Annotated in this window: 48 protein-coding genes, 1 other RNA gene, 1 pseudogene and 1 riboswitch (1 of these 51 only partly in view); of the genes and pseudogenes, 7 read left to right on the plus strand and 43 right to left on the minus strand. The window is 73.0% G+C overall.

What is annotated here, in order from left to right; genetic code table 11:
* Positions 1 to 542 precede the first annotated feature (542 nt).
* The 16 genes and pseudogenes from ftsZ to rsmI form a co-directional block, all read right to left on the minus strand.
* Entirely contained in the window at positions 543 to 1,790 is a 1,248-nt protein-coding gene (ftsZ, locus tag D0Y53_RS07215; RefSeq protein WP_117202554.1) for a cell division protein FtsZ, read from the minus strand.
* A 125-nt stretch (positions 1,791 to 1,915) separates the two neighbouring features.
* Positions 1,916 to 3,151 (minus strand): cell division protein FtsA, encoded by a 1,236-nt coding sequence (ftsA, locus tag D0Y53_RS07220; RefSeq protein ID WP_117202555.1) that lies wholly within the window; start codon positions 3,149 to 3,151, stop codon positions 1,916 to 1,918.
* A complete protein-coding gene (locus D0Y53_RS07225; RefSeq protein ID WP_117202556.1) occupies positions 3,148 to 3,918 on the minus strand; it encodes a cell division protein FtsQ/DivIB in 771 nt (256 codons plus the stop codon). The genes ftsA and D0Y53_RS07225 overlap by 4 nt, the downstream gene beginning before the upstream one ends.
* A complete protein-coding gene (locus D0Y53_RS07230; RefSeq protein ID WP_325048066.1) occupies positions 3,915 to 4,877 on the minus strand; it encodes a D-alanine--D-alanine ligase in 963 nt (320 codons plus the stop codon). Before D0Y53_RS07230 ends, D0Y53_RS07225 begins: the two co-directional genes overlap by 4 nt.
* A complete protein-coding gene (murC, locus tag D0Y53_RS07235) occupies positions 4,874 to 6,343 on the minus strand; it encodes a UDP-N-acetylmuramate--L-alanine ligase (RefSeq protein ID WP_386725074.1) in 1,470 nt (489 codons plus the stop codon). Before murC ends, D0Y53_RS07230 begins: the two co-directional genes overlap by 4 nt.
* Before the next feature lie 2 nt (positions 6,344 to 6,345).
* A pseudogene (gene murG, locus D0Y53_RS07240) lies at positions 6,346 to 7,443 on the minus strand (undecaprenyldiphospho-muramoylpentapeptide beta-N-acetylglucosaminyltransferase); the annotation flags it as partial.
* Entirely contained in the window at positions 7,440 to 8,783 is a 1,344-nt protein-coding gene (ftsW, locus tag D0Y53_RS07245; RefSeq protein WP_117202557.1) for a putative lipid II flippase FtsW, read from the minus strand. The pseudogene murG and the gene ftsW, both read right to left, overlap by 4 nt.
* Positions 8,783 to 9,865 (minus strand): phospho-N-acetylmuramoyl-pentapeptide-transferase, encoded by a 1,083-nt coding sequence (gene mraY, locus D0Y53_RS07250; protein WP_117202558.1) that lies wholly within the window; start codon positions 9,863 to 9,865, stop codon positions 8,783 to 8,785. The genes ftsW and mraY overlap by 1 nt, the downstream gene beginning before the upstream one ends.
* Positions 9,855 to 11,270 carry a UDP-N-acetylmuramoyl-tripeptide--D-alanyl-D-alanine ligase gene (locus D0Y53_RS07255; RefSeq protein WP_117202559.1) on the minus strand — a complete coding sequence of 472 codons (1,416 nt, stop codon included), beginning with the start codon at positions 11,268 to 11,270 and terminating at the stop codon, positions 9,855 to 9,857. The genes mraY and D0Y53_RS07255 overlap by 11 nt, the downstream gene beginning before the upstream one ends.
* Positions 11,267 to 12,778: a UDP-N-acetylmuramoyl-L-alanyl-D-glutamate--2,6-diaminopimelate ligase gene (locus tag D0Y53_RS07260; RefSeq protein ID WP_199492024.1), complete on the minus strand. Its 1,512-nt coding sequence runs from the start codon at positions 12,776 to 12,778 to the stop codon at positions 11,267 to 11,269. Before D0Y53_RS07260 ends, D0Y53_RS07255 begins: the two co-directional genes overlap by 4 nt.
* A complete protein-coding gene (locus D0Y53_RS07265) occupies positions 12,775 to 14,637 on the minus strand; it encodes a peptidoglycan D,D-transpeptidase FtsI family protein (RefSeq protein WP_117202560.1) in 1,863 nt (620 codons plus the stop codon). The genes D0Y53_RS07260 and D0Y53_RS07265 overlap by 4 nt, the downstream gene beginning before the upstream one ends.
* Positions 14,634 to 14,900 carry a cell division protein FtsL gene (gene ftsL, locus D0Y53_RS07270; RefSeq protein WP_117202561.1) on the minus strand — a complete coding sequence of 89 codons (267 nt, stop codon included), beginning with the start codon at positions 14,898 to 14,900 and terminating at the stop codon, positions 14,634 to 14,636. The genes D0Y53_RS07265 and ftsL overlap by 4 nt, the downstream gene beginning before the upstream one ends.
* Positions 14,897 to 15,865, minus strand: a complete 969-nt coding sequence (gene rsmH, locus D0Y53_RS07275) for a 16S rRNA (cytosine(1402)-N(4))-methyltransferase RsmH (protein WP_117202562.1) — start codon at positions 15,863 to 15,865, stop codon at positions 14,897 to 14,899. Before rsmH ends, ftsL begins: the two co-directional genes overlap by 4 nt.
* Positions 15,862 to 16,308 carry a division/cell wall cluster transcriptional repressor MraZ gene (gene mraZ / locus D0Y53_RS07280; protein WP_117202563.1) on the minus strand — a complete coding sequence of 149 codons (447 nt, stop codon included), beginning with the start codon at positions 16,306 to 16,308 and terminating at the stop codon, positions 15,862 to 15,864. Before mraZ ends, rsmH begins: the two co-directional genes overlap by 4 nt.
* Before the next feature lie 763 nt (positions 16,309 to 17,071).
* Positions 17,072 to 17,445: RNase P RNA component class A (rnpB, locus tag D0Y53_RS07285), an RNA gene on the minus strand.
* A 127-nt stretch (positions 17,446 to 17,572) separates the two neighbouring features.
* Positions 17,573 to 18,409, minus strand: coding sequence for a 16S rRNA (cytidine(1402)-2'-O)-methyltransferase (gene rsmI / locus D0Y53_RS12670; protein WP_147319035.1), 837 nt, complete (start codon positions 18,407 to 18,409; stop codon positions 17,573 to 17,575).
* Between the two features lie 84 nt (positions 18,410 to 18,493).
* On the opposite strand from rsmI, the gene D0Y53_RS07290 reads away from it, so the two are divergent.
* The 4 genes from D0Y53_RS07290 (at position 18,494) to D0Y53_RS07305 (ending at position 22,557) form a co-directional block, all read left to right on the plus strand.
* Positions 18,494 to 19,864 (plus strand): penicillin-binding protein activator, encoded by a 1,371-nt coding sequence (locus tag D0Y53_RS07290; RefSeq protein WP_158550605.1) that lies wholly within the window; start codon positions 18,494 to 18,496, stop codon positions 19,862 to 19,864.
* Positions 19,851 to 20,246, plus strand: a complete 396-nt coding sequence (locus tag D0Y53_RS07295; RefSeq protein WP_117202668.1) for a YraN family protein — start codon at positions 19,851 to 19,853, stop codon at positions 20,244 to 20,246. Before D0Y53_RS07290 ends, D0Y53_RS07295 begins: the two co-directional genes overlap by 14 nt.
* Before the next feature lie 314 nt (positions 20,247 to 20,560).
* Complete coding sequence (locus D0Y53_RS07300) at positions 20,561 to 21,958, plus strand: FAD-binding oxidoreductase (protein ID WP_117202669.1); 1,398 nt, start codon at positions 20,561 to 20,563, stop codon at positions 21,956 to 21,958.
* The gene (locus D0Y53_RS07305) at positions 21,955 to 22,557 is read left to right on the plus strand and encodes a uracil-DNA glycosylase family protein (protein WP_117202565.1); all 603 of its coding nucleotides are present in this window, start codon (positions 21,955 to 21,957) and stop codon (positions 22,555 to 22,557) included. Before D0Y53_RS07300 ends, D0Y53_RS07305 begins: the two co-directional genes overlap by 4 nt.
* A gap of 3 nt (positions 22,558 to 22,560) precedes the next feature.
* Here D0Y53_RS07305 and thiL read toward each other — a convergent pair whose 3' ends face one another.
* The 9 genes from thiL to glyA form a co-directional block, all read right to left on the minus strand.
* A complete protein-coding gene (gene thiL / locus D0Y53_RS07310; protein ID WP_117202566.1) occupies positions 22,561 to 23,532 on the minus strand; it encodes a thiamine-phosphate kinase in 972 nt (323 codons plus the stop codon).
* Between the two features lie 115 nt (positions 23,533 to 23,647).
* Positions 23,648 to 24,127, minus strand: coding sequence for a transcription antitermination factor NusB (nusB, locus tag D0Y53_RS07315; protein WP_117202567.1), 480 nt, complete (start codon positions 24,125 to 24,127; stop codon positions 23,648 to 23,650).
* A complete protein-coding gene (ribH, locus tag D0Y53_RS07320; protein WP_117202568.1) occupies positions 24,124 to 24,591 on the minus strand; it encodes a 6,7-dimethyl-8-ribityllumazine synthase in 468 nt (155 codons plus the stop codon). The genes nusB and ribH overlap by 4 nt, the downstream gene beginning before the upstream one ends.
* An 894-nt stretch (positions 24,592 to 25,485) precedes the next feature.
* A complete protein-coding gene (ribB, locus tag D0Y53_RS07325) occupies positions 25,486 to 26,607 on the minus strand; it encodes a 3,4-dihydroxy-2-butanone-4-phosphate synthase (protein WP_117202569.1) in 1,122 nt (373 codons plus the stop codon).
* Positions 26,604 to 27,206, minus strand: a complete 603-nt coding sequence (locus D0Y53_RS07330; RefSeq protein ID WP_117202570.1) for a riboflavin synthase — start codon at positions 27,204 to 27,206, stop codon at positions 26,604 to 26,606. Before D0Y53_RS07330 ends, ribB begins: the two co-directional genes overlap by 4 nt.
* A gap of 85 nt (positions 27,207 to 27,291) precedes the next feature.
* Positions 27,292 to 27,452, minus strand: a riboswitch (FMN riboswitch).
* Positions 27,453 to 27,490: 38 nt separating this feature from the next.
* Positions 27,491 to 28,252, minus strand: coding sequence for a class I SAM-dependent methyltransferase (locus D0Y53_RS07335; protein WP_117202571.1), 762 nt, complete (start codon positions 28,250 to 28,252; stop codon positions 27,491 to 27,493).
* Positions 28,245 to 29,372, minus strand: a complete 1,128-nt coding sequence (gene ribD / locus D0Y53_RS07340) for a bifunctional diaminohydroxyphosphoribosylaminopyrimidine deaminase/5-amino-6-(5-phosphoribosylamino)uracil reductase RibD (protein WP_117202572.1) — start codon at positions 29,370 to 29,372, stop codon at positions 28,245 to 28,247. Before ribD ends, D0Y53_RS07335 begins: the two co-directional genes overlap by 8 nt.
* A gap of 60 nt (positions 29,373 to 29,432) precedes the next feature.
* The gene (gene nrdR, locus D0Y53_RS07345; protein WP_117202573.1) at positions 29,433 to 29,963 is read right to left on the minus strand and encodes a transcriptional regulator NrdR; all 531 of its coding nucleotides are present in this window, start codon (positions 29,961 to 29,963) and stop codon (positions 29,433 to 29,435) included.
* Positions 29,964 to 29,978: 15 nt separating this feature from the next.
* Positions 29,979 to 31,247 carry a serine hydroxymethyltransferase gene (glyA, locus tag D0Y53_RS07350; protein ID WP_117202574.1) on the minus strand — a complete coding sequence of 423 codons (1,269 nt, stop codon included), beginning with the start codon at positions 31,245 to 31,247 and terminating at the stop codon, positions 29,979 to 29,981.
* Between the two features lie 184 nt (positions 31,248 to 31,431).
* Between glyA and ettA the strand changes: the two genes are divergently transcribed.
* On the plus strand, positions 31,432 to 33,093 hold the full coding sequence (gene ettA, locus D0Y53_RS07355; protein ID WP_117202575.1) for an energy-dependent translational throttle protein EttA: 1,662 nt from the start codon (positions 31,432 to 31,434) through the stop codon (positions 33,091 to 33,093).
* A 56-nt stretch (positions 33,094 to 33,149) separates the two neighbouring features.
* On the plus strand, positions 33,150 to 33,980 hold the full coding sequence (gene pyrF / locus D0Y53_RS07360; protein ID WP_117202670.1) for an orotidine-5'-phosphate decarboxylase: 831 nt from the start codon (positions 33,150 to 33,152) through the stop codon (positions 33,978 to 33,980).
* 270 nt (positions 33,981 to 34,250) lie between these two features.
* Here the strand turns inward: pyrF and D0Y53_RS07365 are convergent, their stop codons facing one another.
* The 16 genes from D0Y53_RS07365 to xerD all read right to left on the minus strand — a co-directional run bounded on the left by D0Y53_RS07365 (position 34,251) and on the right by xerD (position 54,406).
* Complete coding sequence (locus D0Y53_RS07365) at positions 34,251 to 35,159, minus strand: glycosyltransferase (protein WP_233511701.1); 909 nt, start codon at positions 35,157 to 35,159, stop codon at positions 34,251 to 34,253.
* The gene (locus D0Y53_RS07370) at positions 35,156 to 36,040 is read right to left on the minus strand and encodes a glycosyltransferase family 2 protein (RefSeq protein WP_233511702.1); all 885 of its coding nucleotides are present in this window, start codon (positions 36,038 to 36,040) and stop codon (positions 35,156 to 35,158) included. The genes D0Y53_RS07365 and D0Y53_RS07370 overlap by 4 nt, the downstream gene beginning before the upstream one ends.
* Positions 36,037 to 38,259 (minus strand): type II secretion system secretin GspD, encoded by a 2,223-nt coding sequence (gene gspD / locus D0Y53_RS07375; protein ID WP_117202576.1) that lies wholly within the window; start codon positions 38,257 to 38,259, stop codon positions 36,037 to 36,039. Before gspD ends, D0Y53_RS07370 begins: the two co-directional genes overlap by 4 nt.
* A gap of 12 nt (positions 38,260 to 38,271) precedes the next feature.
* The gene (locus D0Y53_RS07380; RefSeq protein ID WP_117202577.1) at positions 38,272 to 39,090 is read right to left on the minus strand and encodes a general secretion pathway protein GspN; all 819 of its coding nucleotides are present in this window, start codon (positions 39,088 to 39,090) and stop codon (positions 38,272 to 38,274) included.
* Entirely contained in the window at positions 39,080 to 39,709 is a 630-nt protein-coding gene (gene gspM, locus D0Y53_RS07385; RefSeq protein WP_117202578.1) for a type II secretion system protein GspM, read from the minus strand. Before gspM ends, D0Y53_RS07380 begins: the two co-directional genes overlap by 11 nt.
* Entirely contained in the window at positions 39,693 to 40,832 is a 1,140-nt protein-coding gene (locus tag D0Y53_RS07390) for a PilN domain-containing protein (RefSeq protein WP_233511709.1), read from the minus strand. The genes gspM and D0Y53_RS07390 overlap by 17 nt, the downstream gene beginning before the upstream one ends.
* 17 nt (positions 40,833 to 40,849) lie before the next feature.
* Positions 40,850 to 41,761, minus strand: coding sequence for a type II secretion system minor pseudopilin (locus D0Y53_RS07395; RefSeq protein ID WP_117202580.1), 912 nt, complete (start codon positions 41,759 to 41,761; stop codon positions 40,850 to 40,852).
* Complete coding sequence (locus D0Y53_RS07400; RefSeq protein WP_233511703.1) at positions 41,758 to 42,390, minus strand: prepilin-type N-terminal cleavage/methylation domain-containing protein; 633 nt, start codon at positions 42,388 to 42,390, stop codon at positions 41,758 to 41,760. Before D0Y53_RS07400 ends, D0Y53_RS07395 begins: the two co-directional genes overlap by 4 nt.
* 332 nt (positions 42,391 to 42,722) lie before the next feature.
* Entirely contained in the window at positions 42,723 to 43,166 is a 444-nt protein-coding gene (gene xpsI, locus D0Y53_RS07405) for a type II secretion system protein XpsI (RefSeq protein WP_233511704.1), read from the minus strand.
* Positions 43,167 to 43,363: 197 nt separating this feature from the next.
* Positions 43,364 to 43,837: a type II secretion system protein XpsH gene (xpsH, locus tag D0Y53_RS07410; RefSeq protein ID WP_233511705.1), complete on the minus strand. Its 474-nt coding sequence runs from the start codon at positions 43,835 to 43,837 to the stop codon at positions 43,364 to 43,366.
* 269 nt (positions 43,838 to 44,106) lie between these two features.
* Positions 44,107 to 44,496, minus strand: a complete 390-nt coding sequence (gene gspG, locus D0Y53_RS07415) for a type II secretion system major pseudopilin GspG (RefSeq protein ID WP_117202583.1) — start codon at positions 44,494 to 44,496, stop codon at positions 44,107 to 44,109.
* A 217-nt stretch (positions 44,497 to 44,713) separates the two neighbouring features.
* Positions 44,714 to 45,928, minus strand: a complete 1,215-nt coding sequence (gene xpsF, locus D0Y53_RS07420) for a type II secretion system protein XpsF (RefSeq protein WP_117202584.1) — start codon at positions 45,926 to 45,928, stop codon at positions 44,714 to 44,716.
* Between the two features lie 5 nt (positions 45,929 to 45,933).
* A complete protein-coding gene (gene gspE / locus D0Y53_RS07425) occupies positions 45,934 to 47,622 on the minus strand; it encodes a type II secretion system ATPase GspE (protein WP_117202673.1) in 1,689 nt (562 codons plus the stop codon).
* 118 nt (positions 47,623 to 47,740) lie between these two features.
* Positions 47,741 to 51,841 (minus strand): phosphoribosylformylglycinamidine synthase, encoded by a 4,101-nt coding sequence (purL, locus tag D0Y53_RS07430; protein WP_117202585.1) that lies wholly within the window; start codon positions 51,839 to 51,841, stop codon positions 47,741 to 47,743.
* A gap of 66 nt (positions 51,842 to 51,907) precedes the next feature.
* Complete coding sequence (locus D0Y53_RS07435; RefSeq protein WP_117202586.1) at positions 51,908 to 52,750, minus strand: thioredoxin fold domain-containing protein; 843 nt, start codon at positions 52,748 to 52,750, stop codon at positions 51,908 to 51,910.
* A gap of 702 nt (positions 52,751 to 53,452) precedes the next feature.
* A complete protein-coding gene (xerD, locus tag D0Y53_RS07440) occupies positions 53,453 to 54,406 on the minus strand; it encodes a site-specific tyrosine recombinase XerD (RefSeq protein ID WP_117202587.1) in 954 nt (317 codons plus the stop codon).
* Between the two features lie 74 nt (positions 54,407 to 54,480).
* On the opposite strand from xerD, the gene D0Y53_RS07445 reads away from it, so the two are divergent.
* Positions 54,481 to 54,948 carry an RDD family protein gene (locus D0Y53_RS07445; protein WP_117202588.1) on the plus strand — a complete coding sequence of 156 codons (468 nt, stop codon included), beginning with the start codon at positions 54,481 to 54,483 and terminating at the stop codon, positions 54,946 to 54,948.
* A gap of 82 nt (positions 54,949 to 55,030) precedes the next feature.
* Here the strand turns inward: D0Y53_RS07445 and lptG are convergent, their stop codons facing one another.
* Positions 55,031 to 56,134, minus strand: coding sequence for an LPS export ABC transporter permease LptG (gene lptG / locus D0Y53_RS07450; protein WP_117202674.1), 1,104 nt, complete (start codon positions 56,132 to 56,134; stop codon positions 55,031 to 55,033).
* Positions 56,131 to 56,661, minus strand: the 3' portion of a protein-coding gene (lptF, locus tag D0Y53_RS07455) for an LPS export ABC transporter permease LptF (protein ID WP_117202589.1). It continues 564 nt past the right edge of the window; only the last 531 of its 1,095 coding nucleotides appear in the window; its start codon lies off the right edge, out of view; its stop codon occupies positions 56,131 to 56,133. Before lptF ends, lptG begins: the two co-directional genes overlap by 4 nt.

Here is a 56,661-nt window from a genome sequence, read left to right on the forward strand (position 1 = left end):
GGCCTGTGCGGGACCGTCGGCGGCATGGATGCCGCCGAGGAGCCTACAGGGACGTATTCACGGCGTGTCCCGCACAGGCCGGGCCACCGGCTTCCTCCATGGAGGCTTCCGCACCTGAAGCATGAGTTCACCACATGTCTCACACAGGCCGGATCGCCGGCTTCCCTCGCGGGGACTCCCCGCATTCTGGAAGAGAGTCAATTAAGAATTCCGCGCGCGGCAGTGGAGAGACACTTGATTGCCTCCGCCCCCTTTCGTTTGAGGGCGGGAAACGGGCCGGTCGACCCCGGGTCGACCGGCCAAGACATCCTGCGGGCTGGCGCGCCCGAATCCGGTCCCGCGTCAGTCGGCCTGGCGGCGCAGGGTGAGACGGCGCGCTTGCGAGGCATCGCCTCGCGCGCCGTCGAACGCCCGGCCACGGGTGAGCACGAGGCGTCCCACGCGGCACTGCCGCGTGCCTCGGGCGAACGCCCCGCGCGCTGCGCGGGGCCGGCAAGCCGGGCAGGGCCAGCCGAAGCCGCATTGCAGCGCCATGGACGGCATCAGTCGGCCTGGCGGCGCAGGAACGCCGGGATGTCCAGGTAGCTGCTGTCGCCGCCGAAGTCAGCCGCCGCCGGGGTGGCGGCCCCTTGTTCGCCGCTGCTGCGGCCGCGCAGGTGCGCCGCGATGCCCTGACCGGGCCGGAACGGGTCGGCGACCTCGTCGATCAGCATGCCGGTGGTGCCGTCGCGCTTGCCCGCCTGGGTGTTGATCAGCTGCACGTGCGGCTTGCGCGCCGGCTCGGCGCCGAAGTCCGCGCGCTCGCCGCGCAGCGGCTGCCGCGAGACCGCGCGGTTGAGGCCGGTGGCGACCACGGTGACGCGGACGTCGTCCTGCATGTCCGGGTCGAGCACGGTGCCGATGACCACGGTCGCGTCCTCGCTGGCGAAGCCCTCGACGGTGCGGCCGACCTCGTCGAACTCGGCCATGGTGAAGTCCGGGCCGGCGGTGATGTTGACCAGGATGCCGTTGGCGCCGGACAGGTTGACGTCGTCGAGCAGCGGGTTCTGGATCGCCGCCTCGGCCGCCGCCTGGGCGCGGTCGTCGCCGCGAGCGTGGCCGGTGCCCATCATCGCCAGGCCCATCTCGCTCATCACCGTGCGCACGTCGGCGAAGTCGACGTTGATCAGGCCCGGGCGCACGATCAGGTCGGCAATGCCTTGCACCGCGCCCAGCAGCACGTCGTTGGCGGCGCGGAACGCCTGGATCATCGTCGCGTTGCGACCGAGCACGGTGATCAGCTTCTCGTTGGGGATGGTGATCAGCGAGTCGCAATGCTGGCTCAGCTCGTCGATGCCCTTGAGCGCGACCTGCATGCGGCGGCGGCCCTCGAACGGGAACGGCTTGGTGACCACGGCCACGGTCAGGATGCCCATCTCCTTGGCCAGCTGCGCCACCACCGGCGCGGCGCCGGTGCCGGTGCCGCCGCCCATGCCGGCGGTGATGAACACCATGTCGGCGCCCTGCAGCGCGTCCATGATCCGCTCGCGGTCCTCGAGCGCGGCCTGGCGGCCGACCTCGGGGTTCGCGCCCGCGCCCAGGCCCTTGGTGACGTTGCTGCCGAGCTGCAGCTGCAGCTTGGCGCCGCAGTTCTTGATCGCCTGCGCGTCGGTGTTGGCGGTGATGAATTCCACCCCGTCGACGCTGCTGCTGACCATGTGCGCCACGGCGTTGCCGCCGCCGCCGCCCACGCCGACCACCTTGATGACCGCGTTCGGGGCCATCTTCTCCACCAGTTCGAAATGCGCCATGTCCGTGTCCTCTGTTCTGTGCCGCTAGTTGTTGTGGAATCGGGTTGTGTTGCCAAGTACCGCAATCGCCCTGCCTGCCCTGCCGCCGGCGCGCCGTCGCGCCGGTGCTCGTTCGCGCCGCGGCGTCAGAACTCGCCGCGGTACCAGTTCTTCAGCTTGTTGAAGAAGCTGCCGGCGCGTCCGGTCGGGATCACCGGCCGCCGCGGGTGCTCGATCTGGCTGCCCATCAGCAGCAGGCCGACGCCGGTGGCGTGCACCGGGTTGCCGACCACCTCGCCCAGGCCGGTGACGTGCTGCGGGATGCCCACGCGCACCGGCATCTGCAGCATCTCCTCGGCCAGCTCGACCACGCCTTCCATCTTCGAGGCACCGCCGGTGAGCACCATGCCGGCGCGCACCAGCTCCTCGAAGCCGCTGCGGCGCAGCTCGGCCTGCACCATCTCGAAGATCTCCTCGTAGCGGCCCTGCACAGCCTGCGCCAGCGAATGCCGCGGCAGCCGCCGCGGCGGCCGCTCGCCGACGCTGGGCACCTGGATGCTTTCCTCGGCGGTGGCCAGCTGCGCCAGCGCGCAGGCGTAGCGGACCTTGATCTGCTCGGCTTCCGGCGTCGGCGTGCGCAGCATGTGCGCGATGTCGTTGGTGACGTGGTCGCCGGCGATCGGCAGCGAGGCGGTGTGGCTGATCGCGCCCTGCACGAACACCGCCAGGTCGGTGGTGCCGGCGCCGATGTCCACCAGCGCCACGCCGAGCTCGCGCTCGTCGGCGGTCAGCACCGCGGTCGCGGAAGCCAGCGGCGACAGGATCAGGTCGTCGACCTGCAGGCCGCAGCGCTGCACGCATTTGCTGATGTTGGCGGCGGCCGAGTTCGCGCACACCACCAGGTGCGCATGCACCTCCAGGCGCACGCCGGTCATGCCGACCGGGTTGCGGATGCCTTCCTGCGAGTCGTCGAGCACGTATTCGCGCGGGATCGCGTGCAGGATCTTCTGGTCGGCCGGGATCGCCACCGCCTTGGCCGCCTCGAGCACGCGGTCCAGGTCGCCCCAGGTCACCTCGCCGTCGCGGATCGGCACGATCCCGGGCGAGTTGCGGCACTGCACGTGGTTGCCGGAGATCGACGCGTACACCGAGCGGATCTCGCAGCCGGCCATCAGCTCGGCCTCCTCCACCGCGCGCTGGATCGACTGCACCGTGGATTCGATGTCGACCACCACCCCGCGGCGCAGGCCGCGCGATTCGTGCGAGCCGATGCCGATCACTTCGATCGGGTTGCCCGGCGAATATTCACCCACCAGCGCCACCACCTTGGAGGTGCCGATGTCCAGGCCGACGATCAGAGCCTTGTCACCCTTGCGATTCATGTCCGTCCTTCCGTACTGCGCCGGTCCGCGCCTGCGCGGGGCCGGGGCGGGGTTGCGGTTTGCGGCGGTTGTGCCGGCGCCCAGCTCAGGGCGAAGCCGTTGGTGTAGCGCAGGTCCGCGCGCGCCAGCGGCCGCTGCTGCTGCGACAGCAGCTGCGGCAGCAGCCGCGCGAAACGCGCCAGCCGCAGCCGCGCCTCGCTGCTGCCGACCACCACGTCGGTGCCGTCGGACAGCCGCAGCGACCAGCTGCCGCGCCGGTCCAGGGTCAGCGCGCGCACGTCGATGCCGCTGGGCGCGAACAGCACCCGCGCCTCGTTGTAGAGCGCGACCACCGCGGCGACGCGCGCGTCGGGGCCGTCCAGGCGCGGCAGGCCCCTGGGCACCGCGATCCCGGCCGCCGGAAACAGCCGGCCCTGCTCCGACAGCAGCCGGTCCGCGCCCCACTGCGCGAACGGCCGGTGCTCGACGATCCGCACCTCCAGCACGTCCGGCCAGCGCTTGCGCACCTCGGCGTGCTCGACCCACGGCAACGCCGCCACCGCGGCCCGGGCGTCGCCCAGACGCACCGCGAAGAACCCGCGCTGCGCGTACGGCAGCAGCGTCTGCTGCAGGCGCGCCGCGTCCACCCGCTGCAGCGCGCCCTGCACCCGCAGCGTGCGCAGCGGCCAGCGCTCGGCGCCGATCCAGCCATTGACCACGGCCACCACCGGCAGCGCCACCAGCAGCACGGCCAGAGTCCAGGCGAGCAGGCGCAGGATCGCGTTCATGGCCCCGCTCCCTGGGCCACGGTCATCTCCAGGATCCGCCAGCACAGCTCCTCGAACGACACCCCGAAGGCGGCGGCGGACTTGGGCATCAGCGAATGGCTGGTCATGCCCGGCGCGGTGTTGGCCTCCAGCAGCCAGTTGCGGCCGTCGCGGTCGCGCATGAAGTCGATCCGCGCCCAGCCGCGCAGGTCGAGCGCGGCGAACGCGCGCTCGGCCTGCTCGCGCGCCTGCGCCTCGCCGGCCTCGTCGAGACCGGGGCAGATGTACTGGGTGTCCTCGGCGACGTACTTGGCGTTGTAGTCGTACCAGGCGCCCTTGGGCACGATGTGGATGCTGGCCAGCGCCTGGCCGCCGAGCACGCCGATGGTGTATTCGCCGCCCTCGATCAGCTGCTCCATCAGCAGCTCGCCCGGGTATTGCGCGGCCAGCGCGATCGCGGCGTCCAGGTCGGCCTCGCCGTAGACGCGGCTGACGCCGACGCTGGAGCCCTCGCAGGCCGGCTTGACGATCACCGGCAGGCCGAGTTCGCGCGCCGCCGCGTGCACGTCGGCGCCGCGCGACAGGCGCACGTAGCGCGGCGTCGGCAGGCCCAGCGCCAGCCACACCTGCTTGCTGCGGATCTTGTCCATCGACAGCGCGCTGCCGAGCACGCCCGAGCCGGTGTAGGGCACGCCCAGCGCCTCCAGCAGGCCCTGCAGCACGCCGTCCTCGCCACCGCCCTTGTTACCGTGGAGGACGTGGAACACGCGGTCGAAGTGCCCGTCCTGCAGCTCGCGCAGCAGGTTGGGGATGCCGTCGACCGCGTCGGCGCGCACGCCGCGCGCGCGCAGCGCGGCCAGCACGTTGCGGCCGGAGTCCAGCGACACCTCGCGCTCGGCGCTGGTGCCGCCCATCAGCACCGCGACGTGGCCGAACACGGCCGGGTCCTGGACGCGCAGCGGCGGCAGCCGCACGCTCACGGCGCCGCTCCTTCGGCCGTGGCCGCGGCGAAACCGGCCGCCGCCAGCTGCTGCGCGGCCTGGCCGATGTCGCCGGCGCCCATCAGCAGCAGCAGGTCGCCGTCGCGCAGGATGTCGGGCAGCACCGTGGCCAGGTCGCCGACGCTGTCCACCACCACCGGGTCGATGCGGCCGCGGGCGCGGATCGCCCGCGCCAGCGCGCGCGCGTCGGCACCGGCGATCGGCGCCTCGCCGGCCGGGTAGACCTCGCTCAGCACCAGCGCATCGACCGACGACAGCACCCCGGCGAAATCGTCCAGCAGGTCGCGGGTGCGGGTGTAGCGATGCGGCTGGAACGCGACCACCAGGCGCTTGTCCGGCCAGCCGCCGCGCGCGGCGGCGAACACCGCTTCCAGCTCCTTGGGATGGTGGCCGTAGTCGTCCACCAACTGCACCCGCGCCCCCTTGGCGGTGGTCAGCTGCGCCAGCAGGTTGAAGCGGCGGCCGATGCCCTGGAACTTCTGCAGCGCGCGCGCGATCGCGTCGGGGCCGATCCCGAGTTGCCAGCCGACCGCGGCCGCGGCCAGCGAGTTGAGCACGTTGTGACGGCCCGGCAGCGCCAGTTCGATCTCGGTGCGGCTGGCGTCGGGCAGGCACAGGGTGTAGCGCATGCGGGCGCCGTCCTGGCGCACGTCCTGCGCACGCACGTCGGCGGCGTCGCTGAAGCCGTAGGTCATCACGTGGCGCGAGGTGGTGCCGGCGAGCGCGGCGACTTCCGGGTCGTCGATGCACAGCACCGCCAGGCCGTAGAACGGCAGCCGGTGCAGGAATTCGGCGAACGCCGCCTGCACCCGGGCGAAATCGCCGCCGTAGTTCTCCAGGTGGTCGGCGTCGATGTTGGTGACGATGGCAACCAGCGGATTCAGGCGCAGGAAGCTGCCGTCGCTCTCGTCGGCCTCGGCCACCAGCCACTGGCCACCGCCCAGGCGCGCGTTGGCGCCGGCGGCCAGCAGCTTGCCGCCGATGACGAAGGTCGGGTCCAGCCCGCCCTCGCCGAGCACGCTGGCCAGCAGCGAGGTGGTGGTGGTCTTGCCGTGGGTGCCGGCGACCGCGATGCCGCGACGAAAGCGCATCAGCTCGGCCAGCATTTCCGCGCGCGGCACCACCGGGATGCGGCGCGCACGCGCTTCGACCAGCTCCGGGTTGTCGCGCTTGATCGCGCTGGAAGCGACCACGCAATCGGCGCCGTGCACGTGCTCGGCGGCGTGGCCGCGGTGGATGCTGGCGCCCAGCGAGGCCAGGCGCCGGGTCACCGCATTGTCGGCGTTGTCGGAGCCGGACACGGTGTAGCCCAGGGTGCACAGCACCTCGGCGATGCCGCTCATGCCGACCCCGCCGATGCCGACGAAGTGCACGCGGTTGGCGGCCCCGTCCAGACGGGTGCGGGCCAGGTCGCGGCTGGCGAGCATGCGACGGACGGCGCTCATGCGGTCTCCTTGGGGGTGGCGAGGGCGAGCACGGCATCGGCGACGCGTTCGGCGGCGTCGGGCCGGGCCAGCGCGCGCGCGGCTTCGGCCATCGCCAGCCGGCGCTGCGGATTGGCGGCGAGCACGCTCAAGGTGGCGCGCAGTTCCTCGACCAGGGCCGCGCCCTGCGGCAGCAGCACGGCGGCGCCGCGCTCGACCAGGTATTCGGCGTTGCGGGTCTGGTGGTCGTCGACCGCCTGCGGGAACGGCACCAGCACGCTGCCGATGCCGGCGGCGCACAGTTCGGCCAGGGTCAGCGCGCCGGCGCGACAGACCACCAGGTCGGCGCCGGCGTAGGCCGCGGCCATGTCGGCGATGAACGGCTCCACGGTGGCGGCCACCCCGGCCCGGGCGTAGGCGCGCTCGGCGTCCTCGCGCAGCTTCTCGCCGCACTGGTGGCGGACCACGATCTTGCCGGTGAGGGTGGCCAGCGCGCGCGGCAACGCGTCGTTGAGCGCGCGCGCGCCCTGGCTGCCGCCCAGCACCAGCAGCCGCAACGCCCCGCTGCGGGTGGCGAAGCGCTGCGCCGGCGGCGGCAACGCCGCGATCTCGCCGCGCACCGGATTGCCGACCACGTCTTCGGCGACGCCCCTGAAGGTCTGCGGGAACCCGGTCAGCACCCGCCGCGCGAACCGCGCCAGCACGCGGTTGGTCAGGCCCGGGGCGCGGTTCTGCTCGTGCACCAGCAGCGGCACCCCGCGCAGCCGCGCGGCAATGCCGCCGGGGCCGGCGGCGTAACCGCCGAAGCTGATCACCGCCGACGGCTGCCGCGCGCGCATCACCCGCGAGGCGGCGCGGATCGCGCGGAACACGCGCCAGGGCGCGCCGAGCAGGGCGAGCACGCCCTTGCCGCGCAGGCCCTTGACCGCGATCGTGTCGATGGCGATGCCGTGCTGCGGCACCAGCCGCGTCTCCATGCCGGCGTCGGCACCCAGCCATGCCACCGGCACTCCGCGCGCGCGCAGCGCCGCGGCCACCGCCAGGCCCGGGAAGATGTGCCCGCCGGTGCCGCCGGCGAGGATCAGCACCGGCCCGTCGCGACGCGTGCGGGCGGCGCTCACGGGCGCTTCCTCAGGCCGAGCGCGGCCGGCGCGCGGGCGTGCGTCGGGCCGGCCACGGGCTCGACCCGCTGCCGCAGGCGCGCGCTGCCGCGCGCGAGCTTGCCGGCGGCCGGCAGCGGCGGCTGCGCGGTCGGCGGCGGCGGCGTGCGCACCACCTCCGCCAGCGGCGCCGCCTCGCCGCGCCGCAGCGCGACCTGGCGCTGCGCGCGCTCGAGCTCGTAGCTCACCCGCAACAGCAGCCCCAGCGCGGCGCAGGTCATCAGCACGCTGGAGCCGCCGGAGGACACCAGCGGCAGGGTCAGGCCCTTGGTCGGCAGCAACCCGAGGTTGACGCCGATCGAAACGAAACTCTGCAGGCTCACCAGCAAGGCGATGCCGAACGCGCAATAGCCGGCGAAATGCCGGCGCATCTCCACGCACTTGAGCCCGATCCAGAAACCGCGCCCAGCCAGCAGCGCGTAGGCGCCGATCACCGCGCATACGCCGACGAAACCCAGCTCCTCGGCGATCACCGCCAGGATGAAGTCGGTGTGCGCCTCCGGCAGGTAGGCGAGCTTCTGCACCGAGGCGCCGAGGCCGACCCCGAACCACTCCCCGCGCCCGACCGCCATCAGCGCGTTGGTCAGCTGGTAGCCGCTGTTGAACGGGTCCGCCCACGGATCCAGGAACGAGGTGAAACGACGCACGCGGTAAGGTTCGGCGATCGCGACCATCGCCAGCAGCGGCAGCCCGACCAGCACCGGCCCGAACATCCGCGGCATGTTGACCCCGCCCAGCACCAGCATCCCCGCGGTCACCGCCAGGATCAGCGACAGCGAGCCGAAGTCCGGCTGCGCGATCAGCAGCGCCACCAGCAGCACCGCCACCCCCAGCGGCTTGAGCATCGCCGACCAGGTCGCGGTCACGTCCTCGCTGTAGCGCTTGAGGTAGGAGGCGAGCCAGACGATGTACAGCAGCTTCACCGCCTCCACCGCCTGGAAGTTGGCGATGCCCAGGTTGAGCCAGCGGCGCGCGCCGTTGACGCTGACGCCGATGCCCGGCACGAACACCAGCAGCAGCAGCACGAAACAGGCCAGCAGCAGCCACTGCCCCTGCTGCTCCACCGCCTTGAGCTCGGTGCGCATCAGCCACAGCGCCAGCGCGCAGCCCACCGCCAGGAACACCACGTGGCGGCCGAGGAAATAGAACGGGCCCACGCCCAGGCCTTCGCCGATCGCGATCGAGCTGGAAGCGACCATCACCACGCCGAAGCAGGCCAGCGCGATCGACACCCCGAGCAGCCACGGGTCGTGGCGGCCGCCGATGGCGTCGAGTCGGGTCGCCTGGTGCAGGTCGGTCATCAGCGCACCTTCAACGTCGCCAGCCCGATCAGCACCAGCACCACCGAGATGATCCAGAAGCGCACGATCACGCGCGGCTCGGGCCAGCCCTTGAGCTCGAAGTGGTGGTGGATCGGCGCCATCCGGAACACGCGCTTGCCGGTGAGCTTGAACGAGGCCACCTGGATCATCACCGACAGCGTCTCGACCACGAACACGCCGCCCATGATCACCAGTACCAGTTCCTGGCGCACGATCACCGCGATGGTGCCCAGCACCGCGCCCAGCGCCAGCGCGCCGATGTCGCCCATGAACACCATCGCCGGATAGGTGTTGAACCACAGAAAGCCCAGCCCGGCGCCGGCGATCGCGGCGCAGATGATCACCAGCTCGCCGGCATTGGGGATGCGCGGGATCTGCAGGTAGCTGGCGAACTGGGCGTGGCCGGAGGCGTAGGCGAACACGCCCAGCGCGCAGGCCACCAGCACCGTGGGCATGATCGCCAGGCCGTCGAGGCCGTCGGTGAGGTTGACCGCATTGGAAAAGCCGACGATCCAGAAGTAGGCGATGAACACGAAGCTCACGCTCACCAGCGGCAGCGCCACCGACTTGAACATCGGGATGTAGAAGGTGGTCGCCGCCGGCACGTCGGCGCTGTAGTACAGGTACAGGCCGACCGCGAGGCCGAGGACCGATTGCAGCAGGTACTTCCAGCGCGACTTCAGGCCGTTGGGGTCGCGCTTGACGATCTTGATCCAGTCGTCGTACCAGCCAATCGCGCCATAGGCGACCATCACCAGCAGCACCAGCCACACGTACTTGTTGCGCAGGTCGCCCCACAGCAGCACCGAGGCGAGCACGGTGGACAGGATCAGCGCCCCGCCCATGGTCGGGGTACCGGCCTTGGAGAAGTGGCTCTTGGGCCCCTCCTGGCGGATCGGCTGGCCCTTGAATTCGGCCAGCTTGCGGATCATCGCCGGGCCCCACCACAACGCCAGCGCCAGCGCGGTCAGCGCGCTGAGGATGCCACGGAAGGTGAGGTAGCCGAACAGCCCGAACAGGCTCTGCAGCTGCTCCAGCCAGCGGGTGAGCTCAAGCAGCATTGCCGGTCCCCTCGTCGAGTAATGCGCGCGCGATCCGGTCCATGGCGCTGCCGCGCGAGCCTTTGACCAGCACAGCCGGCGCGGCCGCGGGCGCGGCGGCCGCCAGGTCCGCGCGCAGGGCCTGCGCCAGCGCCGCGTGCGTTTCGAAGTGGCGCGCGCCGGGGCCGAACGCCGCGGCCGCGGCCGCGCTCAGCGGCCCCAGCGCGTACAGCCGCGCCAGCCCGGCGGCCCGGGCGCGGCGCCCGGCTTCGGCGTGCAGCGCGTGCGCGTCGGCGCCGAGCTCGCGCATGTCGCCGAGCACCAGCCAGGCTTCGCCGCCGGACGACGCGGTGTCCGCGGCCAGCAGGTCGATCGCGGCGTTGAGCGAGCCGGGATTGGCGTTGTAGCTGTCGTCGATCAGCTCCGCGCCGCCGGCCAGGCGATGGCGCACCAGGCGCCCGGCGACCGGGCGCGCGGCGGCCAGGCCCTCGGCGATCGCCTGCAGCGAGGCGCCCAGGCCCAGCGCCAGCGACGCGGCGGCCAGCGCGTTGCGCACGTTGTGCCGGCCGCTCAGCGCCAGCACGACGTCGACCTCGCCCTGCGGCGTGCACAGCACGAAACGCGCGCCGGCGGCGTCGAGCGTCACCTCGCGCGCGGTCACGTCGGCGCTGGCGTCCAGGCCGAAGCGGATCAGCCGGCGGCCGTGCGCGCGCTCGGCGAAATACGGCGCGAAGGCGTCGTCGGCGTTGATCACCGCAACCCCGTCCGGCGGCAGCGCGTCGTAGATCGCGGCCTTGGTGTCGGCCACGCCGAGCAGGCTGCCCATCCGCTCCAGGTGCGCGGGCGCGATGTTGTTGACCAGGGCGGCGTCCGGGCGCGCGATCGCGGTCAGATAGGCGATGTCGCCGGGCTTGCCGGCGCCCATCTCGTAGATCGCGAACTGCGCCTGCTCCGGGGCGTCGAGCACCGCCAGCGGCAGGCCGATCTCGTTGTTGCGGTTGCCGGGGTTGGCGTAGGCGCCCTGCTCGCCGAGCAGCGTCGCCCGCTGCAGGATCGGCAGCAGCAGGGTCTTGACGCTGGTCTTGCCGTTGCTGCCGGTGATCGCCGCCACCTTGGTGCTACGGGTGCGCTGCAGCGCGGCGGCGAACGCGCCCAGCGCGCGCTGGGTGTCGGCGACCACCACCTGCGGCAGCGCCGCCTCCACCGCGTGCGTCACCAGCGCCGCGCGCGCACCGGCCTGCTGCGCCGCGGCGACGTGGTCGTGGCCATCGAAGTGTTCGCCCTGCAGCGCCACGAACAGCGCCGCGCGGCCGTCGCTGGCGTCCAGCGTGCGCGAATCGCTGGCGACCGCGTCGATCAGCACGTCGGCACCGTGCAGGCGGCCGCCGGTCCATTGCGCGATGCGCGAGAGCGGCAGCGGCGTCATGCCCGATTCTCCGTGCGGGCCGCGGCCGCGCGCCGCGCCAGCGCCCGGCGCGCGACGTCGCTGTCGTCGAAGGGATGGCGGACGCCGGCCACCTCCTGGTAGGTCTCGTGGCCCTTGCCGGCGACCAGCACGATGTCGTCCGCGCCGGCGGCGGCGATCGCATGCGCGATCGCCCGGCCGCGGTCGCGCTCCACCCGCACCTGCGCCGGTGCGGCGAAGCCGGCCAGGATGTCGGCGACGATGGCGTCGCCGTCCTCGCCGCGCGGGTTGTCGTCGGTGACGATCACCACCTCGGCCCCGGCCTCGGCGATCGCCGCCATCTGCGGGCGCTTGCCGCGGTCGCGCTCGCCGCCGCAGCCGAACACGCAGGTCAGGCGCCCGTGCAGATGCTCGCGCAGCGAGGCCAGCGCCTGCTGCAGCGCGTCGGGCTTGTGCGAGTAGTCGATCACCACCAGCGGCAGCCGGCTGCCGTCGGCCAGGCGCTCGCCGCCGAGCCGGTTCATGCGCCCGGGGATCGGCTGCAGCCGCGCCAGCACGCCGGCGATGGCGTCCGGCGCGTGGTCCAGCGCGTGCAGCACCGCCGCCACCGCGACCAGGTTGTCGATGTTGAAGCGCCCCAGCAGCGGCGAGCGCACGCGGTGCCGCGCCGCGCCGATCACCAGGTCGAACGCCAGGCCGTCGGCACCGAGCGCCGCGTGCTCGGCGCGGACCTCGGCCGGCGCCCCGCGCGAGCTGGTGCCGATGCCGCGGACCCCGGCCGGCAATGCGGCCAGCAGTTCGCGGCCGAAGGCGTCGTCGCGGTTGATCGCCGCCGCGCGCAGCCCCGGCCAGGCGAACAGCCTGGCCTTGGCGGCGCCGTAGCGCGCCATGTCGCCGTGGTAATCGAGGTGGTCGCGGGTGAGGTTGGTGAACACCGCGACGTCGTAGTGCACCGCGTCCACGCGGCCCTGGTCGAGCGCGTGCGAGCTGACCTCCATCGCCACGGCCTGGGCGCCGGCGTCGCGCAGCTGCGCCAGCAGCGCGTGCATCTGCAGCACCAGCGGAGTGGTGAAGCCGGTCGCGATCGCCGCGCCGTAGAGCCCGGCGCCGAGCGTGCCGATGGTGCCGCTGCGGATGCCCAGCAGGCTCCAGGCCTGCGCCAGCAACTGCACGGTCGAGGTCTTGCCGCTGGTGCCGGTGACACCGACCATCGTCAGCGCCCGCGACGGGTGGCCGTGGAAGCGGTCGGCCAGCGCGCCCATGCGCGCGCGCAGGCCCGGCACCGCGATCGCGTCGGCCGGCGCCGGAAGGTCGTCGGGCGCCGGCGGCTCGAACAGGATCGCGCTGGCGCCGGCCGCGCGCGCCTGCGCGGCGAACTGCAGGCCGTGCGCGCCGAAGCCGGCGATGGCGACGAACGCATCGCCCGGGCGCAGCGCGCGGCTGTCCTGCACCAGACCGGTGACCGCGAGCTGCGGCGGCACCGCGGGCACGTCCGGCAGCAATTCGGCCAGGCGCATGGCGCGGGTCATGGCCGGACTCCGGTCGCGGCCGGGACCCGCTGCGCGGGCTCGTGCACGGCGCCCGCAGCGGCGCCGGTCGCCGCCGGCGCCCCGGCCGCGGCGATGCCCGCGCCCGCGCTGCCGACGCCCTGCGCCCGGGCCTGCGCCGCGAGCCAGGTCTCGATGTCGTCCGGCGGCACGTCCATCAGCCGCAGCGCGCCCTGCATCACGTTGTGGAACACCGGGCCGGAGACCGACCCGCCGTAGTAGCCGCGGCGGCCGGGATCGGGATCGCTGACCACCACCGCCATCGAGAAGCGCGGATGCTCCACCGGCACCACGCCGGCGAACAGCGACACGTAGCGGCGCGCATAGCCGCCGCCGCTGGCCATGCGCGCGGTGCCGGTCTTGCCGGCGACGTGGTAACCCAGGATCGCGGCCTGGGTCGCGGTCCCGCCGGGTTCGGTCACCGTCTGCATCATCCTCATCACTTCATGCGCGATCCGCGGATCGAGCACCTGCGTGGGCGGGTTGGGTTGGCCCTTGACGAAGGTCGGCGCGATCATGCGCCCGTCGTTGGCGAAGGCGGCGTAGACCTGCGCGATCTGCAGCGGCGTCGCCGACAGGCCGTAGCCGTAGGCCATGGTCTGCTTGCTGGTGCCGCTCCAGCGCGAAGGCGGCGGCAGCACGCCGGAGGACTCGCCGGGAAAGCCGCTGTGCGGCGCGCGGCCGTAACCGAAGCGCCGGACGAAGTCGTAGAACTGGCGGTCGGACAGCCGGTGGGCGACCTTGGCCGCGCCGACGTTGGAGCTCTTGGTGATCACGCCGGTGACGGTGAGCACGCCGTAGTTGTGGGTGTCGGTGGTGCGGTAGCGGCCGTTGGGCATCCAGCCGGGGCGGGTGTCGATCAGGGTGTCGGGGGTGACCACGCCCGCGGCGAGGCCGGCGGCGATGGTGACCGGCTTCATGGTCGAGCCGGGCTCGACCACGTCGGTGACGGCGCGGTTGCGGTGCGCGTCGCGGCGGCTGCCATCGACCGCGTTGGGGTTGTAGGAGGGCAGGTTGGCCATCGCCAGCACCTCGCCGGTGGCGATGTCCAGCACCACCGCCGAGGCGCTGCTGGCGCCGGTCTCCAGCAGCGCGCGCTTGAGCTCGCGGTAGGTCAGGTACTGGATGCGGCGGTCGATCGACAGGGTCAGGTCGCGGCCGGGCTGCGCGGCGCGCACCAGGTCGACGTTCTCGACGATGCGGCCGCGGCGGTCGCGGATCACCTTCTTGGCGCCGGGGGTGCCGCGCAGCCAGTCGTCGAACGCCAGCTCCACGCCTTCCTGGCCGCGGTCGTCGATGTTGGTGAAGCCGAGCACGTGCGCCAGCGCCTCGCCCTGCGGGTAGAAGCGGCGGAACTCGCGCTGCGAGGCGACCCCGGGGATGTCGTGGGCGAGGATCGCCCGCGCCTCGTCCGGATTGATGCGGCGCTTGAGGTAGACGAACTCCTTGTCGCTGCGCTGGCCGAGCTTGCGCGTGAGCTGCTCGGTCGGCACCCCCAGCGCCCGCGCCAGTTCCGGCAGGCGGTCGGGGGCTTTCAGCAGCTCCTGCGGATTGCCCCAGATCGACTCCACCGGCGAGGACACCGCCAGCGGCTCGCCATTGCGGTCGGTGATCATGCCGCGCGAGGTCGGGATCGGGATCTCGCGCAGGAAGCGCGCGTCGCCCTGCTGGCGGTAGAAGTCGTTGTCGATGATCTGCAGGTCGACCGCGCGCCCGACCAGCGCCAGCGAGCACAGCCCGAGCGCCCCGGCGACCAGCCCCAGCCGTCCGCGCAGGTTGAACTGCGTGCGGCCGCGCGGCCTGGCCGCCTTGCCCGGCTTGCCGACGCCGCGGACGTTCATGGCCGCACCACCACGATTTCGCCGGCCTCGGGAAACTTCATCCCCAGCCGGGTGCGCGCCACCTGGTCGATGCGGTTGCTCTCGGCCCAGGTCGCCTGCTCCAGCTGCAGCCGGCCGAATTCGATGTTGAGCTCGTCGCGCGCGCGCTCCAGCTTGGTCAGGGCGATGAACGACTGCCGGTGCTGGTGGCGCGCGAACACCACGCCGATCGCCGACAGCACGTCGGCGAGGATCAGCAGCGCCAGCAGCACGCGCACGCTCATGCCGCGGCCTCCCGGCGCGGGGCCGGCAAGCGTTCGGCCACGCGCAGCACCGCGCTGCGCGCGCGCGGGTTGGCGGCGACTTCGGCCGCCGCGGCCTTGCGCGCCCCGCCCAGCGCGCGCAGCGCCGGCGCGAACGCCGGCGCCGCCGGCAGCCGCCGGTTGGCCGGCGGCGCCTTGGCGTGGGCGGCGATGAAGCGCTTGACGATGCGATCTTCCAGCGAGTGGAAGCTGATCACCGCCAGCCGTCCGCCGACGTTCAGGCGCGCCAGCGCGGCGTCGAGCCCGGCCTCCAGGTCGACCAGTTCGCGGTTGATGAAGATCCGCAGCGCCTGGAAGCTGCGGGTCGCCGGGTGGATTTTCCCGGCGCCGCGCGGCACCACCGCGGCGATCAGCTCGGCCAGCTGCGCGGTGCGCGCGATCGGCTGCTGCGCGCGCGCGGCCACGATCGCGCGCGCGATCCGCCGCGACATCCGCTCCTCGCCGTAGGTCCACAGCACGTCGGCGATCGCCGCCTCGTCGGCATGCGCCAGCCACTGCGCGACGCTTTCGCCGCTGTCCGGGTCCATGCGCATGTCCAGCGGACCGTCCTTGCCGAAACTGAAGCCGCGCTGCGCCACGTCCAGTTGCGGCGAGGACACGCCCAGGTCCAGCAGCACCCCGTCCAGGCCGGCGGCGGTCGCGTCCCAGCGCGCCAGCTCGGCGAAGCTGCCGCGGTGGATGGCGACGCGCGGATCGCCGCCGAACTCGCGTTCGGCGCAGGCGATCGCCTCGGGATCCTTGTCCATCAGCAGCAGCCGCCCCCTCGGGCCCAGCTTGCCCAGCACGCCGCGCGCATGGCCGCCGCGCCCGAACGTGCCATCCAGGTACGTTCCATCCGTCTTCACGGCAAGGCCGTCCATGACCTCGTCGTAGAGCACCGGAAGGTGGCCTGGGCGGGGACCTGCCCCGGGGCCACCTGCCGTCATAGCTGCAACTCGAGCAGTCCGTCGCCCAGGTCGGCATCGCTGAGCGTCTGCCGGATCTGCGCCAGGTGCGCCTGCTCGCTCCAGAGTTCGAATTTTTCGCCCATGCCCAGCAGCACGGCCTTCTTTTCCAGGCCGCAGCTGCTGCGTTGCGTCGCCGGGATCGAGATGCGGCCGCTGTTGTCGGGCTCGACGAAGGCCGCGGCACCGACCAGCTTGAGTTGCAGCAACCGGCTGCGGCTGAGCGTGCGCGGCAACGCGTTGACCTGGTCGCGGACCTTTTCCCAGGCGGCCAGCGGGTACAGGTACAGGCAGCCGGCCTCGAACGGGTTGTAGGTGAACACCAGGCGGTTGCCGGCCTCGCGCGCGACCAGGTCCCGGTAACTGGTGGGAATCGCCAGCCGGCCCTTGTCGTCGATGGTGATGGCGGTCTCGCCCTGGAACATGCTGCCCGGTGCCCCCGTCTGAGGCGGGTTGACGACCCAAGGAAAACCACAAAATTCCCGGTTTCCCCACGAGCTGCCACCTTAGGAGCGACCCGGAGGGTTGTCAACAACTTTGCGGGGCAATTTTCGCTAGGCAGGTCAATGACTTGCGCAACACTTGAGAGACTTGTTCAAGCTTTATCCACAAGCTGCTGTTTCGTCTCAAATTTTGAGAATCCACTATTTCGGAGGCCCACCCAGGTTCCAGCGATGGACATCGATGCGGTGCTATTGCACTGCAGCAATGGACAGTCCTCCACTATGGCCTGCTCAATAGCAGAATCGGCTTCGGACACAGTCGCCGCCCGGCGGGCTGGGGGTGCTGCGCCCTCCTGACGACCTCCTGTCTTTAAGTCGGGTCGTGGGCCATCCATGGCCCACTCTCCGCACCCCCAGCCCGCCGGGCGGCGACTTGGCGAGATTGAAGATCGTCGCTTCGGCGGCTCTTTTTACAGGCGCCGACTCACTTGCCCAGAAGCGGTGGCCCGGCCTGTGCGGGACCGTCGGCGGCATGGGTCCGGCGCACTGCGCCGGACGGGTGGGCCAGGGATGGCCCACCCCGGTCTTGCCGCCTGCGCAGGAGAGCGCAGGCGAGCAAGCCGCCGAGGAGCCTACAGGGACGTATTCACGGCGTGTCCCGCACAGGCCGGGTCACCGGCTTCCCGGAGATCCCACAAAAGCGGGTACGACAGGTCTTCTTAAAGTGCGCAGCACTTTGAAGAAGCGGCGGAGCCGGCCGATAAGCCGGGTTCTGTCGTGGACAGTCATTCCTCTGGGCGCAGCGTCACCGCTACGCTCGAGCAGCCTACCCGGACCCGACGCGGGCCACGTCATGGGGTCCCTATTTGGCCTTGCTCCCGGTGGGGTTTGCCGTGCCGGTCGGTTACCCGACTCGCGGTGCGCTCTTACCGCACCATTTCACCCTTGCCTGATCCGGACCGCCCCGAAGGGACGCCCGGCCATCGGCGGTATCTTTCTGTTGCACTTTCCGTCGGCTCGCGCCGCCCAGGCGTTACCTGGCACCGTGCCCTGTGGAGCCCGGACTTTCCTCGGCACCGCCCATTGCTGGGACGATGACGCGACTGTCTGGCCGACTCCGCCGCCGCGATTGTCGCATGCCCCGGCGATGCCGCCGCCCATGCTGCGGACCTGCGCTTCAGGTTCGCCGACCGGTCGGGCCGCGCCCCGCGACCCACGGTCCAGGACCACGTTCCCGGCGCCGGCCCTACGAACCGTACAGCGCCTTGCGCGGAGCGCCGCTGAGTTCGGCCGCCAGCTTCGCGGCGGTGGACGGCGGCAGGTGCTCGCCCAGCTTCGCGTACAGGCGCCGGCCTTCGGCCACGCGCGCGTCGGCTTCCTCGCCGACGCCGTGCACCAGCAGCACGAATTCGCCGCGGCGCTGGTCCGGGTCCGCGGCCACGCGCTGCTGCAGCGTGCCCAGCGGGCCGTCGAGCACGGTTTCGAACAGCTTGGTCAGCTCCCGCGCCAGCACCGCCGGCCGCTCGGCGCCGAACGCCGCCACCAGGTCCGCAAGGGTGTCCTGGATCCGGTGCGCGGACTCGTAGAACGCCAGCGTGCGCGGTTCGGACGCCAGCTGCAGCAGGCGCTCGCGCCGGGCCGCGGCGCGCGCCGGCAGGAAGCCCTCGAACACGAAGCGGTCGCTGGGCAGGCCGGCCACGCTCAGCGCGGCGATGAAGGCGCACGGCCCCGGCAGCGGACTGACGCGGACCCCGGCCGCACGCGCCGCGCGCACCAGCCGAAAGCCGGGATCGCTGACCAGCGGCGTGCCCGCGTCGGATACCAGCGCCAGCGATTCGCCGGCCTGCAACCGCGCCACCAGCCGGTCGGCGACCTCGCCCTCGTTGTGCTCGTGCAGGGCCAGCAACGGCGTCTGGATGCCGTAATGCGCCAGCAGCTGGCGGGTGTGCCGGGTGTCTTCGGCGCAGATCGCCGCGACCGTGCGCAAGGTCTGCTGCGCGCGCGGCGACAGGTCGTCGAGATTGCCGATCGGGGTGGCGACGACATGCAGCGTGCCACCGGGAAGATTGCTGGCCGCTGCCATCGCTGCTCCATCCGCCGCGCCGGAGAACGCGCGCGGGTAGAATCCTACCCGGTTCCCACGGAGCGCCTTGTGCGGCGGATGCAGATGAGCCGGAAACGACCGGGCGCCCACGCCGCCAGAGTGCTGCTGCCGCTGCTGCTGGCGCTGCTCGCCGGCGGTTGCGCGGTGTCGGAGGTCACGCGCGCACCGGCCCCGACGCGACAGGTGGCGCCGGCCTTCGCCGAGGCTGCGGCGCTGGCCGCCCCCCACGCCGGCCTCGACAGCCAGGCCCGGCAGGCCAATGCCGAACGCATCGACCGCCTGCTCGCCGGACTCGACGACACGGTGCTGGCGCGCGAGGCCGCCGCGCTGCCGGCCGGCGATCCGCTGTACGCGTTCGCCGGCCGCGCGCTGCTGGACCGCGGCCTGCCGCTGCCGCGGGCGTTCGATCGCGGTGGCGCCTGGTCGTCCGCCACCGGCGCGCGGCCGCCCGCGGACCCCGACGGGTATCGCCCGCCGCTGCGGCTGGGCGTGCTGCTGCCGCTGTCGGGCAGTCTCTCGGCCGCGGCCGCGCCGGTACGCGACGGCCTGCTCGCCGGCTATTACGGCGAGCGCCGCCGGCGCCCGCAGATCACCTTCCACGACACTGCCGCCGGCGGGGCGATCGCCGCCTACGACCAGGCGCTCGCCGCCGGCGCCGACTACGTGCTCGGCCCGCTCGGCCGCGACCAGGTCGACGCCCTGTTCCGCAGTGGCCGGCTCAGCGTGCCGGTGCTGGCGCTCAACGCCGGCAGCGTGCCGCCGCCGCCGGGCAGCGCCAGCTTCGCGCTGGCGCCGGAGGACGACGGCATCGCCGCGGCCGAATACCTGCTCGCGCGCCACGCCTCGCGCGCGCTGGTGCTGGCCGACGCCGACGACGGCCTGCGCCGCGCGGCCGCCGCATTCCGCGCGCACTGGTCGGCGCGCGGCGGCCGCATCGTCGCCGAACTCGGCGTCGGCACCGAACCGGGCGACCTGTCCGCGGCGCTGGCCACCGCGGCGCAATCCGGCGGCGGCATCGACGCCGTGTTCCTGGCGCTGAAGCCGGCGCACGCGCACGCGCTGGCGCCGCAGCTCGCGCGCGCCGGCCTCGGCGGCACGCTGCGGGTGGCCACTTCGCAGCTGGCCGCGGCCCATGCCGACCTCACCCGCGAGCATGCGCTCGACGGCATCGCCTTTCCCGGCGAAACCGGCGGCGTGCATGCGGCGGCCGGCCTGCCGAGCGCACGCGGCGGGGCGGCCAGGCTGTTCGCGTTCGGCCACGACGCCTGGTTGCTGACCGCCTACCTGGAACACCTGGCCACGGCCGCCGACGGCAAGGTCGCCGGCGCCACCGGCAGCTTGCGCCTGGACGGCTTCGGCAACGTCGTGCGCACGCCGACATGGTCCACCTTCCGCGGCGCGACCGTGGTGCCGCTGGGTGGTGCCGGCAACTGAAGCCGGGGCGCTCGACCGGCGCGCCCGCGGCGCACAGGTCGAGGCCGCCGCACGCCGCCACCTGCTGGCGGCCGGGCTGCGCGAACTGGCCGCCAACGCGCGCTATCGCGGCGGCGAACTCGACCTGGTGATGCGCGAGGCCGACGGCACCGTGGTGTTCGTCGAGGTGCGCTACCGCAGCCACGCCGGCTTCGGCGGCGGCGCGATGTCGGTCGACGCACGCAAGCGCCGCAAGCTGGTACATGCCGCGCAACGTTTCCTCGCCGCGCACCGCGAACTGGCGCGCGCCGCGTGCCGCTTCGACGTGATCGAGGCCGACGGCGATCCCGCCGCGCCGCGGCTGACCTGGCTGCGCGATGCCTTCCGCGCCGACGACGTCTAGGACGGGCACGGACGGGGGTCGCCATCTGCAAACGTCGGCACCGACGCCCCGCGGGTCCAATCGCTGGTGCCGCCTCGCGTTCCCGCGGGTGAAGCGGGCGGCAGGGTCGGGGTTTCGTTCCGCTGTCGCCGCGCTCGATGGCTCTTGAACTCGCCGGCCCCCACCACCGCGAGGACATCGTCCAGGCGTCGCTTTCCCGGCCCGGGCCCGGCCGGCGCCCGGGCCGGATGCTGCGCCGGCGGACCGCAACGCGCCCGCCGGCCCGCCGCGACGCGCGCGCCGTGGCAGCGCCGGACCCGCCCTACAATGTGCGCATGGCCGATCTTCCGCAGGCGCTGGACCGCGAACTCGCCGCCCTGCTGGGCCCGGCGTGGCTGCGCGACGAGAGCGAGCGCCTGACCTACGCCTACGACAATTCGCGCCAGCTCGCGGTGCCCGACGCGGTCGCGCTGCCGGCCACGCGCGAGCAGGTCCTCGCGCTGGTGCGCGCCTGCCGCGCGCAGCGGGTGCCGATCGTCGCCCGCGGGCGCGGCACCAACACCACCGGCGCCACGGTGCCGGTCGCCGGCGGTGTGGTGGTGTCGTTCGAGCGCATGGACGCGATCCTCGCGATCCGCCCCGACGACCGCTGCGCCGTGGTCGAGCCGGGCGTGCTCAACGGCGACCTGCAGCGCGCGCTGCAGCCGCACGGCCTGTTCTGGCCGCCGGACCCGTCCAGCGCGGAGTTCTGCACCGTTGGCGGCAACCTCGCCTGCAACGCCGGCGGCCCGCACGCGGTCAAGTACGGTGCCAGCCGCGACAACATCCTCGCCCTGACCGCGGTCACCGGCGCTGGCGCGCTGATCCACTGCGGCAGCGCCACCACCAAGGGCGCGACCGGGTACGACCTGCAACGCCTGCTGGTCGGCAGCGAGGGCACGCTGGCGCTGATCGTGGAGGCGACGCTCAAGCTGACGCCGTTGCCGCCCGAGCGCCGCGCCCTGCGCGCGCTGTATCGCGACGTCGCCGCCGCGGCCGCCGCGGTGGCGCGGCTGATGGCGCAGCCGGTGACGCCGGCGGCGCTGGAGTTCATGGATGGCGAGTGCGTGCGGCTGGCGCGCGAGCACATGCTGGCCAACGGCGGCGGCGCCGACCTGCCCGCTGCCGCCGGCGCGCTGCTGATGATCGAGGCCGACGGCGACGCCGAGACCCTGCCGCACGCGGTCGAGGCGCTGGCGTGCGCGGCCGAGGGCGAGGGCCTGCTGGCGCTCGACGATGCCGCCGACGCGGCCGCGAGTGCCCGGCTGTGGGCCGCGCGCAAGGCGCTGTCGCCGGCGCTGCGCACCATCGCCGAGGGCAAGATCAACGAGGACGTGGTGGTGCCGGTGTCGCGGATCCCGGAGCTGGTCGCCGGGGTGCAGGCGCTGGCGCGCGCGTCCGCGCTGCCGATCGTGAGCTTCGGCCACGCCGGCAACGGCAACCTGCACGTCAACATCCTGTACGACCCGGCCGACGCGGCGCAGACGCAACGCGCGCAGGCGGCGCTGCCGCAGTTGTTCGCACTGACGCTGGCGCTGGGCGGCACGCTCTCGGGCGAGCACGGCATCGGCCTGGCCAAGCGCGACTACATGCCGCAGGCGGTCACGCCGCCGACCCTGGCGCTGATGCGGCAGCTGAAGACGGCGTTCGACCCCGACGGCATCCTCAATCCGGGCAAGCTGCTGCCGCCGTGAGCGGCGCGCTCGACACCCTGCTGCGGCAGATCCGCGCCTGCCGCCTGTGCGCCGCACAGTTGCCGCTCGGCCCGCGGCCGGTGCTGCGCGCCAGCGCCGGCGCACGGCTGCTGATCGTCAGCCAGGCTCCGGGCGCGCGCGTGCACGCCTCCGGCATCCCGTGGGACGACGCCAGCGGCCGCCGCCTGCGCGAGTGGCTGCAGCTGGACGCCGCCACGTTCTACGACGAGCGCCGGGTGGCGATCGTGCCGATGGGGTTCTGCTATCCGGGCCGGGCCGGTTCCGGCGACGCCCCGCCGCGCCCGGAATGCCGCGCCACCTGGCATCCGCGGTTGCTGCCCATGCTGCGCAACGTCGAACTCACGCTGTCGATCGGCCAGTACGCGCAGGCGTACTGCCTCGGCGCGCGGCGCAAGGCCAGCCTCGGCGACACCGTGCGCGCCTGGCGCGACTACCTGCCCACGCAACTGCCGCTGCCACACCCGAGCCCGCGCAACGTCGGCTGGTTCAAGGCCAACCCGTGGTTCGACGCCGAGGTGCTGCCGGCGCTGCGCGCGCGGGTGCACGCCGTGCTCGCGCGGCCGCCGGACACCGACTGAGCCTCAGCCGGCGAAGTGGACATAGCCGGCAGCGGCCGGCCGCCAGGCCTCGCCGGCGGCGTCCAGCGCGCGCACGCCGGGGTCCGCGTCGATGCGGCCGATCCGGGTCATCGCAATGCCGGTCTGCCGCGCCAGCCGCGCGATCGCCTCGCGGTGCGCGGGCGCGGCGGTGAAGCACAGCTCGTAATCGTCGCCGCCGCTGGCCTGCAGCGCCGCGCGTGCCGGCGCGGCGAATGCCGCCTGCAGCGCCGGCGAGGCGGGCAGCGCGGCAAGCGCGATCTGTGCGCCGACGCCACTGGCAGCGCAGACGTGGCCGAGGTCGGCGAGCAGCCCGTCGGACAGGTCGATGGCGGCATGGGCCAGGCCGGCCAGCGCCAGGCCGGCGGCGACCCGCGGCTGCGGCCGGTCCAGGCGCGCGCGCAGCGCCGGGTCGCACGCGCCGCCGGCGCGCCATTGCGCCAGCGCGGCGGCGGCATCGCCCAGCGTGCCGGTGACCCAGACATCGTCGCCGACGCGGGCGGCGTCGCGGCGCAGGGCGGCCGCCGGCGTGACCCAGCCGTGCGCGGTCACGCACACCGACAGCGGTCCGCGGGTGGTGTCGCCGCCGACCAGGGCGACGCGATGCTGCGCGGCCAGCGCCAGGAACCCGTCGAGGAAACCGTCCAGCCAGGCCGCATCCGCCTGCGGCAACGACAGCGACAAGGTGCACCACGCCGGCTGCGCGCCCATCGCCGCCAGGTCCGACAGGTTCACCGCCAGCGCCTTCCAGCCGATGTCGGCGGGCCGGGTGTCGGCGGGGAAATGCACGCCGGCGTTGAGCGTGTCGGTGGCCACCGCGAGCAGCTTGGCCGGCGGCGGCCGCAGCAAGGCGGCGTCGTCGCCGATGCCCAGCAGCACATCGTCGCGCAACGGCGCACGCGCGCGGATGCGCGCGATCAGGTCGAATTCGCCGGCGGCGCCGTGGGCCGCGTTCATGCCGCCCTCCGTCGCGCCGCCGTGCGCGGGCAGCGGCCGGCGGCGCGCGCCTTGCGCAGGCCGCCGGGCGTGGTGGTCGGGGATCGCGGCGGCGTGCGCATGACCGGCGCGCTGGTCAGCGCCGCTGCGCCGCTTGCACTTCCGGCGCGCGCCAAGCCGCGGCGGCGTGGTCGAGCACGCCGTTGACGTAGGTGTGGCCGTGCTCGGAGCCGAACCGCTTGGCGGTGTCGATCGCCTCGTTGATCACCACCCGGTAGGGTACGTCGGGCCGGTGCAGCAACTCGTAGGCGCCGATCCGCAGCGCGGCGCGCTCGATCTGGTCGATCTGCCCGACTTCGCGGTCGACGAACTCGCGCAGTGCGGCGTCCAGGGCGCCGACGTGCTTGATGACGCCGCGCACCAGATCCTCGAAATACGCCAGGTCGGCGGCTTCGTGCGCCTGCTCGTGGGCGAACTGGGCGATGACGTGCGGCGCGCTGCCGCCGGACATCTGCCAGGCGTAGACCGCCTGCAGCGCGCGCCGACGCGCGCGCGAGCGCGCCACTGGGTCGACGCCGTCGCGGCGCGGGCCGCGGGCCGGAGTCCGGCCGCTCACGGCAACCGCTCCAGCAGTTGCGCCATCTCGATCGCCACCAGCGCCGCCTCCTCGCCCTTGTTGCCGTGGCTGCCGCCGGCGCGCTTCTGCGCATCGGCGTGGTCCTCGACCGCGAGCACGCCGTTGCAGACCGGCAACCGGAACTCCAGCGCCACCCGCATCAGCCCCTGCGCGCAGCCGTCGGCGACCTGTTCGTAGTGGCGGGTGTCGCCGCGTACCACGCAGCCCAGCGCGACCAGCGCGACGTGGTTGCCGGCGGCGGCGATGCGCGCGGCGGCCAGCGGCAGCTCCCAGGCGCCGGGCACGCGGATCACGTCGAGCGCGTCGGCGGCCACGCCGTGGTCGGCGAACGCCTTGCGCGCGCCGGCCACCAGCGCGTCGGTGATGCGCGGGTTCCAGCGGCTGGCGAGGATGGCGAAGCGCGCGCCGGTTGCGGCGTGCATGTCGCCTTCGTAGTGGGCCATGGAAACGGATGCCTGTCGGGGGGCGCAGTTTACCGTGTCCCAAGGGCCGGGCCTGGAGCCGAACCGTCGTCGGGCCATGGCTTTCGGGCACGGCCCCGTGAGATTGCGGCTTTCGGCGCCGGTATGAGGTCGTGAGCTACGGCCCTTGTGCCGGCAACTCCGCAGCATCTCCAGTTTGCATTTGGCTCTCCCCCTGGCCTCGGGAGATCGGCTTCGGACGGAGTCGCGGCCCGGCGGGCTGGGGGTGCTGCACCTTCCTGACGACGCCCTGTCATTGAAGTTGGGCGCAGCTCATCTTTGGCCTGGTCTCGAGTCATGGCCGGGCCTCGGAAGGAGTCGCCGCCCGGCGGGCTGGGGGGTGCTGCGCCCTCCTGACGACCTCCTGTCTTTAAGGTCGGGGCGTTGGCTGTGCCTGGCCATGACGTCGAGTCATGGTCCGCGCTCGAGAGATCGGCTTCGGCAGGAGTCGCCGCCCGGCGGGCTGGGGGTGCTGCGCCCTCCTGACGACCTCCTGTCTTTAAGTCGGGTCGTGGACCATCCCTGGTCCACTCTCCGCACCCCCAGCCCGCCGGGCGGCGACTAGCGAGCTTGCAGTCCGTCGCTTCGGGGTTTTTTTACAAGCGCCGGCTCACTTGCCCGGAAGCCGGTGGCCCGGCCTGTGCGGGACCGTCGGCGGCACGGATGCCGCCGAGGAGCCTACAGGGGCGAAGCGGTGCGTTTGCGAAGCACTGCTTCGCGCACCGCTGAGCGCCCGAAGGCTATGCCGCAGGGCCGGACCCGCGTAGCGGGGATTCACGGCGTGTCCCGCACAGGCCGGGCCACCGGCTTCCCCCGCAAAACTTCCGCGGCTCGGAGATGGATTCGCGCGGGCTGGCGCGGGGCGCTGCGATCCGGTTACGGGGCTAGGTACTCGACCACTTCCAGGCCGTAGCCGCCGAGGCCGATCTGACGCCGCGGCGTGCCCAGCACGCGCAGCTTGCCCAGGCCGAGGTCGGCCAGGATCTGGCTGCCGGCGCCGTTGCGACGCCATTCGACCAGCGCCCCGCCGCGCGGGGGCGCGGACTCCGGCTCCTCCTGCGGCGCGCGGATCCGCGCCAGCAGCAGTTCCGCCTGCTGCTCGGCGCTGCGCGCGGGTTCGCCCAGCAACACCAGCGCGCCGCGACCCTCGCGCGCGATCGCGGCCAGCACGTCGCCGATCGCCGGGCCGAAATCGGCACGCCGCCAGTGCAGCGCGTCCGACAGCGGGTTGAGCGGGTGCACCCGCGCCAGGGTCGGCACCGCGGCGTCGATCTCGCCGCGCAGCAGCGCGAAGTGCAGCGCGCGGCTGAGGCGGTCGCGGTAGGTGTGCAGGCGGAACGGACCGTGGTCGGTGTCGATCTCGCGCACGTCCACGCGCTCGACAGTGTGCTCGGTGGCCAGGCGGTAGCGGATCAGGTCCTCGATCGAGCCGATCTTCAGGCCGTGCTCGCGCGCGAACGTCTCCAGTTGCGGGCGCCGCGCCATCGAGCCGTCGGGGTTGAGGATTTCCACCAGCACGCCCGCCGGCTCCAGCCCGGCGAGCAGCGCCAGGTCGCTGGCCGCCTCGGTGTGCCCGGCTCGGCTGAGCACGCCGCCCGGCTGCGCCTGCAGCGGGAAAATGTGCCCGGGTTGCGACAGGTCGGCGCCGCTGGCGTCCGGCCGCACCGCGGTCCGCACGGTGTGGGCGCGGTCGTAAGCGCTGATGCCGGTGGTGACGCCCTCGGCGGCCTCGATCGACACGGTAAAGTTGGTGCCGTGCGGCGAGGTGTTGTCGCGCACCATCGGCGGCAGCCCGAGCTGGCGGCAGCGCTCGCGCGTCAGCGACAGGCACACCAGGCCGCGCGCGTGGGTGACCATGAAGTTGATGTCCTGCGGCCGCACCAGTTCGGCGGCCATGATCAGGTCGCCCTCGTTCTCGCGGTCCTCGTCGTCGACCACCACGACCATGCGGCCGGCGCGGATTTCCTCCAGCAGTTCGGGGATGGGGGCGAAACTCATGGGGTCTCCGGGGTCGTCAGCAGTCGCTCGACGTAGCGCGCGACCAGGTCCACTTCCAGGTTCACCGCCGCACCGACGGCGGTATCGGCGAAGGCGGTATGCGCCAGCGTGTGCGGCACCAGCGCGATCTCGAAGGCGTCGGCATCCACGGCGTTGACGGTCAGGCTGACGCCGTCGACGCAGATCGAGCCTTTTTTCGCGATGTAGCGCCGCAGCGGCGCCGGCGCGGCGATGCGCCAGCGTTGCGCGCGTGCGTCCGCGGCGATGGCCAGCACCGTGCCGACGCCATCAACGTGGCCGCTGACCAGGTGCCCGCCGAGGCGGGCGTCGGCGCGCAGCGCGCGCTCCAGGTTGAGCGCGGTACCCGGCGGCAGCGCGCCGAGCGTGGTCAGCGCCAGGGTTTCGGTGGAGACGTCGGCCTGGAAACCGGCGGCGTCGAAGGCGACCACGGTCAGGCACACGCCGTTGACCGCGATGCTGTCGCCCGGTTGCACGTCGGTCAGCGCCAGACTGCCGGCGTCGATCCGCAGCCGCGCATCGCCGCCGCGCGGCTCGCGCGCGGCCAGGTGGCCGATTCCTTCGATGAGTCCGGTGAACATGGAGCGTTTCCCGCGGTGGCTGGCGAAAAAACGTCTCCCGGGCGATGCGGTGCCAAGGCTGCGGGGAGTCCCCCGGCCTGCGCGCCGCCGTCTTCTTTCATCCGGACTGTCACCGTCGGCTCCGGCTTCGCACCGGATCTGCTGACCCCGCGGCGGCAGGGCCGGCGCGGGCGCTCGCGGGCTCGCGCGGGCCGCTGGCCCGCACCTACCGCCGGTGGGGAATCGCACCCCGCCCTGAAGACGGCGGCAGTGTAGCACCGCGGGCGCGAGCGCCCGGCGCGGACTCAGGACGCTGCTTTCCGCCGCGCATGCACGAACAACGGCCAGCGCACCTCGCGCGCCTGTTCCGGATCGCCCCAGGCCGCGGTCAGCGCCGGCGCCTGCGCCGCGACCGGGTCCTGCCCGGTCGCGTCGCGACAGCGCCGGCTGGCCGAATAGCTGGCGAAATAACCGAGCAGACGCGGCAGCGTCCACTGCGCGCGCAGTTCGAACGCCGGCACCGTCAGCGCCGGAAACGGCCAGTCGAAGCCGGCGTAGGCGGCGTCGACCAGCGCGCGTTCGGCCGGCCAGTACGGCCGGATCGCGGCCTGCAGCGCGGCGTTGGCCGCCGCCAGCGGCGCCGGCACCACGATGTCCTGGTAGCCCCAGGCGACCAGCACGCCGCCGGGCCGCAGCACCCGTGCGCACTGCGCGAAGAACGCCTCGCGCTCGAACCAGTGCAGCGCCTGTGCCACGCACACCGCATCCACGCTGGCGGTGTCGAGGCTGCAGCGCTCGCCGCGCTCGACCGCGAAGGCGACGTTGCCCGGGCCGCACGCCTGCGCGATCTGCGCCGCGCTGGGATCGCTGGCATGGACCCGGCGGAAATGACGCGCCAGCCCGCGGCTGGCCTGGCCGCTGCCGCAGCCGGGTTCCCACGCCAGCGCCGTGGCCGGGGCGGCCGCGGCGATCCAGGCGAACAGCGCATCCGGGTACTCCGGGCGCGCGCCGGCGTAATCGGCGGCGACCGCGGAAAAATGGTCGGCGAAGCCGCCGGGGTCAGCCATGGGCCACCGGGGATGCGGCGGGCCGCGGCGCGCCGGCGTCGGCCACCACCGGCAACGATGCGTGGCGCGGTTGCAGCAGCACCCGCAGGTCCTCGCCGATGCGCCGGGTCTCGACGATATGCAGGTCCAGGCGCTGCGTCATCGCGTCGATGTGCAGGCCTTCGAACAGCGGCCGCGCACGCCCGCCCAGGAGCACCGGCGCAACGTACAGCAGCAGCTCGTCGACCAGGCCGGCGCGGAGGAAGGCGCCGGCGAGGGTGGCGCCGGTCTCGACCTGGACCTCGTTGATCGAGCGCTCGGCCAGCAGCCTGAGCACCGCGTCGAGGTCGAACAACCCGGCATGGACCGCAACGTGCGCGTGCTGGGCCTCGAATCCGCGCGGCACGCGCGCGTCGGGCGCGTGCAGGTACAGGGTCGGCGCGTCGCCCTCGCGGATGTGGCCGCGCGCGATCGTGGCCAGCCCCGGGTCCAGCACCACCCGCAGCGGCGGCACGAACGGGGTGTCGTCGCCGAGCCGCACGGTGAGGTGCGGGTCGTCCATCATCACCGTGCCGGCGCCGGTGAGCAGCGCCCCGGCGCGGGCGCGCCAGCGCTGCACGTCCTGGCGCGCGGGCACCCCGCTGATCCACTTCGAATCGCCCGACGCCAGCGCGCTGCGGCCGTCCAGGCTGGTCGCCAGCTTGACCCGCAGCCACGGCCGGCCGCGCTCGATCCGCGACAGGAAGCCGCGGTTGAGCGCGCGCGCGGCAGCCTCCATCAGCCCGTCCTCGACCCGCACGCCGGCCGCCCGCAGGATCGCGTAGCCGTTGCCGTCGACCTTGGGGTTGGGGTCGCGCATGGCGCCGACCACGCGCGCGACGCCGGCCGCGGCCAGCGCCTGCGCGCACGGCCCGGTCTTGCCGGTGTGCGCGCAGGGTTCCAGGGTGACGTAGGCGGTGGCGCCGCGGGCGCGCTCGCCGGCAGCCTGCAGCGCGATCGTCTCGGCGTGCGGGCCGCCGGCACGCTGGTGCCAGCCTTCGCCGACCACCTCGCCGTCGCGGACCAGCACGCAGCCGACCATCGGGTTGGGTTTGGTAGTGTAGGCGCCGCGCTCGGCCAGGCGCAGGGCGCGCGCCATCATCGCGTGGTCGAGGGCGGAGAAGCCGGAAGCGGGGATCGGGGGCGGGGAATCGGACACGGCTCAGCGCTTCTTCTTGTCGGCATGGCGGTCGATGGGCACCACCTCGGCGCCCAGCAGCGGCAGCTGGCCCTCGCCGGGCAGGTCGCGCTCGAGCCGGTCGAGTTCCTCGCGGAAGTCGGCCACGTCCTCGAACGAGCGGTACACCGAAGCGAAGCGCACGTAGCCGACGTGGTCGAGCTTGCGCAGCTCCGCCATCACGAACTCGCCGACCCGGCGCGAGGCGATCTCGCGCTCGGTGGTCATGCGCAGCTGGTGCACCACCGCGCGCACCGCGGCCTCGATCTGCTCCTCGGCGACCGGGCGCTTCTGCAGCGCGCGGTCGAAGCCCACGCGCAGCTTGCGCGCGTCGAAGTTCTCGCGGCGGCCGTCGGACTTGATGATCAGCGGCAGCTTCAGCTCCACCGTCTCCAGCGTCGAAAAGCGCTCGCCGCAGGCCTCGCACTCGCGCCGGCGGCGGATCGTGGCGCCGTCGTCGGACACGCGCGAGTCGATCACCCGGGTGTCGGCGTGCTGGCAGAAGGGGCAGTGCATCAGGCGCGGAGTTTCTCAGCCATACACCGGGAACTGCGCGCACTGCTTCGTGACGTTGTCGCGCACGCCGGCGATGACGTTGTCGTCGTTCGGGTGGTCGAGCACGTCGCAGATCCAGTTGGCCAGCGCCACGCAATCCGGCTCCTTGTAGCCGCGGGTGGTGACGGCGGGCGTGCCGATGCGCAGGCCCGAGGTGACGAAGGGTTTCTGCGGGTCGTTCGGCACCGCATTCTTGTTGACGGTGATGTGGGCGCGGCCGAGCGCGGCTTCGGCGTCCTTGCCGGTGAGCGGCTTGCCGATCAGATCGACCAGCATCAGGTGATTTTGCGTGCCGCCGGAGACGACCTTGTAGCCGCGCGCGATCATCGTCTCGGCCATCGCCTGCGCGTTCTTCACCACCTGCTGCTGGTAGGCGGTGAATTCGGGCTCCAAGGCTTCCTTGAACGCCACCGCCTTGGCCGCGATCACGTGCATCAGCGGGCCGCCCTGGATGCCCGGGAACACGATCGACTGCAGCTTCTTCTCGATCTCCTCGGCCGCCGCGCCCATGGCCGCGCGGCTGGCGACGATCAGGCCGCCGCGCGGGCCGCGCAGGGTCTTGTGCGTGGTCGAGGTGACCACGTGCGCGTGCGGCAGCGGACTCGGGTAGGCGCCGGCGGCGACCAGCCCGGCGACGTGCGCCATGTCCACGAACAGGTACGCGCCGATCTTGTCGGCGATGGCGCGAAAGCGCGCCCAGTCGATCACCTGCGAATAGGCGGAAAAGCCGGCCACGACCATCTTCGGCTTGTGTTCCAGCGCCAGGCGCTCGACCTCGTCGTAGTCGATCAGGCCCTGGTCGTTCACCCCGTACTGCACGGCGTGGAACAGCTTGCCGCTGATGTTGACCTTGGCGCCATGGGTGAGGTGGCCGCCGTGCGCCAGCGACATGCCGAGGATGGTGTCGCCGGGCTGCAGCAGCGCCAGGTACACCGCCTGGTTGGCCTGGCTGCCGGAATGCGGCTGCACGTTGGCGTAGTCGGCGCCGAACAGTCGTTTCACCCGCTCCAGGGCCAGGCGCTCGGCGACGTCGACGTATTCGCAGCCGCCGTAGTAGCGCTTGCCCGGGTAGCCTTCGGCGTACTTGTTGGTCAGCACGCTGCCTTGCGCCTCCAGCACCCGCGGGCTGGCGTAGTTCTCGCTGGCGATCAGTTCGACGTGGTCTTCCTGGCGCCGGCGCTCGTCGGCGATGGCCTGGGCGAGTTCGGGATCAAAGCCTTCGATACGGGCATCGCGGGGGTACATCGGGGAGCTCCGGGCGGGCGGTGGGGAAGACGCCAAAGTGTAGCCGCAGCGCAGGTTTACGGCCATTCCGGCGGCCGTTCAACTGGCGTGCGGAGGCCGCTTCCGGGATAATCGCGGCCATCCCGACCCCCCTTTCGTGGCGCTGCCCCGGTGCAGCCGCCACGGCCCGCCTGCGGAGCCAGCAATGTCGCAATACATCTACACCATGAACGGCGTGTCCAAGACGGTGCCGCCCAAGCGCCAGATCATCAAGGACATCTCGCTGTCGTTCTTCCCCGGCGCCAAGATCGGCCTGCTGGGCCTGAACGGCGCCGGCAAGTCCACGGTGCTGAAGATCATGGCCGGGGTGGACACCGACTTCGTCGGCGAGGCGCGGCCGCAACCGGGGATCAAGGTCGGCTACCTGGCGCAGGAACCGCAGCTGGACCCGGAGAAGACCGTACGCGAGGCGGTCGAGGAAGGCGTGGGCGAGATCCTGCAGGCGCAGGCCGCGCTGGACAAGGTCTACGCCGCCTACGCCGAGGAAGGCGCCGACTTCGACAAGCTCGCCGCCGAGCAGCAGCGGCTGGAGGCGATCCTGGCCGCGGGCGACGCCCACACCCTGGAAAACCAGCTGGAAGTGGCCGCCGACGCGCTGCGGCTGCCGCCGTGGGACGCGAAGATCGGCCATCTGTCCGGCGGCGAGAAGCGCCGCGTGGCGCTGTGCCGGCTGCTGCTGCAAAAGCCCGACATGCTGCTGCTGGACGAGCCCACCAACCACCTGGACGCCGAGTCGGTGGAATGGCTGGAGCAGTTCCTGCACCGCTATCCGGGCACCGTGGTCGCCGTCACCCACGACCGCTACTTCCTCGACAACGCCGCCGAGTGGATCCTGGAGCTCGACCGCGGCCGCGGCATCCCGTGGAAGGGCAACTACACCGAGTGGCTGGTGCAGAAGGAAGACCGGCTCAAGCGCGAGGAATCGCAGGAAAAGGCGCGGCAGAAGGCGATCGCCAAGGAGCTGGAGTGGGCGCGGCAGAACGCCAAGGGCGGCCGCTCCAAGGGCAAGGCGCGCCTGGCCCGGATCGAGGAGCTGCAGTCGGTCGATTACCAGAAGCGCAACGAGACCAACGAGATCTTCATCCCGCCGGGCGAGCGCCTGGGGCAGAAGGTGATCGAGTTCAAGCACGTCTCCAAGCGCTTCGGCGACCGCCTGCTGATCGACGACCTGTCGTTCTCCGTGCCGCCGGGCGCGATCGTCGGCATCATCGGCCCCAACGGCGCCGGCAAGTCGACCCTGTTCAAGATGATCACCGGCCAGGAAAAGCCCGACAGCGGCGAGATCGAGATCGGCCCGACCGTGAAGCTGGCCTACGTCGACCAGAGCCGCGACAAGCTGGAAGGCAACCACAACGTGTTCCAGGAAGTCTCCGGCGGCCTGGACATCCTCAACATCAACGGCGTGGAGATCCAGTCGCGCGCCTACCTCGGCCGCTTCAACTTCAAGGGCCAGGACCAGCAGAAGCTGGTGGGCACGCTCTCGGGCGGCGAGCGCGGCCGCCTGCACATGGCCAAGACGCTGCTGCAGGGCGGCAACGTGCTGCTGCTCGACGAGCCGTCCAACGACCTCGACATCGAGACCCTGCGCGCACTGGAAGACGCGCTGCTGGAATTCCCCGGCAACGCCTTCGTGATCAGCCACGACCGCTGGTTCCTGGACCGCATCGCCACCCACATCCTGGCGTTCGAGGGCAACTCGCACGTGGAGTTCTTCCAGGGCAACTACCGCGAGTACGAGGCCGACAAGAAGCGTCGCCTCGGCGACGACGCCGGCCCGCACCGGCTGCGGTTCAAGGCACTGAAGTGACGACGGGACGCCCACGGCAACGTGGGCGTCCTTGCATGCAGGCGGAGGACACCACCATGGACTTCATCGACAAACTGCGCGCCCGCTGGCGCGACGCCGACACCCTGCTCTGCGTCGGCCTGGATCCAGATCCGGCGAAGTTCCCGGACCGCTTCGCGAACGATGCGGACGCGCTGTTCGCCTTCTGCCGCGACATCGCCGACGCCACCGCGCAGTTCGCCTGCGCGTTCAAGCCGCAGATCGCCTATTTCGCCGCGCACAACGACGGCGAGGCGGCGCTGCAACGGCTGATCGCGCACCTCAACGCCGCGCATCCCGAGGTGCCGGTGATCCTGGACGCCAAGCGCGGCGACATCGGCAGCACCGCCGAGCAGTACGCGGCGGAAGCCTTCGATCGCTTCGCCGCCGATGCGGTGACGCTGAACCCGTACATGGGCCGCGATTCCGCCGCGCCCTTCCTTGCCCGCAGCGATCGCGGCTGCGTGTTTCTCTGCCATACCTCCAACCCCGGCGCACGCGACTTCCAGGAGCTGGTCGTGTCCGGCGGGAGCGGCGGCGGCGAGCCGCTGTACCAGCGCATCGCCCGCACCATCGCCGACGACTGGAACGGCGGCGGCAACTGCGCGCTGGTGGTCGGCGCGACCTTCCCGGAGGAGCTGAAGGCGATCCGCGCCATCGTCGGCGGGATGCCGCTGCTGATTCCCGGCGTGGGCGCGCAGGGCGGCGATGTCGAGGCGGTGGTGCGCAACGGCAGGACCCCCGACGGTACCGGGCTGATGATCAACTCTTCGCGCGGGATCCTGTACGCCTCGCGCGGCGAAGACTATGCCGAGGCGGCGGCGGATGCGGCGCGCGGGCTGCGCGACGCGATCAACCGCCACCGCTAGGGCGACAGCGCCGCGAGGGCGGCGCCTGCCACGAACAGCGGCACCCCTCACCCGCCCTGCGGGCACCCTCTCCCCCGCAAGCGGGGAGAGGGACAACTGAAGCACTCCTCACCCGCCGCCCTGTGGGCACCCATCTCCCCGCTGCGGGGAGAGGGACAATTGAAGCACTCCTCACCCGCCGCCCTGCGGGCACCCTCTCCCCGCTTGCGGGGAGAGGGACAGCCGAGCGCAGCGAGACAGGGGGAGGGGTGCCGCAGTACGCGACGAAGGTCAGCCCCGGCGCAGTACCGCCCGCAGCGCCGCAAACGGAAACCGTCCCCAGATCATCGCGAACACCACGCCGCGGGTGAACGCGTCGCGCCGCGGCGCCTCGAACTTGCGGAAGTAGCGCCACAGCCCGCGGTGCTTGTGCCACTCCACGAACCACGGCCGTGCACGCGAGGACACGCCGCGCACATGCACCACGCGCACGTCGTTGGCGACGGCGACCGCGGCCCCGGCGGCGCGCACGCGACGGCACAGGTCCAGGTCCTCGGCATGCAGCCGGTAGCCGGGGTCGAAGCCGCCCACGCGCGCGAACAGGATCCGCGGCAGCAGCAGCAGCGCGCCGGAGACGGCCTCGACCTGCTGCAGCGAGCGCCCGGGATCGGCCGCGACCCCGAGCCGCGTCGCCGCCGGCGCGCGCGGCAGCGCGGCGAGCATCCGCGCAAAATCGGGATCGCGGCGGCGCGCAGCCGGGTCGCGCACGCCGTCCACGCCGACCAGGTCGGCGCCGAGCAGGGCGTTGCCGTCGAGCTGGCGCGCATGCGCGCGCAGCCGTGCCAGGGTGTCGACCTCCAGCAGCAGGTCGGGATTGACGAACGCCAGCCAGGTGACGGCGGCGGTATCGAGCGCGTCCGCGCCCTGGTTGCAGGCGACCGCAAAGCCCGGGTTGTCGGGATTGGCGATGAAGCGCAGGCGTGGATCGGCGGCGGCGTGGCGCTGCACGATCGCCACGGTGTCGTCGTCGGAGCCGTTGTCGACGATGCGGATCGCGGCCACGCCGCGGGCCGCGCGCAGCCGCGTCAGGCAATCGTCGATGGTGGCGGCGCTGTGGTGGGTGACCACGATCGCGGCGATGTCGGAGCGGTCCGCGTCCGCGCCGTCGGCATTCCGCGGGGGCAGGCCGGGGGTGTTCACGGCGCGGTGTCCGCATCCGTCGCCGCCACGGGGAACAGCTCGGCTTGCGGGTGCACGGCCGCCATCGCGGCGTGGCTGCGCGCCAACTGCAGGCGGGTGGCCTGCAGCGGATCGTCCATCAGGAAGTTCGCCAGCCGCGCGTGCCAGCCGGGCCAGCGCGCGGCCAGTGCGTCGAGGTCGCCGTCGCCGGGGACGCCCTCGCCGCCGCGGGCGACGAACGCGGTCTCGCACAAGACGTTGCGCCAGCCCAATCCGGACAGGCGCAACGACAGGTCCACCAGCGCCGCGTACCAGGAACCGTAGCTGGCCGCATCCAGGCCGCCGGCGCGGCGGCGCGCGCTGCCGCGCAGGGCGACCGCGTGCGCGACCGCGGCCGGCAGTTCCGGGTGCCGCGGCGGCATCGCCGCGCAGGCCTGCGCCAGACGCGGCAGGTCGTCGGGGACCGGCGCGACCTCGCCGCAGCGCGGCCAGGCCGCAGCCTCGCCGGCGTTGCACCAGGGCGTGGCGGTGGCGATCGCGGCATCGCGCGCGAAGCACGCCGCCAGTTGCGTCAGCCAGCCGGGCGCGGGGATCGCGTCGGTCGCCAGCACCACCACGTCGGCCTCGCCGCAGGCGGCAAGGACCTCGTCCAGGTGCGCGACCTCGCCGATGCCGCGCTGGCGGCGGCTGTAGTCGGCGGCCAGCGGCGTGGCCCGCAGCCAGCGCTCGATGATCGCCAGCCCGCGCGGCCCGGCCTGGGCGTCGTCGGCCAGCCAGACGCGGGTGCCGGCGGGGGTGCCGGCGTCGAGCGCGGCCAGGCAGGCGTCGAGGGCGTCGTCGTCGCTGCCCGGCGACAGCAGGACGATCGGCAGCGCGTCGCCGGCCGCGGAGGCTGCGGTCACTGCGACTTCGGCGTCCTGTACAAGGGCTCCAGTGCGCGGAAGCGGCGGCCGTATTCGTCGGTCAGCTCGCGCGCTTCCAGCGGGTTGCGCAGCACCGAGGCGGTCAGCAGCACGATCACCTCCTCGCGGCTGGTGCCCGAGCGCTGGGTGCCGAACAACCCGCCGATCACCGGCAGCCGGCTCAGCCCCGGCACCCCGGAGGAGCCGCGGTCGACGCCATCGCTGATCAGGCCGGCGAGCATGATCGTGTCGCCGCTCTGGATCGCGGCCTCGGTCTTCAGCCGGCGGGTGTCGATGCGCACGTTGCCGTTGGGGTCGGCGCTGGACAGCGAACCGGGCGTGCTGATCTCCTGGACGATGTCCAGGAACACGGTGCCGTCCTTGGTGATCCGCGGGCGCACCTTGAGGATGGTGCCGGTGTCCAGGTACTGCACCTGGCTGAAGGTGTTGCCGTCGCCGCCGCTGTTGGGGTTGAAGGTGACCGAGGCGATCGGGATACGGCTGCCGACGTTGAAGATCGCCTCGGCGTTGTTGCGCACCACCACCGACGGGGTCTGCAGCAGACGCACGTCGGTGACCTCGTCGAGGGCGTTGATCACCGCGGCGGCGTTGCGGCCGAGGAAGGTCCAGGCCAGGCCCGGGTTGACCCCGCCGGCCGGGCGGATGCTGCCGGCCAGGTCGCCCCAGAAGTCGCGCCCGAGCGCGCTCGGCAGGCCGGCGCCGCCGTCGGCCGGGGCCGCGTTGACCGCCTGCTCGAAATACCAGTTGACCCCGTACTGCAGCGCGCCGCTGAGTTTGACCTCCGCCACCTGCGCTTCGATGTGCACCTGCAGCGGCATCACGTCCAGGCGCTCGATCACGTCGCGGATCGAGCGCCACGCCTGGCCGGTGGTGCGCACCAGCAGGGTGTTGGTCTCGTCCACCGCGGACACGCCGACCTTGTCGCCGTCGACCTCCAGCGTCACCGCGCCGTTGCCGGCCGCGCGCGGCTCCAGCGACAGCGACCCTTCGCCGAGCGCGCCGCCGCTGCCGCCCTCGCCGCCGATCATGGCGCTGCTGGTGGCGCCGGCGTCGACGCCGGCGTCCTTGATCTCGGTGGACTGCAGCCCCGGCATCAGGCCGACCGCGCCGCCCTCGCCGGCGCGGCTGCTGCCGCCGCCGAAGACCTCGGCCAGGCGCTCGGCCAGGTCCTTGGCCTTGATGTACCTGAGCTCGTAGGAGAACAGCTGCACCCCGGCGCCGGCGCTGTCGATGCGCTGCAGCCATTGCTGGATGTCGTCGAGGTAGTCGGCCTGCGGGGTGATCACCAGCACCGCGTTGGCGCCTTCCAGCGGCAGGAAGCGGAACATCCCGGCGACCGGCGACTTGCTCTGCTCGCCGAACACCTTCTCCAGGTCGGCGACCACCTTGGTCGCCTTGCCCGACTGCAGCGGGAACACGCCCACCGACATCGACGCCATCCAGTCGACGTCGAAGATCTCGATCGTGCGCAGGTAGTTCTCCAGCTCCGCGCGGGTGCCGGCCAGGGCGATCAGGTTGCGGCCGGAATCGACGTTGACGATGGCGTTGGGGCGCGCGTAGGGCTTGAGCACCTTTTCCATTTCCGCGGCGGAGATGTAGCGCAGCGGCACCACCCGCGATTCGAAGCCGCGCGCGGTCGCCGCCGAACCGGTGCGCGGGGCGACGGTGCCGGCCAGCGCCTGGTCGGACGGCACGATGTTGTAGCGGCCGTCGCTGTAGACCATGCGCGCGTTGTTCCAGCCCAGCACCATTTCCAGCAGGCTGCGGGCCTCGGCCGGACTCACCGGCTTGGGCGTGGCCAGGGTCACGGTGCCCTGCACCCCGGGCGCGATCACGTAGTTCTGCCCGAGCATGTCGCCCAGGATCGCCTTGACCACCGCCTGCAGCGACTCGCCCTCGAAGTTGAAGGTGGCCGCGCCGGTGGTGCCGACCAGGTTGGGCAGCGGCGCGGCCGCGGCACTGCGGTCGATCACCTGGCCGGTGCCGCGGCGGATGACCGGCTGCGGGCCGGCCACTTCGGCGGCCAGCGGCTGGCTGCGGACGCCGTCGACGGGGGTGGCGGGCTCCGCGGCGGCCGGGGCGACGACCGCCGGCTGCGCGCTGCGCTGCAGCGAGGGCGTGGGCATGCTGGCGCACGCGGCCAGCAGACTGGCGAGCAGCGCGGCGAATGCGGCGGGGAGCTGGGGACGAAGGGTCATGGGCGGGGCACTCTACGGTTTCCTGGCGGGCGTTGCCGATTGCAGCGCCTCCTGCCGCATCTGCGCGCGGCGCGCCTGGATGCGCTCGCGGATCGCATCCATCTGCTGCTGGGTGTCGGTGGGCGGCGGGGCGGCCGCCGGTTCCGGTGTGGAAGTCGCTGGCGCCGGCGGCGCAGGGGCCGCCGGCGCCGCGGCCGGTTCCTCCGCTTCGGGGGCCGGCACCGCGTCCGCGTCGGCGACTGCATCCGCCGACGTCGCCCGTGCGCCGGCCTGGTCGCGGCCGTTGGCCGCGGCCGGCGCGCGCAGCGCAGTCGGCGGCTGCCCGCCGCTGCCGTCGAACACCCGCAACTCCAGCGACTTGCGGCCCGACGGGCCCTCGAACACCGCGCTGCGCGGTTGCAGCTCCACCAGGCGCCAGGCCGGCAGGGCTTCGGCGGCTTCGCCCAGTTTGATCCGCACCGAGTCGCCGCCCTGGCTGGGCTGCACGATCGCCATGTGCAGTTGCGGCGCGATCAGCACACTGGTGAGGACGTAGTCGAAGGCGGTGCTTTCGGTGCCTTCGCCGCCGCCGGCCTGCAGCGCGAACGGATGCGGGCGACGGTCCTCGGCGAACAGCGGCCGCGCGCCGATCTCGGCGTACTGCGCCAGCGGCCCGAGCCGCTGAGGCGCCGCCGGCCGCGGCTGCGGCAGTGGCGGCAGCAAGCCGGGATCGGCCGCCAGCAGCGCCACCCGCCCGCCCATGCCGGCCAGCGCCAGCAGCCAGCCCAGCAGTGCCCAGGCGGCCACGGCCGCCAGCAGCCAGGTGCGCGGACTAGGGCTGTCAACGCGCACGCGGCGCCTCCGTCGGCTCGCGCTCCGGCGCCGGACGCAGGTAGCCGTACAGATCGAAACCGACGTCCAGCCCGGCGCCCTGGTTGCCGTCCTGCCCGGGCAGGTAGAAGTAGCGCTGCCCCAGCACGCTGAGGTTGTCGACGAACACCCGCGGCGTACCGCTCTCCAGCGCATGCAGCACCGCGGCCAGCTCGGCGTTGCCGCAACGCAGCCGCACCTGCACGGTGACGCGGGCGAAACGCTCGCCCTGCGCCGGCGCCTCCAGCGGCGAGCGGTTGCTGATGGCGCAGCCGCGATTGCCGGGGCTGGCCTGCGCGACCACCGCTTCCAGCCGCTGCACCAGCCCGGCGGTCGCCAGCTCGGTGGTCGGTTCGGCCAGGAACGCCGGCGCGGCGGCGTCGCGCTGCTGCGCCGCGGCCAGCAGCCGCGCCACCTCCGGGGCCTGCTGCAATTGCATGCGCGCGCGCAGTTCGCGCTGCTGCAGCGCCTCGATGCGGGCGCCGGCCGCACGCATCGGCCGCGTCCACCACGGGTGCACGAACACCAGGTAGGCCAGCGCCAGCGCGCCCAGCAGCAGGCCCAGCGCCAGCCAGCGGTCGCGGTCAGCGGCGGCCGGCATCGGCGCTCTCCGGGGCGACGGCCGCGGCGGCCGCGGGCGCGACCGCGAGTTCGGCGGTCAGGGTGAAGCGGTCGCGGCCGCTGCGCGGGTCCGGCTGCAGCGCGCCGGTGAGCGCCGGCGAACGCCACGGCGCGGCGCCTTGCAGGCGTCCGACCAGCGCCGAGGCCTCGCCGCTCAGGCCGATCAGCAGCAGGCGGTCGTTCTCGATCGCCAGCTTCTCCAGGTACGTGTTGTCGGGCAGCCGCCGCGCCAGCTCGTCGAGCACCTCGACCGCGGTCGGGCGGCTGCTGCGCTGGCGCTCGAGGAACGCCCGGCCCTCGATCAGATCGGTCAGCTGCTGCCGCTGCAGCGCCACCGCGCGCGCCGCCACCGCCTCGCGCTCGACCCGCGCCTGCAGCGTCTGCACGGCGCGCTCGCGGTTGTCCAGCAGCTGCGCCAGCAGCGCCACGAAGGCGAAGACGGCCACCGCCGCCAGCACCCGGTTCCAGCCGCGCCAGGGATCGCGTTGCTGGCGCCGCTGCGCCGGCGGCAGCAGGTTGACGCCCAGCGGCACGCCGTCGTCGCCGGCGATATCGACGCCGGCCAGGCTCTCGGCCAGGGCGCCGAGCGCGGTGCTTTGCGCCGCCAGCGTGGCACGTGGCACCACCACCAGCTCGGCATCGAGCTGGCCGTCGCCGTCGCGGCGCCCGAGCAGGCGTGCGTCGAAGGCGACCGCTTCGGCGGCGAACGGCGTCTGCCGGTCGATCTCGAAACCGACCACGTCGCGCAGGCGCTCGGCCGCAGCCGCCGGCAGCGACAGGCGCCGGCGCAGTCCGCTGGCGGCCGGCAGCAGCAGCCAGCGCGGCAACTCGGCCAGTTCCGGCGACAACAGCGCGGCCAGCGCATCGGCGCTGGCCGCGGCCAGCTCGGGCACGCGGGCGAGGTCGCGCACGCCGTCGCCGTCGTGCAGCCGCAACTGCACGGCATCGTCAGCGGGTTGCAGCAGCAGCCGGCCGCGCTCCAGCCCCAGTGCGCGACGCCAGCGGCGCGGCAGCCACGCCGCCAGCGCCCGGCCCCACCACGCGAAAAAGCCGCCCACGCCGGCCCAGCGGGCGGCATGGCGGCCGAGGCGGTCGCGCAGCAGGCTGCCGACGGGCGCGCTCAACGTGGCGATGCTCCTTCCTCCCAGCGCAGCGGGGTCCAGGCCGATCCCGGCAACCCGGTCCCGCCGTTGCGCACGACCACGCGCAGCACGGCGGTGCGGCCGCCGAGTCGCGCCCGGCTCTCGATACTATACGTGCCGCTGTTGTCGCCCACGAGCGCCTGCCCGCCCGGCAAGGGCGGCGGCGGCAACCCGCTGGCGGGCGTCCAGCCCTGCCGCTGCGCCAGTACCTGCGCCGCCTCGAAGCCCGTCGCGGCCAACACCGGTGCCGAAGCGAACGCCGGATCCGGGCGCTCGCGGCCGCTGTACACGGTGACGTGCGGCGCCAGCCGCGCATACAGCGCCGGCGTCATCCCCAACACCTGCTCGACTTCCGCGACGCTCTCCAGCGGGGCGTCGGCAGCCCCGTAGGCGCGCCCGGCGGCAGCGTAGTCGGGATCCTCGGCGCCGCCGGCCGGCTGGGTCAGCGCGTCGGCGTCGCGCCAGTCCAGGATCGCCGCGGCCACCCGCGCGGCCTCGCGCGGGTCGCTGCCCAGTACCCGCAGCAGCGCCGCCAGCAGGTCGGCGTCGGCCATGTTGAGGTCGACCTTGCCCTGCTCGTCGACGATCCGGATCGCGACCTGCGCGCCGGCATAGTCCCAGCGGTATTCGCGGCCATCGGCGAGCCAGCGCCAGCGCGGTTCGCTGGCGGTGACGCGGGTGATCGCGTATTCGACTCCGGCGCGCGCGGCCTGCTGCGCGACCAGGCCGCGACTGAGGACCTGGCCCTGCAGGTGCTCGGTGCGCGCCGCCAGCGCGAAGCTGCCGACCAGCGCGGTCAGCAACGCCACCAGCCACAGCACCAGCAGCAAGGCGACGCCGCGCGCCGGCCGCGCGGCGCAGCGCCGGCGCCGTGGCGCGCCGGGCCTCACTGCAGCGCTCCCGGCGCGGCGCCGTAGCTGCCGGCCAGCGGCAAGGCCACCACCAGCGGCGGCCAGGCGCGGCCGTCGACATCGCGCAACGTGATCTCCACCTGCAGCGGCAGCGCCTCGGGCGCGCGCCACTGCGGCTGCCACGGACCCGGACGGCTGTCGGCGTCCAGCGCGCGATAGCGGAAGCGCACCGCGCCCAGGCCGTCGGCGAGCAGTTCCGGCGGCCGCGCCTGCGGATCCTCGATCACCGCCCCGCCCTGCACCACCGCCAGCGCCACGGTCAGGCGCAGCGCGTCGCCGTCGCGCACCACCGCCAGCTCGTGCAGGTAGGGGCCGCCGCGGCCGAGGTAATCGGGCAGGTCGGCGACGAAGCGCATGCGTTCTTCTTCCCCGACAAAGCGCTGCGCCAGGCCGCTGTCGGCTTCCAGACCGAAGGCGACCGGCCGGGTCGCGGCCAGCCGCGCGCGCAGGAATCCCTCGACCGCGCGCATGCGCTCGTTGCGCGCGGCCATGGCCTCGCCACGGCTGGCGGTCGCGGTCGCCGCGCGCAGGGTGGCGAAGGCCAGCGCCAGCCCGGCGGCGAGCAGCGCGGTCGCCAGCAGCACTTCGATCAGGGTGAAGCCGCGCACGACCGATGGCCCCGCGACCGCGTTGCACAAGCCGTCGCCACGGTCTGCGCTACACGCTCGCCCGCGGCTCTTCCCTGTGTACCCCAAGCAGTTGCCGGGGCCAGCGTCACGCAAACGCCCGTGCACGAACATTTCCACTGCGCCGACGACTGCTTGCGCGTCGTGGCATGCGCCATCCAAGCGCCTGCGCACGGCCACCACCGACGCAGCGGCGACTGCCTGCGCGTCCTGGCATGAACGCCCGCGCACACTCCCTTTTGCATCACCGACCACGAGCCGCCCGCCCGCCCCCGGAACCGCGCCCTCGACCACCCCGCAGCGCCGCGCCCCGATCACGGCGGCACCGCGTCGGTCGGCGCCGGCGTCACCAGCCGTAGCGACTGCAGCTGCAGACGCCGTTGCGCGGCGTCGCCAGCGTTGCCGGAATCGCCCCACTGCACCGTCAGCGTCAGCTGCAGCAGCCGCGGCGCGGCCGGGTCGAACAGCGCCGGCGGCGGCCGCAGGGGATCCTGGTACGGCGCCACCTCCAGCGCCCAGCGGTAGCGCCCGTCCTCGAAGCTGCCGTCGCGGTGGCCGGGCTGCAGCGCCTCGCCGACGCCGACCTGGTCGAGCAGCGATTGCGCATGCAGCGCCGCGCGCCCGGCCTCGTCGGCCCAGCGCACCTGCCGCGCGGCACCCGACAGCGTACCCAGCAGCAGGCTCAGCGCCAGCGCCAGCAGGGCGAAGGCTACGATCACCTCGATCAGGGTGTAGCCGCGCGCGGCCGAGGGCCCCACTCTCGCGATCCCCAGGCTGCTGCCGCGACTTGCGCACCGCCAGCGCGGCGCCGGAACTTGCTCTGCATCCTCCGGCGGAGCCTGGTCGCCGCGGCCGCGCCAGGTGCCCGTATCCACCGCCGCTGTCCAGCCGCCACGGCACGCGCAACCCGGCAGCCACGGCAGTGCTGTCGGCCGCATCCGGCCGCCGGCGCCGCTCATGGCGCCGCCTCCACCCGCGTCACCCGCACCTGGCCGGTGAGCCAGGCGACATCGACGTTCCAGGCCGTCTGCCGCGCCCGCAGCTGCACCCGGCCGCCGCTGGCAGCGCCATCGGCGAAGAACACGATCGCACCTTCGCCACGGCTGGGCTGCAGTTCGCGCGCACCGGTGAAGACGATGCCGAGCTGCCGGGGCAGCGTGCCGTGGCGGCCCTTGGGCGCGGTCCAGGCGTGCGCCCGCGGGTCGATCGTGAAGCGTTGCGGCTCGCCCGTCGCCAGCGCCTGTGCGCGGGTGTAGCGCAGCTGCGCGGCGACCTCCTGGGCGGCCGCACGCAGGCGCAGGCCGTCGCCGCCGCCGCTCAGCGCCGCCGCCGCGAGCAGGCTGGCGAGCGCGATCAGCGCGATCACCAGCACCACCTCCAGCAGCGAGAAGCCGCGCACCGCCGTCCTGCGCGCAATTGCGTCGTGCAAGCCCCGCACGGTCGATCCGCTCGCGCCAGCGTGGCCCGGGCCGTCGGCAGGGCCTGCACGACGCACCCGCCGTCGGCTTCGATCCATGTCTCGCCGCCTGCCATCGCCACGGCGTGCGGCCTCCGCCGGCCGCCGGGCGACCCGCGCCGCAGCGCCCGCATCCGCCCGTACCCGGGCAACTGTCGACGCGTGGCCCGGGCCATTGGCACCACCTGTCCCCGGCACCGGCTGACGGCTGCTTGCCATGGATCGGCCCGCGCCAGCCGCCGTTACTGGTACTTGATGTCGGCGTCGACGCTGTCGCCGCCGGCCTGCCCGTCCTTGCCCAGGCTGATCAGATCGAACGCCTGTCCCTCGCCGGGCACGCGGTATTCGTAGGCGTGATTCCACGGGTCCTTGAGCTCGGCCGGTTTCGCGTACGGACCGAGCCAGCCGGCGGCGTTGCCGGGGTTGGCGACCAGCGCGTCGAGCGAGTCGGGCAGGCTGCCGGTGTCCATCTCGTATTGCTGGACCTTCTCGGCCAGGGTCTGCACCTGCGCCTTGGCGAGGTTGGCCTTGGCGCGGTCGCCGCCGCCGAGGATGCGGCTGGCGGCGAAGGCGACGATACCGCCGATCAGCACCACCACCAGGATGATCTCGATCAGGCTGAAGCCGCGCATGGTTGATCCATACGCCGCGGCATGATGCAAGCCGTCGCCACGGCGCGCGTTACCCGTCCACCCGCGACTCCCGTTCGCGCCATGCAGGCCGGAGTCGCTGCCGGCAGCGTTCCGCCATACGCCAGCGGCGGCGCGTCGGGCCTGGAAACGTCGATTGCCCATCAGTTCATCCTCTCCATTGTCCCAATCCGTCTTGTTCGATGCGCCATGTCCCTGCCTAGCCGATCACGTTGGTCAGGTCGTAGATCGGGGTCAGCACCGCCAGGATCACGACCCCGACGATGCCCGCCAGCAGCACCGTCACCACCGGCACCAGCGCCGCCAGCAGCCGGTCCAGCGCCAGCGAGGTTTCCTGCTCGAAGGTGTCGGCGGTCTTGAGCAGCATCGTATCCAGGGCGCCGGACTCCTCGCCGACCTGGATCATCTGCAGCGCCAGCCGCGGGAAGCGCTTGCCGCGCGCCAGCGCCGCCGCCAGGCCGACGCCGTTCTTGACCTCGTCGGCGGCGGCTTCGACCGCATCGGCCAGGGCGCGGTTGCCGAGCACGTTGCGGCCGATGCCCAGCGCGGTCAGCAGCGGCACGCCGTTCTTCAGCAGGGTGCCGAGGGTGCGCGCCAGGCGCGCGGTCTCGAGCCGGGCGAGCAGCGGGCCGGCGAACTTCTGCCGCAGGATCCACTGGTCGAAACGGGCGCGGAACGCCGGGTCGCGCAGCTTGCGCTCGCCCCACCACAGCGCCAGCGCCGGCACCGCCAGCAGCACGATCCACCAGTCGCGCACGAACATGCCGACGCCGAGCACGATCTGCGAAAACCACGGCAGCGGCGCATCGAGGCTGTCGTACATCGCCGCGAACTGCGGCACCACGAAACCGAGCAGGAACAGCAGCGACAGCCCGACCATCAGCAGCAGGATCGCCGGGTAGATCATCGCGTTGAGCACCCGGCCCTGCATCGCGCGGCTGCGCTCCAGGTAGTCGGCCAGCCGCGCCAGGGTCTCGTGCAGGCTGCCGCCGGCCTCGCCGGCGCGGACCATGTTGACGTAGAGCTTGCCGAAGGCGCCGTGCTGGCGCTCCAGCGCGGTCGACAGCGCGGTGCCGCCGCGGACCGCGTCGCGGATGTCGGCGATGGTGCGCTTGGCGGCTTCGTCCTCGGGCAGTTCCAGCAGGATCGTCAGCGCGCGGTCCAGCGGCTGCCCGGCGCCGAGCAGGGTCGCCAGCTGCTGGGTGAACTGCACCAGCCGCTGCCCGGCGAACGGCCGGGGCTTGAACAGCGCGCGCCAGGCACCGCCGCCGGCCGCGCTCGCCAGCCGCGCCTCGACCGGCAGGTGGCCCTGCTCCTGCAGGCGCAATACCACCTCGGCGTCGTTGCCGGCCTCCATCTGCCCGTCGAGCAGTTCGCCGCGGGGGTTGAGCGCCTTGTAGCGGTACAGCGGCATGGCGCTCAGGCGTCCTCGGTCACGCGCAGCACTTCCTCGATCGTGGTGACGCCGGCCAGCGCCTTGGCGATGCCGTCCTCGTACATGGTGCGCATGCCGGCCTCGCGCGCCAGCCGCTCCAGCTCGCCCATGCCGGCGTGGCGCATCACCGCGCGCCGCAGCGCGTCGTCCATCACCAGGAATTCGACGATCGTGGTGCGGCCCAGGTAGCCGGTCGGGGCCAGCGCCGAGGCGCGCGGGCGGTACAGGAAGATCTCGCCCTGCGGCTGGTGCCGGCGCAGGTCGAACTTCTCGATCTCCTCGGGCGAGGCCGGGTAGCGCTCGGCGTGGGTCGGCTCCAGCCGCCGCACCAGGCGCTGGGCGAGGATGCCGTTGACGGTCGAGGTCAGCAGGTAATCCTCCACCCCCATGTCGAGCATGCGGGTGATGCCGCCGGCGGCGTTGTTGGTGTGCAGCGTCGACAGCACCAGGTGGCCGGTGAGCGCGGACTGGATCGCGATGCGCGCGGTCTCCAGGTCGCGCATCTCGCCGATCATGATGATGTCCGGGTCCTGGCGCACGATGCTGCGCAGGGCGTTGGCGAAGTCGAGCCCGATCTGCGGCTTGGCCTGGATCTGGTTGATGCCCTCGATCTGGTATTCGACCGGATCCTCGACGGTGATGATCTTGACGTCGGGGGTGTTGAGCTTGCTCAGCGCGGTGTACAGCGTGGTGGTCTTGCCCGAGCCGGTGGGCCCGGTTACCAGCAGGATCCCGTGCGGCTGCCGCAGCACGTGCTCGAACTGCGGCAGGAACGCGTCGGTGAAGCCGAGCCGGTGGAAATCGAACACCACCGTCTCGCGGTCCAGCAGCCGCATCACCACCGATTCGCCGTGCGCGGTCGGCACCGTCGACACGCGCAGGTCCAGCTCCTTGCCCTGCACCCGCAGCATGATGCGGCCGTCTTGCGGCAGGCGGCGCTCGGCGATGTTGAGCTTGGCCATGATCTTGACCCGGCTGATCACCGCCGCGGTCAGGTTCTGCGGCGGGCTCTCGCCTTCCTCGAGCACGCCGTCGATGCGGTAGCGCACCTTGAGCCGGTTCTCGAACGGCTCGATGTGGATGTCGGAGGCGCGCAATTCGACCGCGCGCTGGATGATCAGGTTGACCAGGCGGATGACCGGCGCCTCGGAGGCGAGATCGCGCAGGTGCTCGACGTCGTCCAGGTCGCCGGATTCGCCTTCCGCGGTCTCCACGATCGCGCCCATCGCGCTGCGGCCCTGGCCGTACCAGCGCTCGATCAGGTCATCGATCTCCGAGCGCAGCGCCACGCCCGCGCGCACCTCGCGCCCGCTCGCCAGCCGCACCGCGTCCAGCGCGTAGCCGTCCTGCGGATCGGCCAGCAGCAGCTCGACATGGTCGGCGCTCTCGGCCACTGGGACGAGGTGGAACTGCTTCATGAACCGGGTCGTCAGCGCCACCCCTTCGGGCGGCAGCTCCGGGGCGTCGCGGGTGCTCAGCAGCGGCAGCCCGAGCACCGCGGCGCAGGCTTCGGCGTGGTCGCGCTCCGACACCAGGCCCAGGCGCGCGAGCAGGCCCAGCAGGCTGCCGCCGGTGTCCTCCTGCAGGCGGCGCGCGCGGGCGAGGTCGGCGTCCTTGAGCCGGCCCTTGTCGAGCAGCGCCGCGGCCACGCGCTCCTCGGCGTCGGCTGCGATCCCGTCGCCCGCCGCCGGGGCATTGGCCTGGTTGGCGACTGCGTTCACGACCCGCCCTCCGCGCTGAGGCGCCGACTTTAGCAGGTCGCGCCGCGCGGCCGGCCGCCGCCGCGGGCGCTCAGTTCATGAAGGCGCGGGCGTTCCTGAACATCCGCAGCCACGGCGAATCCTCCGGCCAGTCGGCCGGCGCCCAGCTGAAGTTGACCCGGCGCGGGGTGCGCTCGGGATGCGGCATCAGGATGGTGACGCGGCCATCGTCGCTGGTCAGCCCGGCGATGCCGTCGGGCGAACCGTTGGGGTTGGCCGGGTAGCCGGTCGCGACGCTGCCGTCGCCGTCGACGTAGCGCAGCGCCACCCTGGCGGCGGCGGCGCCGGCCTCGGCGTCGAAGCTGGCGCGGCCCTCGCCGTGCGCGCTGGACACCGGGATCCGCGAGCCGGCCATGCCGCGCAGGAACAGCGACGGCGACTCCAGCACCTCCAGCAGTCCCAGCCGCGCCTCGAACTGCTCGCTGCGGTTGCGCAGGAAACGCGGCCAGTGCCCGGCCCCGGGGATGATCGGCTTGAGCTGGCTGAGCATCTGGCAGCCGTTGCACACGCCCAGCGCGAAGCTGTCGCCGCGGGCGAAGAACGCGGCGAACATGTCGCGCAGCTGCGGCCGCTCGAGGATGCTGGTGGCCCAGCCGCGGCCGGCGCCGAGCACGTCGCCGTAGCTGAAGCCGCCGCAAGCCGCGAACCCGGCGAACTCGTCCAGGCGCAGGCGCCCGGCGATCAGGTCGCTCATGTGCACGTCGACCGCGCGGAAGCCGGCGCGCTCGAACGCGGACGCCATCTCCAGCTGGCCGTTGACGCCCTGTTCGCGCAGGATCGCGACCGCCGGCCGGGTGCCGCCGCCGATGTACGGCGCGGCGATGTCCTCGGCCGGATCGAAGGTCAGCCGCGGCTTCAGCCCGGGCGCGTCGAAACGGCGCGCGGCGGCGCGTTCCTCGTCGGCGCACTCGGGGTTGTCGCGCAGCCGCTGCAGCGCATGGGTCACCGACCACCAGGCGTCGAACAGTTCCTCCCAGCGCCATTCGACCAGGGTCTCGCCGGCGTGGAGCACGCGCACCAGCGGCGCGGTGGTCGGCCAGGCGATGCGCTGCGCGCAGTCGACCAGGCCGTGGCCGGCGACCAGGTCGGCGAACGCGGCGCGGTCCTCGCAGCGGAGCTGCACCACCGCGCCCAGTTCCTCGTTGAACAGGGTGCGGCAGACATCCTCGATCCGGTCCGCGCCCCAGCCGTCGAGCACGATGTCCAGGCCCAGGTGCGAGCAGAACGCCATCTCCGCCAGCGCGGCGAAGGCGCCGCCGTCGGAGCGGTCGTGGTAGGCCAGCAGCAGGCCGGCCTGGCGCGCGTCGCGGATCAATTCGAAGAACGCGCGCAGGCGTTGCGGGTCGTCCAGGTCGGGGACGCCGAGGCCGTCGCCGCCGCCGGAGAACGCCGGCAGCGCGGCGTTGCCGCCGGTGCCGGCGGGCTGCGCCTGCGGGTGGCATTGCGCCAGGATCGAGCCGCCCAGGCGCTGGCGTCCGGCGCCCAGGCCGATCAGCCACAGTTCGGTGTCGGCCTCGCGCGCCAGCAGCGGCGTGAGTTGCGCGCGCACGTCCGCGACCGGGGCGAACGCGGTCACCACCGGCGACACCGGCGACACCGTCCGCTGCACGGCGCCGTCGGCGTGCCACTGCGCCTGCATCGACAGCGAATCCTTGCCGACCGGGATCGCGAGCTCGAGCTGCGGGCACAAGTCCAATGCGATCGCGCGCACCGCGTCGAACAGGCGCGCATCCTCGCCCGGGTGGCCGGCGGCGGCCATCCAGTTGGCCGACAGCTTGACCCGGTCCAGCGACGCCAGCGGCGCCGCGCACAGGTTGGTGATCGCCTCGCCGACCGCCATGCGCGCGGCCGCGACCGGATCCAGCAGCGCCAGCGGCGTGCGCTCGCCGATCGCCATCGCCTCGCCGGCGTAGCCGGCATAGTCGGCCAGGGTGAGCGCGCAGTCGGCCACCGGCAGCTGCCACGGGCCGATCATCTGGTCGCGCGCGGTCAGGCCGCCGACGCTGCGATCGCCGATGGTGACCAGGAACGATTTCGCCGCCACCGTCGGATGCGCGAGCACGCGCAGGCCGGCCTCGTGCAGGTCCAGTTGCGCGGTGGCCAGCTGCGGCCAGTGCGGCGGCGCCGGGTGCGCGGTGTCGCGGTGCATCTTCGGCGGCTTGCCGAACAGCAGGTCCATCGGCAAGTCGATCGCGAACCGATCCGGATCCGGAGACCGGGTTTGCTGCCCGACGCCCGAGGACGGATCGGAAAACACGGTTTTCGCTTCGCCGCGCGGATCGGCTTCGCTGCCGTGCGCCTCGCCCGCGATGGCCTCGTTCACCGCCTTGCCGTAGACCGTTTCGATCGTCGCGCCGTAACCGACGACCAGGCGCTCCTCGGCGGTCGCGGTGCCGACCACCGCGAACGGGCAGCGCTCGCGCGCGCAGATCGCCGCGAAGTCGGCGACGCGGTCCTGCGGCAGGCCCAGCACGTAGCGCTCCTGCGACTCGTTGCACCACAGCTGCAGCGGCGACAGCGAGGGATCGTCGCTGGGCACCCGGTCCAGGTCGATCACGCCGCCGACGCCCGAATCGTGCAGCAGCTCCGGGATCGCGTTGGACAGCCCGCCGGCGCCGACATCGTGCAGCGAGGCGATCGGATTGCGTTCGCCCAACGCCACGCAGCGGTCGATCACTTCCTGGCAGCGGCGCTGCATCTCCGGGTTGTCGCGCTGCACGCTGGCGAAATCCAGGTCCTCGGCGCTGTCGCCGGAGGCGACCGAACTGGCGGCGCCGCCGCCCAGGCCGATCAGCATCGCCGGGCCGCCGAGCACGACCACCGCGTCGCCCGGCGCCAGCGCGCGCTTGGCCACCAGCGGGCGGTCGATCGCGCCGAGGCCGCCGGCGAGCATGATCGGCTTGTCGTAGGCGCGGGTGAGGCGGCCGCCCTGGGCGGCGGCGCTCCCGGACTCGCGCAGCTCGAAGCTGCGGAAATACCCGGTCAGGTTCGGGCGCCCGAACTCGTTGTTGAACGCGGCCGCGCCGAGCGGGCCGTCGAGCATGATCTCCAGCGCCGGCGCCATCCGCGGATTGAGCGGACGCTCGCCTTCCCACGGCTGCGGCAGGCCCGGGATGCGCAGGTGCGACACGCTGAAGCCGGCGAGCCCGGCCTTGGGCTTGCCGCCGCGTCCGGTCGCGCCCTCGTCGCGGATCTCGCCGCCGGCGCCGGTGGAGGCACCGGGGAACGGCGCGATCGCGGTGGGATGGTTGTGGGTCTCGACCTTGATGCAGAAGGCGCTGTCGGCCGCGGCTTCGGCGCGGTATTCGTGCGTCTGCGGGTCGGGGCGATAGCGGCGCGCCGGATAGCCGGCGACCACCGCGGCGTTGTCGCTGTAGGCCGACAGGGTGTGCGCGGGCGTGCTGGCGTGGGTATGCCGGATCATCCCGAACAGCGACAGCGGCTTGCCCGCCGCCTGCTGCTCGCGGCCGTCGATGGTCCAGGTGGCGTTGAAGATCTTGTGCCGGCAGTGCTCGGAATTGGCCTGCGCGAACATCATCAGCTCGACATCGGAGGGGTCGCGGCCGAGCGCGCCGAAGCGCGCGCGCAGATAGTCGATCTCGTCGTCCGCCAGGGCCAGGCCCAGACGCGTGTTGGCCGCTTCCAGGCCGGCCAGGGGAATGCGCTCGAGCGCGCCGCGTGCCGGCGCCCGAAACAGCGCCGCGCCGTCCGCGCGCGCGGCCAGCAGCGACTGCGTCATCGGATCGTGCAGCAGGCTGGCCAGCGCGGCTTGCTGCGCCGAATCCTGCGGCCAGCCGGCCAAATCCAGGCGCGTGCCGCGCTCGACCCGCCGCACCGGCAGACCGGCGCCGTGCAGCAATTCGGTGGCCTTGCTGGCCCAGGGAGAGATCGTGCCCAGCCGCGGCAGCACGAAGCGCGAGATCGCGCCCGGGGCCAGCGGCCGGGTGCCGGGATCGGCCTGCAGGATGCGCTGCAGGGGCGCCGCGTCGGGGACGGCGCCGGGCTCCGGCTCGACCCAGTAGGCCAGCCAGGCGCCCACGATGCGCAGTTCGGGAACGATGGCCTGCAGGCGGGTTTGCAGCCGCTCGCGACGGAACGGCGACAGGGCCGGCGGGCCCTCGAGGACGATCATGTCCGATGGAACCGGGGGAAACGGCTCGCCATTGTAACGGAGCCGGGGCAATCCCGGCCCCGGGACTCAGCGACTGCCGGGGGCGGCGCCGGCGGCGGGCCGGGCGTCGGCGGCGGCCAGCCGGTCGAGCGCGGCGCGCAGCTGCTCCGGCGGCACGTAGCCGCCGAGCTGGGTGCCGTCGGCGGCCAGGATCATCGGCGTGCCGGTCAGGCCCAGGCGCTGGCCGAGGTGGTACTGCATCGTCACCGGGTTGGTGCAGTTGCGGTACGGCACCGGGCGGTCGCTCTTGGCGTCGGTCAATGCCTGCTTCGGATCGGCCGCGCACCACACCGCGACCATCTTCTTGAAGTCCTCGCTGCCCAGGCCCATGCGCGGGAACGCCAGGTACTGCACCGCGATCCCCTGCCGGTTGTAGTCGGCGATCTGGCTGTGCAGCTTGCGGCAGTAGCCGCATTCCACGTCGGTGAACACCGTCACCGTGTACTTGGGCGCGGGCGGCGCGAACACGATGCGCTCGCCGACCGGCACGCCGCGCAGCAGCTTGACCCGCAGCTTGGCCAGCGCCGCCTCGCCCACATCCTGCCGGGCGCCGATGTCGTACAGCGTGCCCTGCAGCAGGTACTTGCCGTCGTTGCTGACGTAGACCACCTGACCGCCGACGATCGCCTGCTGGAAGCCGGCCAGCGGCGCCGGATCGATCTGCTCGATCTGCACGTCCGGATTGATCCCGCGCAGCGCGTCGCGGGCCAGGGCGGCGGGAGAGCCGGGGACGATCGCGGCCGTCGCCAGGTCGGCCTTGCTGGCCATGGCCCCGGGCTTGGCGGCGACCGCCGGCGCACCGGCGGTGTCCTGGGCGCAGGCGGACAGGCTGATGGCGCCGAGCAGGAGGAACGACAAGGTGACTTTCATGGGCTTCCTGACATAAGCGGCGGGGCGTTTCGGGCCTGCGCCGGCAAAGGGGACCGCGGGCATTGTCGCACGCGCGCAACCGGCCTCCGGGCCGCCGATCGGGCACCGCCTGCCGTACGTTCAGCGCGCGCCGCACCGGCCGCGGCCAGCCTGGCGCAGGGAAGCCGGGTGCGGAGCACGCCGCGAAGCCTTCCCTTGAGCGCGGAAGTTTCTGAGGGGAGAACCAGTCATGTGCGGAAACATCTGCGGGGGAAGCCGGCGGCCCGGCCTGTGCGGGACACGCCGTGAATACATCCCTGTAGGCTCCTCGGCGGCATCCATGCCGCCGACGGTCCCGCACAGGCCGGGCCACCGGCTTCCGGGCAGTGAGTCGGCGCGCGTGGGAACCAGCCGAAGCGACAGACTCCACGCTCGCCAAGGCGCCGCCCGGCGGGCTGGGGGTGCGGAGAGTGGACCATGGAGGGTCCACGACCCGACTTAAAGACAGGAGGTCGTCAGGAGGGCGCAGCACCCCCAGCCCGCCGGGCGGCGACTCCCTCCGAAGCCGATCTCCCGAGACCAGGCCATGACTCGACGTCAGGCCAGACATCACCCGCGCCCAGACAAAAAGACAGGATGTCCTCAGGAGGGCGCAGCAGTTCCAGCCCGCCGAACGGCGACTCCCACCGAAGTCGATCTCCGGAGTTTGGAGGGATTGCGCGCCTAGCCGCGCGGGTGATGCCGGGCGTGCAGGCGCTTGAGCTGTTCGCGCGCGACCAGCGTGTAGATCTGCGTGGTCGACAGCGACGCGTGACCGAGCAGCATCTGCAGCGCGCGCAGGTCGGCGCCGTGGTTGAGCAGGTGGGTGGCGAAGCTGTGGCGCAGCCCGTGCGGACTGATCCGGGTCGGGTCGATCCCGGCGGCGCCGGCGTAGCGCTTCACCAGCTGCCAGAACTGCTGCCGGCTCGGCGCGGCGCCGCTGGCGTTGAGGAACAGCGGCGCCAGCGCGCGCTTGCCGGCCAGCGCCGGCCGCGCCTGGTCCAGGTAGCGTTGCAGCCAGTGCTGCGCCTCCTCGCCCAGCGGCACCAGCCGTTCCTTGCCGCCCTTGCCGGTGACCCGCAGCACGCCCTGGCGCAGGTTGAGCGCGGTGGCGGGCAGCTGCACCAGCTCGCTGACGCGCAGTCCGGCGGCGTACATCAGTTCCAGCATCGCGCGGTCGCGCAGGCCCGTGGCGGTGGCGCTGTCGGGGGCGGCCAACAGGGCCTCGATCTGGCTCTCGGCCAGCGCCTTGGGCAGCGCGCGCGGCAGTTTCGGCGGCTCCAGCAGCGCAGTCGGATCGTCCTGGCGTACGCCGCGACGCAGCGCATGGGCGAAGAACGCGCGCAGCGCCGACAGCAGCCGCGCGTTGCTGCGCGGCGCATAACCGTCGCGGGTGCGCCAGGCGAGGTAGTCGAACAACGCACCGCGATCGGCCGCGATCAGGCCGCCGCCGGCGCCGTCGCGCCAGCGCGCACAGCCTTCCAGGTCGCGGCGGTAGCTGGCCAGGGTCTGCCGCGACAGCCCGGCTTCGGCCCAGGCGGCGTCCAGGAAGGCCTCGATCGCGCCTGCGTCGGCCGCGCGCAGCGGCGGCAGCGCAGTGGCGCGGGCCCGGCGCTGCGCGGGAGTGGCGGAGGACATGCCGCCAGCTTAGCGACTCGCATGCCAGGCAGCGCAGGCTGCGGGCACCGCGCGGGCGCCGGTATGCTGGCGCGATGAACGAGATCTCGCCTCCCCCACCCGCGGCGCTGCTCGGCTGGCGGCTGCTGGCGCTGGTCTACGATTTCTTCCCGATGTTCGGCGTGTGGTTCGTGGTCGCCGGCGGTTTTGTCGCCGTCTGCGGCGATGCCGTGCGCGGCGGCTGGCTCGGGCTGCTGGAATTCGTCGCGCTGTGGGCCGTCACCGGGCTGTACGCGGTCGTCAGCTGGCGCCGCGGGGGCCAGACCCTGGGAATGCGACCGTGGCGCTTGCGGGTGGTGGCCGCCGATGGCGGCAGCGCCGCGTGGCCGGCCTTGCTCAAGCGCTATGCCGTCGGCACCGCGTCGCTGTTGCTGGCCGGCGCCGGGTTCTGGTGGGCATGGATCGATCGCGACCGGTTGACATGGCACGACCGCACCAGCGGAACCAGGATGCTGCGTGCACCCGGAAAGGCGGCAGGCGGCGCCCGGACACGCGCTCCCTGACGGCAGTTGGCGCCAGGCCGCGAATGCGTGTCCGCAATTGCCGGAACGTATTCACGTCACGTCCCGAACGCCTGGCGCCGGTTTACCCGCTGCGACGCCGGAACAGCACCGCCGACACCGCCAGCATCAGCACCGGCGGCACCAGGTAGGCGAGGCGGAAGTCGAACTTGTAGACCCCCGCCAGGCGCACGAACTGGGTCTGCAGGATCCAGAAACCGAGCGCGAACACGATGCCGACGAACAATCGCCGGCCGAGGCCGCCGCCGCGCAGGGTGCCGAAGGCGAACGGGATCGCCGCCAGGCACAGCGCCAGCACGTTGAACGGATAGAACCAGCGTCCCCAGTAGGGCTCCTCGTAGTCGCTGGCGTCCAGGCCGTTGCGCTGGCGGTACTGGATGCTGCTGCGCAGCGCCGCGGACGTCAGCCCCGACGGCCGCGCCACGCTGGCGGCCAGGGCGGTATCGTCGAGCTGGGATTCCCAGCGCTCCTCCAGCGCTTCGGTCTGGGTCACCGAGCGCGCATCGAACCAGGTGCGCTTGACGTCGTGCATCAGCCAGCCGCCGGGGCGGTGCTCGGCGCTGGCCGCGCGCGCGATCGACTCCAGGCGGCCGTCGGCGTCGAATTCGTACAGGTGCACGTCCTGCAGTTCCAGCCAGCGCTGGCCGCCCTCGCTGTGCTCCAGGCCGCCGCCGGCATTGAGGAAGGTGTTGCCCTCGCGCGCCCACAACCCGGAATAGCGGGCGACGATCAGGTCCGGCGACTTGGCCTCGGCCTTGAGCCCGTCGGCCTGGCGCTGGCCCCAGGGCGCCAGGGTCTCGCCGTTGACCACCATCAGCGCAGTCAGCAGCGCCAGGCTCATCGCCACCGCCAGGCCCAGCCGCCGCCGCGACAGGCCCAGCGCGCGCAGCGCGGTCAGCTCGGCGCTGGCCGCCAGTTGCCCCAGCCCCATCAGCGCGCCGATCACCGCCGCGGTCGGAAACAGGAAATAGGCACGCCGCGGCAGGGTGTAGACGACGTAGGTCAGCGCGGTGGAAAAGCCGTAGTTGCCCTTGCCGATGTCGCCGATCTCGCCCATCAGCCCGCCGACCACGAAATCCAGGCCCAGCAGCACGCCCCAGGTGAGCAGCACCGTCTCCAGCAGGATCCGGCCGACGTACAGGTCGTGGAGTTTCGGGAACGGCCTCATGGCGTCCGCGTCCACGGCCGCCGCACCGGGCGCAACCGGCCGTCGCTGAAATACATCCCCGCCCCCAACGCCAGCAGCGGCAGCACCAGCCACCACAGCCCTGCCGCCGGCGGCAGGGTGCCCTTGCCCAGCCAGTCGGTGCCCAGCAAGGTCAGGTTCATGCCGATCAGATAGGCGAGAAAGCCGATCAGGATGCGGCCATAGCGCGCCTGCCGCGGCGGACTGCGCGCCAGCGGCACCGCCAGCAATGCGAACGCCAGCGCCAGCAACGGCGGCGCCAGGCGATAGTGCAATTGCGCGCCGGCTTCCCGCCGCGGATCGCGCAGCAGCGCCGCCGTGGTCATCGCCTGCGGATCCTCGCCGTCTGCCTGGCTGCGCTGGTTGTCCGGCAGCAGCAGGTCGTTGCCGGTGTAGCGCATCAGGCGGAAATCGCGCCCGTTCTCGCGCGGGCCCTCGACCCGGAATCCGTCCTGCAGCCGCAGGTAGCGCTGCGCGCCGTCGAAACTCATGGCGCCGCTGCGGGCGGT

The organism is Cognatiluteimonas weifangensis (assembly GCF_003416885.1).
GTDB classification, from domain to species: domain Bacteria; phylum Pseudomonadota; class Gammaproteobacteria; order Xanthomonadales; family Xanthomonadaceae; genus Cognatiluteimonas; species Cognatiluteimonas weifangensis.

What these genes read in the sequence shown, in the direction of transcription:
- ftsZ (WP_117202554.1), bottom strand. Translation starts at nt 1,790, where the DNA reads ATGGCGCATTTCGAACTGGTGGAGAAGATGGCCCCGAACGCGGTCATC.
- ftsA (WP_117202555.1), bottom strand. Translation starts at nt 3,151, where the DNA reads ATGAATCGCAAGGGTGACAAGGCTCTGATCGTCGGCCTGGACATCGGC.
- D0Y53_RS07225 (WP_117202556.1), bottom strand. Translation starts at nt 3,918, where the DNA reads ATGAACGCGATCCTGCGCCTGCTCGCCTGGACTCTGGCCGTGCTGCTG.
- murC (WP_386725074.1), bottom strand. Translation starts at nt 6,343, where the DNA reads ATGAGCGCCGTCCGTCGCATGCTCGCCAGCCGCGACCTGGCCCGCACC.
- ftsW (WP_117202557.1), bottom strand. Translation starts at nt 8,783, where the DNA reads ATGACCGACCTGCACCAGGCGACCCGACTCGACGCCATCGGCGGCCGC.
- mraY (WP_117202558.1), bottom strand. Translation starts at nt 9,865, where the DNA reads ATGCTGCTTGAGCTCACCCGCTGGCTGGAGCAGCTGCAGAGCCTGTTC.
- D0Y53_RS07255 (WP_117202559.1), bottom strand. Translation starts at nt 11,270, where the DNA reads ATGACGCCGCTGCCGCTCTCGCGCATCGCGCAATGGACCGGCGGCCGC.
- D0Y53_RS07260 (WP_199492024.1), bottom strand. Translation starts at nt 12,778, where the DNA reads ATGACCCGCGCCATGCGCCTGGCCGAATTGCTGCCGGACGTGCCCGCG.
- D0Y53_RS07265 (WP_117202560.1), bottom strand. Translation starts at nt 14,637, where the DNA reads ATGAACGTCCGCGGCGTCGGCAAGCCGGGCAAGGCGGCCAGGCCGCGC.
- ftsL (WP_117202561.1), bottom strand. Translation starts at nt 14,900, where the DNA reads ATGAGCGTGCGCGTGCTGCTGGCGCTGCTGATCCTCGCCGACGTGCTG.
- rsmH (WP_117202562.1), bottom strand. Translation starts at nt 15,865, where the DNA reads ATGACGGCAGGTGGCCCCGGGGCAGGTCCCCGCCCAGGCCACCTTCCG.
- mraZ (WP_117202563.1), bottom strand. Translation starts at nt 16,308, where the DNA reads ATGTTCCAGGGCGAGACCGCCATCACCATCGACGACAAGGGCCGGCTG.
- rsmI (WP_147319035.1), bottom strand. Translation starts at nt 18,409, where the DNA reads ATGGCAGCGGCCAGCAATCTTCCCGGTGGCACGCTGCATGTCGTCGCC.
- D0Y53_RS07290 (WP_158550605.1), top strand. Translation starts at nt 18,494, where the DNA reads ATGAGCCGGAAACGACCGGGCGCCCACGCCGCCAGAGTGCTGCTGCCG.
- D0Y53_RS07300 (WP_117202669.1), top strand. Translation starts at nt 20,561, where the DNA reads ATGGCCGATCTTCCGCAGGCGCTGGACCGCGAACTCGCCGCCCTGCTG.
- thiL (WP_117202566.1), bottom strand. Translation starts at nt 23,532, where the DNA reads ATGAACGCGGCCCACGGCGCCGCCGGCGAATTCGACCTGATCGCGCGC.
- ribH (WP_117202568.1), bottom strand. Translation starts at nt 24,591, where the DNA reads ATGGCCCACTACGAAGGCGACATGCACGCCGCAACCGGCGCGCGCTTC.
- ribB (WP_117202569.1), bottom strand. Translation starts at nt 26,607, where the DNA reads ATGAGTTTCGCCCCCATCCCCGAACTGCTGGAGGAAATCCGCGCCGGC.
- D0Y53_RS07330 (WP_117202570.1), bottom strand. Translation starts at nt 27,206, where the DNA reads ATGTTCACCGGACTCATCGAAGGAATCGGCCACCTGGCCGCGCGCGAG.
- D0Y53_RS07335 (WP_117202571.1), bottom strand. Translation starts at nt 28,252, where the DNA reads ATGGCTGACCCCGGCGGCTTCGCCGACCATTTTTCCGCGGTCGCCGCC.
- ribD (WP_117202572.1), bottom strand. Translation starts at nt 29,372, where the DNA reads ATGATGGCGCGCGCCCTGCGCCTGGCCGAGCGCGGCGCCTACACTACC.
- nrdR (WP_117202573.1), bottom strand. Translation starts at nt 29,963, where the DNA reads ATGCACTGCCCCTTCTGCCAGCACGCCGACACCCGGGTGATCGACTCG.
- glyA (WP_117202574.1), bottom strand. Translation starts at nt 31,247, where the DNA reads ATGTACCCCCGCGATGCCCGTATCGAAGGCTTTGATCCCGAACTCGCC.
- ettA (WP_117202575.1), top strand. Translation starts at nt 31,432, where the DNA reads ATGTCGCAATACATCTACACCATGAACGGCGTGTCCAAGACGGTGCCG.
- pyrF (WP_117202670.1), top strand. Translation starts at nt 33,150, where the DNA reads ATGGACTTCATCGACAAACTGCGCGCCCGCTGGCGCGACGCCGACACC.
- gspD (WP_117202576.1), bottom strand. Translation starts at nt 38,259, where the DNA reads ATGACCCTTCGTCCCCAGCTCCCCGCCGCATTCGCCGCGCTGCTCGCC.
- gspM (WP_117202578.1), bottom strand. Translation starts at nt 39,709, where the DNA reads ATGCCGGCCGCCGCTGACCGCGACCGCTGGCTGGCGCTGGGCCTGCTG.
- gspG (WP_117202583.1), bottom strand. Translation starts at nt 44,496, where the DNA reads ATGCGCGGCTTCAGCCTGATCGAGATCATCCTGGTGGTGGTGCTGATC.
- xpsF (WP_117202584.1), bottom strand. Translation starts at nt 45,928, where the DNA reads ATGCCGCTGTACCGCTACAAGGCGCTCAACCCCCGCGGCGAACTGCTC.
- purL (WP_117202585.1), bottom strand. Translation starts at nt 51,841, where the DNA reads ATGATCGTCCTCGAGGGCCCGCCGGCCCTGTCGCCGTTCCGTCGCGAG.
- D0Y53_RS07435 (WP_117202586.1), bottom strand. Translation starts at nt 52,750, where the DNA reads ATGAAAGTCACCTTGTCGTTCCTCCTGCTCGGCGCCATCAGCCTGTCC.
- xerD (WP_117202587.1), bottom strand. Translation starts at nt 54,406, where the DNA reads ATGTCCTCCGCCACTCCCGCGCAGCGCCGGGCCCGCGCCACTGCGCTG.
- D0Y53_RS07445 (WP_117202588.1), top strand. Translation starts at nt 54,481, where the DNA reads ATGAACGAGATCTCGCCTCCCCCACCCGCGGCGCTGCTCGGCTGGCGG.
- lptG (WP_117202674.1), bottom strand. Translation starts at nt 56,134, where the DNA reads ATGAGGCCGTTCCCGAAACTCCACGACCTGTACGTCGGCCGGATCCTG.